60 protein-coding genes (2 of these 60 running past the window's edge) are annotated in these 56,626 nt (G+C 43.4%); 37 read left to right on the top strand and 23 right to left on the bottom strand.

Going from position 1 to position 56,626, the window contains the following annotated elements; all coding sequences use genetic code 11:
- On the bottom strand, positions 1–437 hold the 5' portion of the coding sequence (yegQ, locus tag FTV29_RS03150) for a tRNA 5-hydroxyuridine modification protein YegQ (RefSeq protein WP_180075055.1). It extends 973 nt beyond the left edge of the window; 437 of the gene's 1,410 nt are visible here — the first part of the coding sequence; its start codon is at positions 435–437; its stop codon lies off the left edge, out of view.
- 131 nt (positions 438–568) lie between these two features.
- Positions 569–979 (bottom strand): Cd(II)/Pb(II)-responsive transcriptional regulator, encoded by a 411-nt coding sequence (locus tag FTV29_RS03145; protein ID WP_180075054.1) that lies wholly within the window; start codon positions 977–979, stop codon positions 569–571.
- Between the two features lie 85 nt (positions 980–1,064).
- On the opposite strand from FTV29_RS03145, the gene FTV29_RS03140 reads away from it, so the two are divergent.
- The 3 genes from FTV29_RS03140 to FTV29_RS03130 all read left to right on the top strand — a co-directional run bounded on the left by FTV29_RS03140 (position 1,065) and on the right by FTV29_RS03130 (position 2,322).
- Entirely contained in the window at positions 1,065–1,688 is a 624-nt protein-coding gene (locus FTV29_RS03140; protein WP_180075053.1) for a cation transporter, read from the top strand.
- A 187-nt stretch (positions 1,689–1,875) separates the two neighbouring features.
- On the top strand, positions 1,876–2,127 hold the full coding sequence (locus FTV29_RS03135) for a hypothetical protein (protein WP_005170200.1): 252 nt from the start codon (positions 1,876–1,878) through the stop codon (positions 2,125–2,127).
- An 18-nt stretch (positions 2,128–2,145) separates the two neighbouring features.
- The gene (locus FTV29_RS03130; protein ID WP_180075052.1) at positions 2,146–2,322 is read left to right on the top strand and encodes a hypothetical protein; all 177 of its coding nucleotides are present in this window, start codon (positions 2,146–2,148) and stop codon (positions 2,320–2,322) included.
- Between the two features lie 78 nt (positions 2,323–2,400).
- Here the strand turns inward: FTV29_RS03130 and FTV29_RS03125 are convergent, their stop codons facing one another.
- Positions 2,401–3,180, bottom strand: a complete 780-nt coding sequence (locus FTV29_RS03125) for a ferredoxin--NADP reductase (RefSeq protein WP_005097483.1) — start codon at positions 3,178–3,180, stop codon at positions 2,401–2,403.
- Positions 3,181–3,285: 105 nt separating this feature from the next.
- Between FTV29_RS03125 and tsaA the strand changes: the two genes are divergently transcribed.
- The gene (tsaA, locus tag FTV29_RS03120; protein WP_180075051.1) at positions 3,286–4,005 is read left to right on the top strand and encodes a tRNA (N6-threonylcarbamoyladenosine(37)-N6)-methyltransferase TrmO; all 720 of its coding nucleotides are present in this window, start codon (positions 3,286–3,288) and stop codon (positions 4,003–4,005) included.
- Positions 4,006–4,058: 53 nt separating this feature from the next.
- On the opposite strand, the gene FTV29_RS03115 is transcribed toward tsaA, so the two are convergent.
- Entirely contained in the window at positions 4,059–5,111 is a 1,053-nt protein-coding gene (locus FTV29_RS03115; RefSeq protein WP_180075050.1) for a hypothetical protein, read from the bottom strand.
- Between the two features lie 129 nt (positions 5,112–5,240).
- A complete protein-coding gene (locus FTV29_RS03110) occupies positions 5,241–6,500 on the bottom strand; it encodes an MgtC/SapB family protein (protein ID WP_180075049.1) in 1,260 nt (419 codons plus the stop codon).
- A gap of 215 nt (positions 6,501–6,715) precedes the next feature.
- Here FTV29_RS03110 and FTV29_RS03105 point away from each other — a divergent pair, with 215 nt between their 5' ends.
- The 4 genes from FTV29_RS03105 to FTV29_RS03090 all read left to right on the top strand — a co-directional run bounded on the left by FTV29_RS03105 (position 6,716) and on the right by FTV29_RS03090 (position 11,094).
- Complete coding sequence (locus FTV29_RS03105) at positions 6,716–8,473, top strand: GspE/PulE family protein (RefSeq protein WP_180075048.1); 1,758 nt, start codon at positions 6,716–6,718, stop codon at positions 8,471–8,473.
- A 96-nt stretch (positions 8,474–8,569) separates the two neighbouring features.
- Entirely contained in the window at positions 8,570–8,947 is a 378-nt protein-coding gene (locus tag FTV29_RS03100; protein ID WP_005170210.1) for a NirD/YgiW/YdeI family stress tolerance protein, read from the top strand.
- Between the two features lie 153 nt (positions 8,948–9,100).
- Positions 9,101–9,766, top strand: coding sequence for a response regulator transcription factor (locus FTV29_RS03095; RefSeq protein WP_100534809.1), 666 nt, complete (start codon positions 9,101–9,103; stop codon positions 9,764–9,766).
- 2 nt (positions 9,767–9,768) lie between these two features.
- Positions 9,769–11,094: a HAMP domain-containing sensor histidine kinase gene (locus tag FTV29_RS03090; RefSeq protein ID WP_005097475.1), complete on the top strand. Its 1,326-nt coding sequence runs from the start codon at positions 9,769–9,771 to the stop codon at positions 11,092–11,094.
- Between the two features lie 76 nt (positions 11,095–11,170).
- Here the strand turns inward: FTV29_RS03090 and hemP are convergent, their stop codons facing one another.
- Positions 11,171–11,341: a hemin uptake protein HemP gene (gene hemP, locus FTV29_RS03085; RefSeq protein WP_005170213.1), complete on the bottom strand. Its 171-nt coding sequence runs from the start codon at positions 11,339–11,341 to the stop codon at positions 11,171–11,173.
- 139 nt (positions 11,342–11,480) lie between these two features.
- Between hemP and FTV29_RS03080 the strand changes: the two genes are divergently transcribed.
- Positions 11,481–12,380: an NUDIX domain-containing protein gene (locus tag FTV29_RS03080; RefSeq protein ID WP_180049250.1), complete on the top strand. Its 900-nt coding sequence runs from the start codon at positions 11,481–11,483 to the stop codon at positions 12,378–12,380.
- A gap of 37 nt (positions 12,381–12,417) precedes the next feature.
- Here FTV29_RS03080 and FTV29_RS03075 read toward each other — a convergent pair whose 3' ends face one another.
- Together FTV29_RS03075 and mrcB are read right to left on the bottom strand one after the other, a co-directional pair.
- Positions 12,418–12,960 (bottom strand): hypothetical protein, encoded by a 543-nt coding sequence (locus FTV29_RS03075; RefSeq protein ID WP_005170216.1) that lies wholly within the window; start codon positions 12,958–12,960, stop codon positions 12,418–12,420.
- A 14-nt stretch (positions 12,961–12,974) separates the two neighbouring features.
- Complete coding sequence (mrcB, locus tag FTV29_RS03070; RefSeq protein ID WP_180075047.1) at positions 12,975–15,365, bottom strand: penicillin-binding protein 1B; 2,391 nt, start codon at positions 15,363–15,365, stop codon at positions 12,975–12,977.
- Between the two features lie 192 nt (positions 15,366–15,557).
- On the opposite strand from mrcB, the gene FTV29_RS03065 reads away from it, so the two are divergent.
- Complete coding sequence (locus FTV29_RS03065; RefSeq protein ID WP_005097467.1) at positions 15,558–16,496, top strand: NAD(+) kinase; 939 nt, start codon at positions 15,558–15,560, stop codon at positions 16,494–16,496.
- A gap of 3 nt (positions 16,497–16,499) precedes the next feature.
- The gene (locus FTV29_RS03060; protein WP_005097466.1) at positions 16,500–16,772 is read left to right on the top strand and encodes a YeaC family protein; all 273 of its coding nucleotides are present in this window, start codon (positions 16,500–16,502) and stop codon (positions 16,770–16,772) included.
- Between the two features lie 85 nt (positions 16,773–16,857).
- Here the strand turns inward: FTV29_RS03060 and FTV29_RS03055 are convergent, their stop codons facing one another.
- Positions 16,858–17,859 carry a glycosyl transferase family protein gene (locus FTV29_RS03055; RefSeq protein WP_074383310.1) on the bottom strand — a complete coding sequence of 334 codons (1,002 nt, stop codon included), beginning with the start codon at positions 17,857–17,859 and terminating at the stop codon, positions 16,858–16,860.
- A gap of 407 nt (positions 17,860–18,266) precedes the next feature.
- Here FTV29_RS03055 and FTV29_RS03050 point away from each other — a divergent pair, with 407 nt between their 5' ends.
- Both FTV29_RS03050 and FTV29_RS03045 read left to right on the top strand, forming a co-directional pair.
- Positions 18,267–19,610, top strand: a complete 1,344-nt coding sequence (locus FTV29_RS03050; RefSeq protein ID WP_005097464.1) for a dicarboxylate/amino acid:cation symporter — start codon at positions 18,267–18,269, stop codon at positions 19,608–19,610.
- Positions 19,611–19,762: 152 nt separating this feature from the next.
- Positions 19,763–20,905, top strand: coding sequence for an acyl-CoA dehydrogenase family protein (locus FTV29_RS03045; RefSeq protein ID WP_180001318.1), 1,143 nt, complete (start codon positions 19,763–19,765; stop codon positions 20,903–20,905).
- 85 nt (positions 20,906–20,990) lie between these two features.
- Here the strand turns inward: FTV29_RS03045 and FTV29_RS03040 are convergent, their stop codons facing one another.
- On the bottom strand, positions 20,991–21,509 hold the full coding sequence (locus tag FTV29_RS03040; protein ID WP_005097462.1) for a DJ-1/PfpI family protein: 519 nt from the start codon (positions 21,507–21,509) through the stop codon (positions 20,991–20,993).
- 488 nt (positions 21,510–21,997) lie between these two features.
- On the opposite strand from FTV29_RS03040, the gene pheA reads away from it, so the two are divergent.
- The 6 genes from pheA to FTV29_RS15270 all read left to right on the top strand — a co-directional run bounded on the left by pheA (position 21,998) and on the right by FTV29_RS15270 (position 27,396).
- Entirely contained in the window at positions 21,998–23,107 is a 1,110-nt protein-coding gene (gene pheA / locus FTV29_RS03035; RefSeq protein ID WP_005170229.1) for a prephenate dehydratase, read from the top strand.
- 66 nt (positions 23,108–23,173) lie between these two features.
- Positions 23,174–24,265, top strand: coding sequence for a histidinol-phosphate transaminase (gene hisC, locus FTV29_RS03030; protein WP_005170231.1), 1,092 nt, complete (start codon positions 23,174–23,176; stop codon positions 24,263–24,265).
- A gap of 3 nt (positions 24,266–24,268) precedes the next feature.
- Positions 24,269–26,515: a bifunctional prephenate dehydrogenase/3-phosphoshikimate 1-carboxyvinyltransferase gene (locus FTV29_RS03025; protein WP_180075046.1), complete on the top strand. Its 2,247-nt coding sequence runs from the start codon at positions 24,269–24,271 to the stop codon at positions 26,513–26,515.
- A 99-nt stretch (positions 26,516–26,614) separates the two neighbouring features.
- Positions 26,615–26,977, top strand: a complete 363-nt coding sequence (locus tag FTV29_RS03020) for a hypothetical protein (protein ID WP_159516052.1) — start codon at positions 26,615–26,617, stop codon at positions 26,975–26,977.
- Positions 26,978–27,096: 119 nt separating this feature from the next.
- Complete coding sequence (locus FTV29_RS15085; RefSeq protein WP_227523637.1) at positions 27,097–27,264, top strand: hypothetical protein; 168 nt, start codon at positions 27,097–27,099, stop codon at positions 27,262–27,264.
- Positions 27,265–27,270: 6 nt separating this feature from the next.
- Positions 27,271–27,396, top strand: coding sequence for a hypothetical protein (locus FTV29_RS15270; RefSeq protein ID WP_345788758.1), 126 nt, complete (start codon positions 27,271–27,273; stop codon positions 27,394–27,396).
- A 143-nt stretch (positions 27,397–27,539) separates the two neighbouring features.
- On the opposite strand, the gene FTV29_RS03010 is transcribed toward FTV29_RS15270, so the two are convergent.
- Entirely contained in the window at positions 27,540–28,172 is a 633-nt protein-coding gene (locus tag FTV29_RS03010; protein WP_005097454.1) for an alpha/beta hydrolase, read from the bottom strand.
- Between the two features lie 123 nt (positions 28,173–28,295).
- Between FTV29_RS03010 and yaaA the strand changes: the two genes are divergently transcribed.
- The 5 genes from yaaA (at position 28,296) to FTV29_RS02985 (ending at position 33,085) form a co-directional block, all read left to right on the top strand.
- A complete protein-coding gene (gene yaaA / locus FTV29_RS03005; protein WP_005097452.1) occupies positions 28,296–29,078 on the top strand; it encodes a peroxide stress protein YaaA in 783 nt (260 codons plus the stop codon).
- A 610-nt stretch (positions 29,079–29,688) separates the two neighbouring features.
- The gene (locus tag FTV29_RS03000) at positions 29,689–29,850 is read left to right on the top strand and encodes a hypothetical protein (protein ID WP_005097451.1); all 162 of its coding nucleotides are present in this window, start codon (positions 29,689–29,691) and stop codon (positions 29,848–29,850) included.
- 437 nt (positions 29,851–30,287) lie between these two features.
- The gene (locus FTV29_RS02995) at positions 30,288–31,610 is read left to right on the top strand and encodes an NCS2 family permease (protein WP_005097450.1); all 1,323 of its coding nucleotides are present in this window, start codon (positions 30,288–30,290) and stop codon (positions 31,608–31,610) included.
- A gap of 76 nt (positions 31,611–31,686) precedes the next feature.
- A complete protein-coding gene (locus tag FTV29_RS02990; RefSeq protein WP_180075045.1) occupies positions 31,687–32,688 on the top strand; it encodes an adenosine deaminase in 1,002 nt (333 codons plus the stop codon).
- Between the two features lie 52 nt (positions 32,689–32,740).
- Entirely contained in the window at positions 32,741–33,085 is a 345-nt protein-coding gene (locus FTV29_RS02985) for a hypothetical protein (protein ID WP_074383303.1), read from the top strand.
- Between the two features lie 57 nt (positions 33,086–33,142).
- Here the strand turns inward: FTV29_RS02985 and FTV29_RS02980 are convergent, their stop codons facing one another.
- Positions 33,143–33,694 carry a cytochrome b gene (locus FTV29_RS02980; RefSeq protein ID WP_180075044.1) on the bottom strand — a complete coding sequence of 184 codons (552 nt, stop codon included), beginning with the start codon at positions 33,692–33,694 and terminating at the stop codon, positions 33,143–33,145.
- A gap of 218 nt (positions 33,695–33,912) precedes the next feature.
- On the opposite strand from FTV29_RS02980, the gene FTV29_RS02975 reads away from it, so the two are divergent.
- The 3 genes from FTV29_RS02975 (at position 33,913) to FTV29_RS02965 (ending at position 35,930) form a co-directional block, all read left to right on the top strand.
- Positions 33,913–34,284: a hypothetical protein gene (locus tag FTV29_RS02975; protein WP_005097446.1), complete on the top strand. Its 372-nt coding sequence runs from the start codon at positions 33,913–33,915 to the stop codon at positions 34,282–34,284.
- A gap of 57 nt (positions 34,285–34,341) precedes the next feature.
- Positions 34,342–34,935, top strand: coding sequence for a ribonuclease HII (gene rnhB / locus FTV29_RS02970; protein WP_005170243.1), 594 nt, complete (start codon positions 34,342–34,344; stop codon positions 34,933–34,935).
- Positions 34,936–34,997: 62 nt separating this feature from the next.
- Positions 34,998–35,930 carry an IS5 family transposase gene (locus FTV29_RS02965; RefSeq protein WP_005102086.1) on the top strand — a complete coding sequence of 311 codons (933 nt, stop codon included), beginning with the start codon at positions 34,998–35,000 and terminating at the stop codon, positions 35,928–35,930.
- A 154-nt stretch (positions 35,931–36,084) separates the two neighbouring features.
- Here FTV29_RS02965 and csrA read toward each other — a convergent pair whose 3' ends face one another.
- The 3 genes from csrA to alaS form a co-directional block, all read right to left on the bottom strand.
- Positions 36,085–36,339: a carbon storage regulator CsrA gene (csrA, locus tag FTV29_RS02960; protein ID WP_005097444.1), complete on the bottom strand. Its 255-nt coding sequence runs from the start codon at positions 36,337–36,339 to the stop codon at positions 36,085–36,087.
- A 249-nt stretch (positions 36,340–36,588) separates the two neighbouring features.
- Positions 36,589–37,869, bottom strand: a complete 1,281-nt coding sequence (locus tag FTV29_RS02955; protein ID WP_005097443.1) for an aspartate kinase — start codon at positions 37,867–37,869, stop codon at positions 36,589–36,591.
- A 64-nt stretch (positions 37,870–37,933) separates the two neighbouring features.
- A complete protein-coding gene (gene alaS, locus FTV29_RS02950; protein ID WP_180075043.1) occupies positions 37,934–40,627 on the bottom strand; it encodes an alanine--tRNA ligase in 2,694 nt (897 codons plus the stop codon).
- 388 nt (positions 40,628–41,015) lie between these two features.
- Between alaS and gap the strand changes: the two genes are divergently transcribed.
- Positions 41,016–42,038, top strand: coding sequence for a type I glyceraldehyde-3-phosphate dehydrogenase (gene gap / locus FTV29_RS02945; RefSeq protein WP_180075042.1), 1,023 nt, complete (start codon positions 41,016–41,018; stop codon positions 42,036–42,038).
- A gap of 191 nt (positions 42,039–42,229) precedes the next feature.
- A complete protein-coding gene (locus FTV29_RS02940) occupies positions 42,230–42,526 on the top strand; it encodes a hypothetical protein (protein WP_180075041.1) in 297 nt (98 codons plus the stop codon).
- Between the two features lie 43 nt (positions 42,527–42,569).
- Here the strand turns inward: FTV29_RS02940 and FTV29_RS02935 are convergent, their stop codons facing one another.
- Complete coding sequence (locus FTV29_RS02935) at positions 42,570–42,869, bottom strand: AzlD family protein (protein ID WP_005170250.1); 300 nt, start codon at positions 42,867–42,869, stop codon at positions 42,570–42,572.
- Positions 42,866–43,615 (bottom strand): AzlC family ABC transporter permease, encoded by a 750-nt coding sequence (locus FTV29_RS02930; protein WP_074383298.1) that lies wholly within the window; start codon positions 43,613–43,615, stop codon positions 42,866–42,868. Before FTV29_RS02930 ends, FTV29_RS02935 begins: the two co-directional genes overlap by 4 nt.
- A 147-nt stretch (positions 43,616–43,762) precedes the next feature.
- Here FTV29_RS02930 and FTV29_RS02925 point away from each other — a divergent pair, with 147 nt between their 5' ends.
- The 5 genes from FTV29_RS02925 (at position 43,763) to FTV29_RS02905 (ending at position 48,338) form a co-directional block, all read left to right on the top strand.
- Positions 43,763–44,218, top strand: coding sequence for an Lrp/AsnC family transcriptional regulator (locus FTV29_RS02925; protein WP_004645552.1), 456 nt, complete (start codon positions 43,763–43,765; stop codon positions 44,216–44,218).
- A 208-nt stretch (positions 44,219–44,426) separates the two neighbouring features.
- Positions 44,427–45,593, top strand: a complete 1,167-nt coding sequence (locus tag FTV29_RS02920; protein WP_005170256.1) for an ATP phosphoribosyltransferase regulatory subunit — start codon at positions 44,427–44,429, stop codon at positions 45,591–45,593.
- Positions 45,594–45,664: 71 nt separating this feature from the next.
- Positions 45,665–46,984: an adenylosuccinate synthase gene (locus FTV29_RS02915; protein ID WP_005170258.1), complete on the top strand. Its 1,320-nt coding sequence runs from the start codon at positions 45,665–45,667 to the stop codon at positions 46,982–46,984.
- A 159-nt stretch (positions 46,985–47,143) separates the two neighbouring features.
- Complete coding sequence (locus FTV29_RS02910; RefSeq protein WP_074383295.1) at positions 47,144–47,452, top strand: hypothetical protein; 309 nt, start codon at positions 47,144–47,146, stop codon at positions 47,450–47,452.
- Positions 47,453–47,564: 112 nt separating this feature from the next.
- On the top strand, positions 47,565–48,338 hold the full coding sequence (locus FTV29_RS02905; RefSeq protein ID WP_159516047.1) for a M48 family metallopeptidase: 774 nt from the start codon (positions 47,565–47,567) through the stop codon (positions 48,336–48,338).
- A gap of 155 nt (positions 48,339–48,493) precedes the next feature.
- Here FTV29_RS02905 and slyD read toward each other — a convergent pair whose 3' ends face one another.
- The 3 genes from slyD to FTV29_RS02890 form a co-directional block, all read right to left on the bottom strand.
- Positions 48,494–48,976 (bottom strand): peptidylprolyl isomerase, encoded by a 483-nt coding sequence (gene slyD, locus FTV29_RS02900; RefSeq protein WP_005097432.1) that lies wholly within the window; start codon positions 48,974–48,976, stop codon positions 48,494–48,496.
- Between the two features lie 136 nt (positions 48,977–49,112).
- Positions 49,113–50,399 (bottom strand): NAD(P)/FAD-dependent oxidoreductase, encoded by a 1,287-nt coding sequence (locus tag FTV29_RS02895; RefSeq protein WP_180075040.1) that lies wholly within the window; start codon positions 50,397–50,399, stop codon positions 49,113–49,115.
- Positions 50,400–50,642: 243 nt separating this feature from the next.
- A complete protein-coding gene (locus tag FTV29_RS02890) occupies positions 50,643–51,956 on the bottom strand; it encodes a D-alanyl-D-alanine carboxypeptidase PBP6B (RefSeq protein WP_005097430.1) in 1,314 nt (437 codons plus the stop codon).
- Between the two features lie 175 nt (positions 51,957–52,131).
- Between FTV29_RS02890 and FTV29_RS02885 the strand changes: the two genes are divergently transcribed.
- Positions 52,132–53,835, top strand: a complete 1,704-nt coding sequence (locus tag FTV29_RS02885) for a M61 family metallopeptidase (protein WP_180075039.1) — start codon at positions 52,132–52,134, stop codon at positions 53,833–53,835.
- A 65-nt stretch (positions 53,836–53,900) separates the two neighbouring features.
- Here the strand turns inward: FTV29_RS02885 and paaI are convergent, their stop codons facing one another.
- The 3 genes from paaI to FTV29_RS02870 form a co-directional block, all read right to left on the bottom strand.
- Positions 53,901–54,293: a hydroxyphenylacetyl-CoA thioesterase PaaI gene (paaI, locus tag FTV29_RS02880; RefSeq protein WP_005170269.1), complete on the bottom strand. Its 393-nt coding sequence runs from the start codon at positions 54,291–54,293 to the stop codon at positions 53,901–53,903.
- A gap of 129 nt (positions 54,294–54,422) precedes the next feature.
- Positions 54,423–54,821 (bottom strand): hydroxyisourate hydrolase, encoded by a 399-nt coding sequence (uraH, locus tag FTV29_RS02875; protein ID WP_180075038.1) that lies wholly within the window; start codon positions 54,819–54,821, stop codon positions 54,423–54,425.
- Positions 54,822–54,881: 60 nt separating this feature from the next.
- Complete coding sequence (locus FTV29_RS02870) at positions 54,882–55,388, bottom strand: heme-binding protein (protein ID WP_180075037.1); 507 nt, start codon at positions 55,386–55,388, stop codon at positions 54,882–54,884.
- A gap of 120 nt (positions 55,389–55,508) precedes the next feature.
- On the opposite strand from FTV29_RS02870, the gene FTV29_RS02865 reads away from it, so the two are divergent.
- Both FTV29_RS02865 and FTV29_RS02860 read left to right on the top strand, forming a co-directional pair.
- Positions 55,509–56,180 (top strand): heavy metal response regulator transcription factor, encoded by a 672-nt coding sequence (locus FTV29_RS02865; protein WP_005097421.1) that lies wholly within the window; start codon positions 55,509–55,511, stop codon positions 56,178–56,180.
- Positions 56,177–56,626: the 5' end (the start) of a heavy metal sensor histidine kinase gene (locus FTV29_RS02860; protein WP_180075036.1), read on the top strand. The gene runs 936 nt beyond the window's last position; the window shows 450 of its 1,386 coding nt (coding positions 1–450); it begins with the start codon at positions 56,177–56,179; its stop codon lies off the right edge, out of view. Before FTV29_RS02865 ends, FTV29_RS02860 begins: the two co-directional genes overlap by 4 nt.

The raw sequence follows: 56,626 nt of genomic DNA, 5'->3' as shown, positions 1-56,626 counted from the left end.
CGCGTGAGTCCCATATTTTTCCAGAATTTTACCGTTGCCCAATTCACTGCATTGGCTTGCACAGACAGATGAATATCCATTTCTGGAAAATGTTCACGCACCATCATGATCAGGCCCGGATCAGACATGATCAGCGCATCCGGCTGCATCGCCACCACAGGTTCCAGATCACGAATAAAATTTTTCAGTTTGGAATTATGCGGCTGGATATTGACGACCACATAGAACTTTTTACCTAGCTCATGGGCTTCTTGAATGCCAATCGCCAGATTGTCATGATCAAATTCATTATTACGAACGCGCAAACTATAACGCGGCTGACCTGCATAGACTGCATCTGCACCATAGGCGAAGGCATAGCGCATATTTTTCAGTGAACCGGCAGGTGAGAGGAGTTCAGTAACGGTCGTCAGGCTCATGATGGAATCGAAAGACATATAAAAAGTACGGCTTTATTCTAACCATCTAAAATTTGGATTCAACCCAGTAAATTACTCGGAAATAAGCCATTTAGAATAAAAAGAATGTTTTATTTTGAGTGAAATGAAGCACTAAAATTATTCAATATTCAATTATTTTCAGTCTGTTCGAGCATTTTTAAAATCTGGCAATGATCAATGGTGGTCGGGACATTACAACTTTTGCGAAGTGCAATCAGCTGTTGTTCGAATAGCTGTAATTCCCTAATTTTTCTGGAGATATCCTCTAAATGCTGGTCAATGAGCTGATTCACTGCACCGCATTCCTGCTGCGGATTCTGTTCGAGTTTAATCAGGGCTTCAATCTCTTTTAAGGACATGTCCAAAGCACGACAGCGTTTGATAAAAAGCAGCCTTTTCAGGGCTTCTTCACCATAATAACGATAGCGATTACTTGCTCGAAAATTCGGCTGTATCAAGCCTTTCTTCTCATAAAAGCGAATGCTATCTGTGCTTAAAGCAGTCTTTTTGGCTATTTCTGAAATTAAATACACTGACATTGCTCGCTCCTGCTTGACCTTGGAGTTAGTCCATAGTTTCTAATTATTTTAACTCATTTTTTGCACGAAAGTATGGAAGATCAACATGGCCTGTAGCTGTAGTCATGAACCTGCTCCATCCAAACCTGACAGTAAGTTTAGAACGGCGTTATGGATTGCCTTGGTGGTGAACCTGACTTTATTTGTGGTAGAACTGATTGGTGGGGCCTATGCACATTCATCGGCTTTGTGGGCAGATGCCTTGGACTTCTTTGGTGATGCCGTCAATTATGGCGTCTCTTTGGCGGTCATCGGTGCAAGTCTGTACTGGCGCGCAACAGTCGCTTTACTCAAGGGAATGACCATGGCCTTATTTGGCCTGGTGATCATGGGAAAAGTCATTTATGCCTATCTGCAAGGCATTCCGCCAGAGGCACTGACCATGGGCTTGATTGGTGTGCTGGCATTGCTGGCAAATGTATTTACGGCAGTCATTCTTTATGCCTTTCGTGAAGGTGATTCCAATATGCGGTCAGTCTGGCTGTGTAGCCGAAATGATGCCATTGGCAATGCTGCCGTGATTCTGGCAGCAGTCGGGGTTTTTGGTACAGGCAGTCTGTGGCCAGATATAATAGTGGCGATGATTATGGCGAGTCTTGGTTTAACTGCGGGTTATCAGATTGTGAAGCAGGCACTGGCAGAACGGGCATTAGGACATGAGTCAGCCTGATTCTGAATATTTAAGTTTAATCCTAAAAAAGCTGCTTAACGGGCAGCTTTTTTATGGCCTGTATATTTTAAATAGATGAAAAATAAAGCTTTACAAATCCACTAATTTTAGAAAGAATCATCCGCGAAATTTATAGAATAGCAATATAACTTAACCATTTAATTTTTATTGTTTTTGAGGGGGGACAATGAACTTCATAAAACTACTTTCACTTGCGGCCATGGTGCTGATGACGGGCTGTAGCTCTATGGTCATCACTTATGATGCCACCGGTCAGGTGATTGGATCATGTAAAGCAACACGCGGTCTGCTTTCAACTGCAAGTGCCCATTGTGGTGGTTCAGGTAATGCGATGGGTGTGAATTACAATAGCATGGATGCCAAGACGGGTTTGTTGCCAGCACTGCCAAGTCAAAACCAGATTAATTTAAAGCCATAAAGAATACAGGGGAATATCATGAAATTATCAGCACTTATTGCACTGGCACTGGTATTAACAGGCTGTGCATCGACAGTGACTACATTTGACTCACATGGCCTTATGATCGGTTCATGTAAGGCAGAAAGCGGTTTTATCATTGGTGGTGGCGCAGGCTGTTCAGGTTCTGCCAATCAGGAAGGTCGTGATCGTTAATTTTTTAACGCCGATTCAAATAAAAAACCGAAGCTTCAAGCTTCGGTTTTTTTAATTCTGATCATCTAAAATCAGATTTTATTTTTCCACGAATGCACGTTCAATCACGTAATCGCCTAGAACACCCATTTTAGGTGACTCTTTTAGACCGTGTTGGTCTAGAAGTGCAGCCACATCGTCGAGGAAGGCCGGGCTACCACACAACATAGCGCGATCCGTTTCCGGGTTAAAACGTGGCAGACCAATTTTTTCAAACAGTTCGCCGGTTTCAATTGCAGTCGTAACGCGACCTTGGTTCGGATATTCTTCACGGGTTACGGTTGGGTAGTACACTAATTTTTCTTTTGCACCAAGCTCTGAGAAGAATTCGTGATTTGGTACTTCATTCAAAATCAAATCTTGATAAGCCAGTTCAGAAATGAAACGGGTACCATGCACGATAATGATTTTTTCAAAACGTTCATAAGTTTCAGGATCACGGATGGTCGCCAAGAATGGTGCAAGGCCAGTGCCTGAAGACAGAAGATACAAGTTTTTACCTGGGTTCAGGTCATCTAGCACCAAAGTACCTGTCGGTTTTTTAGAAATCAGGATGTCATCGCCGACTTTTACTTTTTGTAGAATGGAAGTCAGTGGGCCATCCGGCACTTTAATTGAGAAAAACTCTAACTCTTCTTCGTAGTTGGCACTTGCAATTGAATATGCACGCATTAAGGGCTTGCCATTGACTTCAAGGCCGATCATTACAAACTGACCGTTTTTAAAACGTAAAGCAGTGTCACGAGTCGTTTTAAAAGAGAATAAAGTATCATTCCAGTGGTGGACGTGAGTAATCTTTTCGACGTTAAAAGCAGCCATTAAAGGTCTCAATAAGTTATCAAATTAGAACAACTTGCTATTCTAAACTAAATCCATTCTCTATAAACTGAATATATTTAATTGAGCTTATCAAAAAAAGTGATGATGACTGAAATTAAGTTGCCGATTATTGGTTATATGCAATCACCCTATAAAGAAAAATTTGGTATTCCACGGCAGCCCAATCTGGTGCAGGTCGAAAGTTATATCGAAATGGTCGGCCCCTATAATGATTTGCTGGCATTTGAAGGAATTGAGGCTTTTAGTCATCTCTGGCTGATCTGGCAGTTTCATGATAATAAATATCAAGAGAATGCGAAATTCCGTCCGCAAGTACGTCCACCACGTTTGGGCGGCAATCAGAAGATTGGCGTTTTTGCGACACGGAGCATGTATCGTCCAGCACCGATTGGCTTGTCAGTCGTTCAACTCAAAGAAGTCAAGAAGATCGGCAAGAATGTACGTGTGTATCTAAATGGAAGTGATTTAGTGAATGGAACGCCGATTGTCGATATCAAACCCTATATTCAGTATTCAGATGCCGTGATTGAGGCACAAAGTGGTTATGCACAGGATGAGCCACAACGTAAATCGGTAATTTGGACAGAAGAGGCAGAGCAGCAAAAACAGCAGTTCATGAGTAAGGGAAAAGTTTCTCCACAAATACTGCAAGAACTCGAAAAAGTTCTCTCTTTGGATCCGAGACCTGCTTATCAGGATGATGAGGAACGGGTTTATGGAATGAAGTTTGCGGATTTAGATGTGAGGTTTTTGGTAAGAGAGTTATCTGTTTATATATCAGAAATAGAATATACTGAATTGTGATTGAAGAAACTAAGATAAGCGTATCTTATATACGCTTATCTCTAGTCATATTTTTACTTCAATTTACGATATTTATCAATTTCTTGACTAGCAGTAGAGTTGAAAACAGTACATTCTTTTTGTAAAGATTGAATATATAACTCTTGTTCTAAAATTTCCTCTGCATCTGTAAGATTATCAGACTTAAGGTCTTTTAAAATTTGTGTTTCAATTTCAATTTCTTTATTTAAAGAGTAATAGATACCTGATTTATTGTACTCGCCCATACGATATTTATTATCAACTTGCACAAGAGCACTAATATATTCATTTGGGTAAATTGAATTCGAGATGAAAGCGTTATAACTACCTAAATTTATAGTTTTATATCCCTCAGAGAATATGTTCTGGAAACTATCATAAGTCTCATATGGATTTTTATACATCATAATGAAGTCTTTACTCGAAGATAAACTTAATCCTCTTAAGCACTTTGAGCCATTTGGAAATGTCTTGCCTTTAAGTTTGGAAAGATAAAATTGTGCGAAATCACCATAATTATCCAGCTTAGGTTCTAAAGAGACTAGATACAGATGAGTATCTATGTATTCACCCAATAGTTTACCCGATAGATCGACTAACTCATATTTTTCAGTTAATTGAAGGCCTGTATGTCCAATTTTAGAGGATGGAATATAAGTTTTCTCAGTCACCGAGTTTTTTAGAAGTGATCCAATTTTATAGCCTAATTCAGGATCTTTATTTAACTCTAATTCGTACAGACCTTCATTGGTTAAGTAATCACCAAAAATATACAGTTCATTTATATCAAGATTTTCCATATCTTTTAGGTTGCTTAAATAGTCTACACGGACATACTGCGTATCTCCTTTACTCGTAAAAGTGAGTTTGTCGAATAAATAATCGGAGCCAGTAAAATATGAAGGAGAATAGGCAGACCATTCAGAATCATTTGTTGTAGTATTTCCAGTTCCAGTTCCAGTTCCAGTTCCAGTTCCAGTTCCAGTTCCAGTTCCAGGGTTTGAATCAGAAGAAGAGGATCCCCCACCACAAGCACTTAGCATGAATGCACTAAAAATTGCGAGTGATAAATTCTTAAATTTCATAAAAATCCCTATAAAAAATCGTAGTAATAAAATTGTTTTTTAAAATAAAGCAGACTAATTATAGCGAATAAATATCAAAATTAAATTTGCAAAATATATAAAAATTAAATATTTAAATATACTTAACAATCAAAATGTCATCCACCACAAAATACCAATCAACACCGCCATATGCAAAATCTGTACTGGCGCAAAGTACAGGGAAAATTTGAAACCACCTGTTACAGCAGCATTGACTGACTTGGCTACAGCATGTGCGCCCAGCCCTAAAAGCAGGGCATAGATCAGCCGGGTATTGGATGGATCTCCTTGAATGACCACGCTTGCCATTGCGGCATGAATTTCAAATAAAGATGCGAACAAGGTACCTGCCAGCAAACCCGCATCTCCTAGTAATAGCTCTAGCCCATAAATTCCAGCCTGAATCAATGTCAAGGTGACAGCAATAATTACCGCCTCCTTCAGGCTAAACATCTGACTATCTTCTTTCTTTGCACAGTTCTCCGCTGGCTTGGCTTTACGTAATAGCAGAAATGCACAAGCAGCCAAAATGGCCATCGCAACCAGGGAGGGTAAAATCAGAATTTTCAGCCAGCTCCACGACACCCCTCCAACGACAATAAATAATAGTATCAGGGTCGAAATACAGGACATGAGTGCTGCGCCTGCATTGGATTTAGCATCGACCTCACCTTTGCGTACCTGTAGACCTAAATGGGCAATGGTCGCAGTACTCGAGACAAAACCTGAAGCGAGGGAGGATAGCATGAGGGCATTTTTACTGGATAAAAGCCGTTTGGCCACGTGAGCAAGTGCCTGTACCACCAGAATCAGAGTGAGTAGTCTCAAGATCAGGTGCGGGTTGAGGACTTCTCCCCATAAAGGCGTGTCGGGTGTTAGTGGCAGGCCGATCAGAATCAGGGCAAGTAATAATAGCCCATCTTTAAACTCTGCTTCGGTAATCCATTGTCCGGCAATATTATGCAGGGAGTGTTTGGCCATCAGAATAGTCGTCAGCATGACCGCGAGCCCTGCGGCCAAGGGGATATTCCAAAGACAGATTGCCCCAATAAAATACGTCATGAGAAAGGCGAGTTCTGTGGTAATGCCAGGATCTTCAGGCTGATTTCGGATTGAAAAAATCACCATGCCACCCACAATCAGCGCACCGGCAAGTCCAATACTCATACCGAACAGGAAGCATAGCGCACCCAATAAGGCACAGATGGCAAAAGAGCGTAAACCGGCAAAACTGGGTTGATGTTCACGTTGTTTATGACGCTCTCGTTCCAGGCCAATTAACAAACCACAGCCTAAAGCCGCCGTCAGGATGGCCAGAAGCTCCTGAAAAGAGCTACTGCTATTCAGGGGTACCGCGCTAAAATCCAAGTTTCACCTCAGCCACCTAACAAAACATGCTGTTTGAAATATAGGCGATTCTTCTAGAGCGCGGCAAGCTGGAAATACAGTAAAGATTGAATAACGGTCGAGGCATCTCAGTATTTTTAAATCCATTCAGCAAAAGTCACTGACATTGCTAACTGGGTAATGCGAAAAATAACAAAAACTTGTTATAGTGAAGGCAGATTTGGGGATTGATAACAATGAAATTTGACTTTGAAATTGATACTGCCTGGTGTTTAGACCAACTGTTTAAAGATGGTAAAATCAGTGAACGTGACCGGATGCTGGTACAGACCACCCATCGTCAACGTGAACAATTAAAATGGCATCCTTTACAGTGGCTGGCCAACTTCAATCTTATTGATCAATCCCATCCGCAAACCACATTGACCTTGAACCGCTTATGTCAGTGGCTGGCCGAAAAAACCGGATTAATGTTCTATATCATCGATCCTTTAAAAGCGGACGTACAGGCATTGACCCATGTCATGTCACAGGAATATGCACTACGCAACCATATTCTGGCCGTTGAGATTCAGGCCGATAAAGTCCTGATCGCGACCGATCAGCCGTATAAGACTGAATGGGTCTCTAATCTTGAACAGAATATTTCCCCGAAAAAAATCCAACGGGTGCTGCTGAATCCGGAACAGTTACAACGTTATATTACTGAATATTATCAGGTCAGTCGTGCAGTCAGTGGATCGCAGAAATCCTCTGCCTATGACCGGGAAAATAAGGGCGTCGAAGCCTTGCTGCAACTGGGCGATTCGCAAAATCCGGATGCCAATGACCAGCATATTGTCAAACTGGTGGACTGGATGCTGCAATTTGCCTTTGAGCAGGGTGCCAGTGATATTCATATGGAACCGCGCAAAGGTACGGGCAAGATTCGCTTTCGAATCGATGGGGTGTTGCATACCATTTATAACATGCCGGCCAATACGCTGACAGCGGTGATTTCCCGGATCAAGATTCTGGGCCGGATGAATGTGGCAGAAAAGCGCAAGCCACAAGATGGCCGTCTGAAAACCCGAACGCCGAAAGGACAGGAAACCGAATTGCGTCTGTCGACCTTGCCGACCGCATTTGGCGAAAAACTGGTGATGCGTATTTTTGATCCGGAAGTTCTGGTCAGAAGTTTTCAGCAACTCGGTTTTGAAGGGCATTTACTCAATGACTGGAATAATCTGACCAGTCACAGTCACGGCATCATTCTGGTCACCGGGCCAACTGGTTCTGGTAAAACCACAACACTGTATTCGACCTTGAAGCAGCTGGCGACGGAACAGGTCAACGTCTGTACCATTGAAGATCCGATCGAGATGCTGGAACCGAGTTTCAACCAGATGCAGGTCAATAATGGTATTGAACTGGGCTTCGCCGATGGCGTGCGCGCGCTGATGCGTCAGGATCCGGACATTATCATGGTCGGTGAGATTCGTGATCAGGATACGGCCAATATGGCGATCCAGGCGGCACTCACCGGGCATCTGGTGTTATCTACCCTACATACCAATGATGCGCCGTCGAGTCTGACCCGTTTGCATGATCTGGGCGTGCAACCTTTTCTGACCGCAGCCACCATTCTCGGGGTATTGGCGCAGCGTCTGGTGCGTAAACTCTGCCCACACTGCAAGCAGGAAAGCTTCCTGAATGAACAGGAATGGCAGCATCTGGCGGCAGACTATCCTTTACCGCGTCCGGAATTTGTTTTTAAAGCCGTAGGTTGTGAGGAATGCCGTCATACCGGTTATAAAGGCCGGATTGGTATTTACGAATTTATGCCCCTGAGTCTGGAAACCAAGCAGCTGATTGGGGCCGACGCTAACTTAAACCAGCTACGCCAGCAGGCAAAAAAAGAAGGGGTAGAACCGCTGCGTATCGCGGGTGCGCGTAAGGTCGTAGAAGGAATGACCACACTGGAAGAAGTATTGAGAGTGGTTCCTTTAAATTAATTTTTAAAGATGAAGCAATCTTAAGTTTCAATTCATCTTCGGCTGTTTTAATAGCATTATCGAAACAAAGCACAGATACACAAAGAGGTATACGCCATGAAAATGATGATGAATACAGTTTTAGCAGCCGCACTGATGGGTTCAATTGCGACAGCCGCAGTTGCAAGTAATGAAGCCGTGAATCAACCCGTGGTAAATCAGGCTGCTTTTGCGAAAACGATGACAGTGCAACAGGCCCTAGGCATGAAAGATGATAGCAAGGTTCAGCTTAAAGGCTATGTGGTTAAAGCGGTTGGTGATGAAAAATATCAGTTCCGTGACAGCACAGGCAGCATTACCGTAGAAATCGATGATGAACTGTGGCAAGGCAAACCGATTTCAGCCAAAACGCCAGTGACCATTATCGGTGAAGTGGATATTGACTATAAACCGGCAAAACGTGTTGAAATTGATGTCGAGCAGCTTCGTTTCTAATTCTAATATGAGCAGAGGAATTGAATCTGAAGATTGCTCTGGATTCTAAAATTGTAAAAAACCACATGCAAATCATACAAAAAAGCATGTGGTTTTTTTGAGGCTGGAGATTTTTCAGGGCAAGATAGAGAGATTGGCAAAGCGGAGCACAGCATGCGTATTCTTTTGGCAGAAGATGATCAGTCTCAGGCAGAAAGTATTCAGACCTGGCTGGAAATGGACGGCTATGTGATTGACTGGGTCGAGCGTGGCGATCATGCCATTTTGGCGATCGAACAGCATCAATATGACTGCGTATTACTGGATCGCGGACTACCACATGCGACTGGAGATGACATTCTAAAAAGCTTACGCAGCACACAGAAAGATACACCGGTGATTTTTATTACCGCCCGGGACAGTATTGATGACCGGGTTGAAGGTCTGGATTTGGGTGCCAATGATTATCTGGTCAAACCTTTTAGTCTGGAAGAGCTTTCTGCCAGGGTGCGCGCGCAGTTAAGACTGAAACAGCAAACGCCAAATCATATTCTGAAATGGCAGGATTTAAGTCTGGATACCCAGGCCAAGGCCCTGAACAAGGCTGGACAGCCGATTGATCTGACTGCGAAAGAATTTCAGATTTTATATAAACTGATGCAGCAGCCGGAACATGTCATTACCCGCGAGCAACTGGAGGAATCGCTATATGCCTGGGGGGATGAAATTGAAAGTAATGCCATTGAAGTGTTTATTTACCAGTTACGTAAAAAAATTGGCAGCCAGATGATTAAAACCATCCGTGGTTTGGGTTATCGCATGCATAAACCCGAGGCATAAATATGTCTGCACCAGTCTCCCTGCAAACTCGCCTGATCAAGAATGCCATGCTGAGCTCCATGCTGGCAGGATTGTTGGCGTGGTTGCTGTTACTCGGGGTTTCAAGTTATCAAGCCATTCAGCTGCATGATGATTTGATGGAACAGATTTCCGAGCTCTTACTTGGTGATATCAGACAGGCCAAAGGTGATCAGGTCGATGAAATCAGCGAGCAATTCGATATTCAATATGCGCTATTGCTCAATCAGGATATTTTGACCACGTCCATCGATGATGATTTGATTAACAGTGTGCGGGTTAATGAACACAGTGGCTTTCAGTTTGCTTATGAAAATGGCCGTTTTATCCGGATTTTAACTGCTAAAGAGGATGGCTTGCAGGCCAAAGTACTGCAGCCTTTATCGGTACGTTTTAACGAGTTATGGCAAACCACCTTCAGTTTTGCCGGAATTTTACTGATACTCTGGTTATTGCAATGGCTGATTTTACATGTGGTCGTGAAACGTCAATTACAACCTCTAAATAATATTTCCCGCGCCATAGGTTCCAAGTCGGCCGAAGATTTAAGTCCGGTCAACAGTCCAGATCCTGAAATCACGGAATTGCAACCAATTGTGCAGCAGTTAAATGCCATGCTGAATCGGCTGGAAAAATCACTGCTGGCCGAACAGCGCTTTACTGCCGATGCATCGCATGAATTACGCTCGCCGCTTTCTGCCATTCAGATGCGTTTGCAGGTATTGAAACGTCAATATCAGCATGATGCCCAGTTGCCGCAAGCCCTGCAACTGATTCAAAATGATGTCAATCGTGGTACGCAAGTGCTGGAGAATTTACTCTTATTGGCACGTCTGGATCCTGAAAAAGCAGAGCAGTTGCCGCAACAGGCCGTAAATCTGAAAATGATTGTTCAGGAGGTATTACAGGCCTTGCAGCCTTTTGCCGCAGAGAAACAGATCAAATGGCAGCTGAGCATAGACGATGGCCAGATCATGGCAAATGCAGAATTAATTTTTAGCTGCATTCGTAACTTGGTGGATAATGCAATTCGCTATAGCCCAGAACAAGGTAGGATTGAGATAAAAACAGATGTTGATGCCGCAGGGCGTTTGCGCTTAGTGATTGAAAATTCGGGAACAGGCATAGCAAGGGAAGTATTGGTACATCTGGGAGAACGGTTTTATCGTGCTTTAGGCACACGTACCTCAGGATCGGGTTTGGGGCTGTCGATTTGTCGTAAGATCATGCAATTACACGCAGCAGAAATTGAGATTGCGGCCTCTGATTTGGGCGGACTGAAAGTTATACTCAGTTTTGCCAAATCGTAATTCAGTTCGCTAAAAAAGCAGTATGCGCTGATTCATACTGCTGGTTCCCACGTTTATTATGATTAGAGTGTTATCGTTATTTTGTGAGGATCAGGCGATTATTACGGGTCAGGCGTAAACGGTATTCTTCACCAGCATGCATGATTCTAATTTCACGCCCAAGTGCGAAAAGATTATTTGAGTGCAGCATGGGTAGTGCATGATGGCTATCGTTATTACGGCTAAACAAGCTAAAAGGTGCGTTCATTCCATCGACTCCGTGGTATCTGTTTTGGATTGATTTAAATGATAATCATTATCGAATAGGTCTGTCAATGAATAATTCTGTAATTTATAAAATAGAGCAATTTGCTTACAATCTGTAAAACTTCGAGTGCAGTAAAATGATGTCTAAACCCAATATTCATGTTGCGATTTCAATCTTATTTCATAAAAATCAAGTGCTTGTGGGGTGGCGAGAAGCCAGTCAGCATCAAGGCAACAAATATGAATTTCCAGGTGGAAAAGTAGAATCGGGTGAGCAACCGGTTGAAGCCTGTCGACGTGAAGTGCTGGAAGAGGTCGGGATTGATCTGGATCAGTGGCATGCATTCGATTTTATCTGTCATGAATATGAAGATGTCATTGTCAACCTACATATATTTCATGCGTCAGTGTCTGAGTCACAATTGTCAGGAATTCAACCACCCTGGAGCTGGTATGCGCGTGAACAGCTGAGCAGTCTGAATTTTCCCAAAGCCAACCAGTCCATGCTGCAAAAGCTGCAATGGCCACAACGTATTAAGATCGCAGATGATCTGGCGATTTTACATCAACTTGATCCAGATCAGATGCTATATTGGCGCGTTGAAATCACACCTGAACGGGTCATACAATTACAACAGCTTCCGATTGAACAGCTTTCCAAGCTCATGATTAATCAGGAACTCTGGTCACAGCTCAATGAATTACAGCAGCAAACGATTCGAAGCATTCACTTGAAACAATCGCAATTAATGGCTGTGCAACCCGGCCAGTTGATGCGAGGTTATCGTTATATTGCAGCCTGTCATGATCTGGCGGCATTACAGCAGGCTGAGCAGGTGGGCTGTGAAGCGGCTTTGCTCAGTCCTGTACTTGCAACACAAACGCACCCGGATACTTCGCCACTAGGCTGGGAACAATTTAAACAGATGGCAGCACAGGTACAGATTCCGGTTTTCGCTTTGGGCGGGCTGAAAACAGAAGATCTGAGCTATGCACAGAGCCAGCATGCTTACGGTATTGCCGGTATACGCAATATCTAGGTAAGCTGCTTTCCATTAGTAAGCATTTAGACAGAGACTAAAGTCCTTTTAAAGCCTGCTGGGCGTTTTGAATTGCTTTGGTATTTTTTTGCTGTTGTGCTGCTTTTAAACGGACCTGCCAAAGCTGTTTCTTCATCGCATTCGATTGTGCATAACTCAAGCCACGCAAGGCAAATGCATCTGCACGTGTAGCTTGATTTTTACGATTAGCGATCATACCTAAATACAGGTAAGTTTCAGGCGCTTGAGGTGCTAGGCGTTGGGCTTGTACAGCTGCGGTTTCAGCTTGAGAAAATTGCTGTTTGGCATAGGCCTGCTGGGTTTGCTGCATAAGACGCTTGAAAGCAGGCAGATTACGGCCATCATCAAATTTCTGGTTTTTAGGCTTTTGCTCAGGAATTACAATTTTCTGGCGTTTGATTTCAGGACGGTCATAAGGCGTAATCACGACGCCGTCTGGGGTCTGTGGTTTAGGCTTTTCTGTTGCAGGTTTGGCTGGAGCAGCTGGCTCTGGCTCAGGAAAGCTTTGGCAGCCCACCAAACTGAGGATGAGCAGGCCAGGGATGATTTTTTGTAACATAAACATAGACTCAATTAATGGCTATAACTTCCACTCGAGATAATACGGGTTTCATTCGCGAGATCTCGTTCTATTTCTGTTTCACTTTCTTGTATATAACGACTGATATCGTCCTGTTCGGCATCAGATGACTGAGGTTCTGAATCGATATCGTAAGGTTCAGTCACATATTGGGAGATACCGCAGGCGGTGGCCTGATTTGGCAAGGCATGACGTGAAATCGGAATATACATGGCACCTTCACAACCTTGGGCAGATAAATGACCGGTATAACGATCCAGCCAATACCATTGAATTTCATTGGGTTGTGGCAGATTGACAGGTTTCTGGCGGAGCTGTTTCATGACATTGATCCAGACCGGAAGAGCACCCGAGGAACCGGTTAGGCCAGTGACTTTATTGTCATCCAGACCGAGCCAGACCACCGTCATATAGTTACCTGAATAACCGGCAAACCATGAATCACGGCTATCATTGGTGGTGCCTGATTTACCTGCAAGATTCAGATTACTCGGCAGACTGTTATAAGCTGCGCGGCCTGTACCACTCGACATGACCTGTTGCAGGCCATAATTCAGGGCATAGGCTGAAGCCGGGTCAATGGTCGGTTGTACGCTTAAGCTATAACGGTCGAGTATCCGTCCATTGGCATCGACCACAGAACGAATTGACTTGGTTGGATATTTAAAGCCACCTGTGGCGAAGTTACCATAAATATTCATCACCTCCATTGGCGACATATCCACCGCACCTAAATAAATAGACGGATAGGATGGAATATCGGAAGTGACGCCAAATTTTTTCAGATGATTAATAAAGGTAGACAGACCAAATTCTTGTCCTAAACGTACAGTAGACAGGTTATAGGATTGTGACAGCGCTTGTGACATCGGTACGACACCATGTCCACGGCCACTGTAGTTTTTCGGCGTCCAGGTCTTACCATCACTTTGTACACTAATTTCACTGTCTTCAATCGGACTGGCCCAATGGTAACGATTTGATTCCAGTGCACTCAGGTAAATCACAGGCTTTAATAATGAACCCACCTGACGTTTGGCATCTACTGTACGGTTAAAACCGGTAAAGTCTTGAGTCGAGCCGACTGCTGCAACCAGTTCACCATTTTCCGGATGCGATACCAAAACTGCACCCTGCAAGTCTTTTAAACGGCCCGGATTAGATTTGGTTAAACGTGCGACTGTCTGCTTAAAACTGTCCTGAATTCGGGTTTGAGCCAAAGGATCCAGCGTGGTGAAAATACGCAGACCCTGATTGGTCAGGTCAGTTTCCTGATAGTCAGTGCGTAATTGACGACGCACAATATCCAGGAAGTCCGGGAAACGTGCAGGGCCCAAGGTTGGTTTTGAAATCACGTTCAATGGACGTGCGGTTTCTTTTTCATATTGTTCTTGGCTTAGATAGCCCATCACCAGCATATTATTCAGGACGATATCACGGCGTTTTTTCGCACTTTCAGGATTACGCCATGGGTTATATAGACTCGGGCCTTGTACCAGACCGACTAAAAAAGCCTGCTGGGAAATATTCAGTTCACGCAGTGGCAGACCAAAATAAAACTGAGAAGCCAAGCCATAACCATTAATTGAATAGTTACCATTTTGGCCGAGATTCACTTCATTTAGATAAGCTTCCAGAATTTCATTCTTGTCATAATGTAATTCAACCAGCATGGCCATAAAGGCTTCATTGACTTTACGCTTTAAGGTACGCTCAGGCGTTAAATAGAAATTTTTCACCAGTTGCTGGGTTAAAGTCGAGCCACCCTGACGTTTGCCACCGGTAATATTACTGACAACAGCACGTGCAATACCGCGTGGAGATACGCCATGGTGTTCATAGAATTTACGGTCTTCAGTTGCGATGAGCGCTTCGATCAATGGTTTAGGCACTTTATTCAGTTTGATCAGTACCCGGTCTTCGTTATGCTGTGGATAAATTCCACCAATCAATAAGGGTTCCAGTCGGGCAATACCGCTAGAAGATGGCTTGGTGGCGCTGACCTCAGTCACTTGGTTAGCATTAAAACTCACTTTCAGAACTTGTTCCGGTTCAACCCGATCACCAAAATCAAAGCCACGGGTATGTACATATAAAGTATTTCCCGTAGTGACAAAATTGCCCGACTTGGCATAACTATCCGAGTTTTTATAACCGAGTAATTTTAATTCTTGTTGGAAATCCTGCTGACTGACTGGGGCATTGACGTACACTTCCATTGGACGTGCGAAAACTTTCGCCGGAATATCCCAGCGTTGACCTTCAAATTTTTCGCGTACAATATTATCTAATTTAATCAGGTAAATACTAAATACGACAAAGATGGAAATGACTAAAGTCGAGAAAATTAAGGCAAAAAACCCCATGCCACGTTCAGATTTCATAAATACTTATAAGATCCTGTGAAATTGTGCTAATCATGCGAAGCTTTTAATCATTTTGCAATATTTAATCAATAAATGCGCTTAAAATTAAAATCAAAGCCCACAATTTCTCCTTAATTCAAATATATTTCAAATAATTTGCGACGAGCTAGCATCCTGTTATAAATTATCATCCAGGTATAGCTTAATGCTATGATATGCAAGATCCGTAGCGGAGCGACGACACTGGTGCAAATTTCCCATAAAACCTTTCGAAATATCGGGTTAATAGGACGTCCTGATAAATCATCGGTGGTTGAAACCTTATGTCTTATTCATGATCATCTTCTGAATTTAGGCTTACATCCTGTTTTTGATGCAGCGACAGCTGAACTCGTTCCATATAACAATACCCAAACTGTCAGTCGTGCTTTACTTGGTGAAGTCGTTGATCTGGTCATTGTGGTAGGAGGGGATGGTTCGCTTTTGCATGCAGCACGCGCACTGGTCAAGTACAATACTCCTGTGATCGGCGTTAACCGGGGGCGTCTGGGATTCTTAACCGACATTAAGCCAACCGAAGTCATCTTTAAGTTGGATCAGGTGTTAAAAGGTGATTTTCAGACTGAGCGACGTTTTTTACTCGAAGTCGAAATTCGCTCCAAAGGCGAAGTGATTTACGATGCGATTGCACTGAACGATGTGGTACTGCATTCAGGAAAATCGGTGCATATGATCGATTTTGAACTGAATATTGACGGACAGTATGTCTATCGTCAGCACAGTGATGGCCTGATTGTATCGACGCCGACCGGCTCTACGGCTTATGCACTTTCTGGGGGCGGGCCAATTGTCCATCCGAGTATGGATGCGATTGCGCTGGTGCCGATGCATCCGCATACCTTGTCTTCACGCCCGATTGTGGTCGGTGGACACAGCGAAATTAAATTACTGATTCGTGAAAATCGCGTACTGCCGATGGTCAGTGCGGATGGACAACACAGTGTGTCTTTGAATGTTGGCGATAGCGTCCATATTCGCAAGCATCCCTTTAAACTGAATCTTCTGCATCCACCGGGCTATGACTTTTATAATGCCTGTCGAACCAAACTGGGGTGGAATCAGGACTTTGATTATTTTAAGCAGGATTAAATCATGAATATTGAACAAATGCTTGCCGTACTCAATCCTGAGATTGTTGAACGCCTAAGAACAGCAATTGAAATTGGAAAGTGGCCAAATGGTGTAGCCCTAACTCAGGAACAACGCCAGACTTGTATGCAGGCAGTCTATGCCTGGGAAATGAAAAACTTGCCTGAAAATGAGCGCAGCGGTTTTATCGATCGCGGTACTAAAGAAGAAGGCGAGGAATGTGATGATGATCATCACAAGAATGAACCGGAATTCAAGCCAATTCGTTTTGTCTAAGCACTGAGGTCGAGTCAGTCGAAAGATATTTAAAAAAGCATTGTTCAATGAAGGAACAATGCTTTTTTTCTACACATTTCAAAGTTTAAACGGTGTGACGATTCACCCATAATTCTTTGGCTTTTTGCATCGCAACTTCATAGCTTTTACATGCACCCATGCTATACAACGCAATGCCCATGGTTTCCGTAACCGCAATCTCGCCATATTCATGGCTTTGCTGACCATCCCATACTGCTTTAAATAAGGCCAGATCCAGTTCTTCCTCAACCGGACTACGATTGTCAGTCAGTTTCGGTAGTTCATATTCGTACAGTTCGCCATCTTTAATACCGCAGATCAAAGTTTTGGCATCCGGATTACGCTCAAATTCGCCCCCTTCACCTTTAATTACCGCACTATTTTTATAACCTAAGCGGAAAGCCGCCTGTTGGTGCGAACCCCGATACGCCGGATGGAAAATTGCTTGCAGCGTTGCTTTGGCATTAAACGGGTTAATTAAACGAGCCAGCGTATGAATCGGGGAGCGCAGTCCCATTACATTTCGTAGGCCAATCAGATCTGCCAGAATCGGAGAAATCACCTCTAACGGGATATAGGCAAAATGTCGTTGCTGTAATTGCTGCTCCACTTCATCATCATTTTGACAGATTGGATAGCCTAAGCAAGTTAACACTTGTTCGGTATAAACCCGGTTCATGGTATGACCAGCGGCACCATGCATCACAATAGTATAACCATGCTTGGCCAACGTCAGTGCTGCCAGAATAAACCATGGATAATGCTTGCGCTTGCCTGCATAAGAGGACCAGTCCAGATCGACATCCAGCTGCTTAAAGTCAAGCTGGTCGCGTGTGGCCTGAACAAAACCGGCTAACTCATCTACAGACTCTTCTTTGACCCGCAATAACATCAAGAACGCCCCTAGCTGCACATCGAGCACTTCATCTTTCAGAATCATGCTAAAGGCTTGATAGGCTTCATCATAGCTGAGGGAGCGGGCGCCATTTTTTCCTTTCCCCACGATGCGTACATATTGGGCAAAGGGATGTTCGAAATCTTTATAAATATTTCTTTTGGTATTCATAACTTATACAGCTTGCAGCAAATATTGGGGTCAATGAGGAGGGTCTAAAATTAACAAAGCTTTCAGTATACGGAAAACAGGCATTTAAATCTGATTATCGACTAATGTCTAATTCAATGCGAGCAAAAAGCAGGCAATTGCATAAGACTTTATGCACATTTAATGGGATTTTTCAGTAAAATTCAGACAATTTTTAGAGTTTGTTTAAGTTTTCTTAATCTCTTTCTCCCATTTAATACTTTGGTCTGATGCTGCGCGTCAGATTGAATGCGTGGCTGATTTTCATTTTGAACATTCTCTTGAGCCTATTGAGATTTGATCCAGTTCATCTTCAGAGCAGATGAACAGATCAGTGCATTTCTCAAAATGGTCTTTTTATTTTCAGATATCGTTCAAGTAGATTTATTATGGCGAAAAAACCGATTTATAAGTCACTGTATTTTCAGGTGATTGTGGCTATTATTGCAGGTATTCTGGTCGGGCATTTCTCGCCGAGTGGTACGCAAATTATCAATGGTGTAGAACAGTATGTTCCTGGCTTGGGTGAACAGCTTAAACCGCTGGGTGATGCATTTATCCGCCTGATCAAAATGATCATCGCACCGGTGATTTTCTGTACCGTGGTCAGCGGTATTGCGGGTATGGAAAGCATGAAATCAGTGGGTAAAACTGGTGGTGTTGCTTTACTTTACTTCGAAATCGTCTCCACGATTGCGTTAGTCATCGGTCTGGTGGTGATTAACATCGTCAAGCCAGGTGTAGGCATGAACGTTGATCCTGCATCACTGGATACCACGGGCATCAGCAAATATGTTGCTACAGGTGAGTCACAGTCGACGATCGACTTCCTGATGAATATCATTCCAAATACGGTGGTAGGTGCATTTGCGGAAGGCGAAATTCTACAGGTTCTGTTGTTCGCGATCATTTTTGGTTTCGCGCTGCATAAGCTGGGTGATCAAGGCAAGCCAGTCTTGAAACTCATCGACCAGATTTCACATGTATTCTTCAATATTGTGAACATGATAATGAAACTTGCGCCAATCGGTGCATTTGGTGCGATGGCCTTTACCATTGGTAAATATGGTATTGGTTCGCTTGCTCAGCTGGCACAGTTGATCATTTGTTTCTATATCACCTGCGTACTGTTTATTTTCATCGTACTGGGTTCAATTGCGCGTTTTGCGGGTTTCAGTATCATGAAGATGATTCGCCTGATCCGTGAAGAACTGCTGATTGTACTGGGTACTTCTTCTTCAGAATCAGTATTGCCACGTATGTTGAAAAAACTGGAACTTGCTGGTGCTGAAAAATCAGTGGTAGGTCTGGTGATTCCAACCGGTTATTCATTTAACCTAGATGGAACTTCAATCTATTTGACCATGGCTGCGATCTTTATTGCGCAGGCGACCAATACACAACTTGATTTGTCTCATCAGATTACCCTTCTTCTGGTACTGTTGATTTCATCTAAAGGTGCGGCAGGTGTCACGGGTTCTGGCTTTATTGTGATGGCGGCAACCTTGGCTGCTGTGGGCAATATTCCTGTTGCAGGTCTGGCCTTGATTCTCGGTATTGACCGTTTCATGTCTGAAGCGCGTGCCTTGACCAATCTGGTGGGTAACTCTTTGGCGACTTTGGTTGTTGCAAAATGGGTAGGCCAGCTCGATATGGACAAGCTGAACTATGCATTGGCAAATCCATCAGAAATTGATGAAAAAATGGCGCAAGAAGGCAATAACGCCCATTAATTCTAATGTTTGAAAGAAAAAGGAAGCTTCGGCTTCCTTTTTTATTGACTGCAAAGTTAGTAAAAGATAGATGCCAGTACATGACAGTAAAGCTGAAAGTAGATAGTCTGTAAAACAGGAAATAAAACGATAAACAGTATAAGGACAACAGAATGCTTGCCTACGATGCCGATCTAGAATTATTCCGCGACAATTTTAAACGCTTTATGAATGAACATGTCGCACCGTATTATCAACAATGGGAGCATGAAGGCCTGATGCCACGTTCAGTCTGGAATGCACTTGGTGAAAATGGTTTCTTGTGTGTCGATGTTCCGGAGGAATATGGCGGCTATGGGGTGCCAACCGATTATTCATTGATGCTGATTGAAGAGTCTGCACGTGCCGGATACAGTGCCATTTCTACAGGGTTGTCCTGTCATTCGGATATTGCTGCACCCTATATCTTGCATATTGGAACTGAAGAGCAGAAGAAACACTGGTTGCCGAAAATGGTGAGCGGTGAAGTGGTCGGTGCGATTGGTATGACCGAGCCAGGTGCCGGCTCAGACTTGCAAGCCATGCGTACCAGTGCCATCTTGCAGGATGATTACTATGTATTAAATGGCTCAAAAACCTTTATTTCCAATGGTCAGCATGCCGACCTGGTGGTACTGGCAGTCAAAACTGATCCGCAAGCGCGTGCCAAAGGCGTTTCTTTGTTACTGGCCGACACGCATCTGGAAGGCTTTAAAAAAGGCACTAATCTGGACAAGATTGGCCTGCATGCGCAAGATACTTCGGAACTGTTCTTTGACAATGTCAAGGTGCCGAAAGACCAGTTACTCGGTCAACCGGGGCAGGGTTTTGCTTATTTGATGCAGGAATTACCGCGTGAGCGTACCGCCATCGCAGCAACAGCCTTGGGTGCAATTCGTGGTTCTATTGATGTGACCACGCAATATGTGAAAGAGCGTCAGGCTTTTGGTCAGGCCATCGGTCAATTCCAGAATACTCGTTTTGTTTTGGCACAAGCGAAAATTGATGAATTGGCGACCGCAGCTTTTTATAACCAGAATCTTGAGCTTTATATGCAAGGGAAACTGGATGTCGAAACTGCAGCGGCATTGAAAAGTTTTTCTACCGATATGCAGATGAAGATTGCTGACAATCTGCTTCAGCTCTTTGGTGGTTATGGCTACATGACTGAATATCCAATTTCACGCTTCTTTGTCGATGCCCGTATTCAACGGATTTATGGCGGTACCAATGAAATCATGAAAGAAATTGTAGCGCGTGGTCTGTTAGGACGTTAATTTATGAATGAAAAAAAGAGTCCTTTTTAAGGACTCTTTTTTTACAGGCAAGCTATAGCAAAGAGCCGTGACTCTGTTTTAAATTTTATGATTTCAAGACATTCAAACATTCATGAATAAAAATGGGCAAATCGTTGGGCAGGCGCGATGAGATCAACTGGTTATTATCATTCACCAGTTCTACATCATAATAGGTTCCACCCGCATGCTGTACGCGACTCGCATGCGCCCGGATACTGGTAATAATCCGATTTTTCAGCACATCTGCTTCACACAGTAATAAGGATGCATCACATAAACTGAAAATAGCTTTTTTGGCCTGATTGAAGGCATGGATGAACTGTAGCACCCGAACATCGGTAGAGAGAGAAACCGCAGATTCGCCCCCTGGAATCAGCAAGGCATCAAAGTCATCAATACTGATTTGTTCGATGCCACGGTCGATGGTCACGGCAGAACAGCCATGCAGCCCATAGACCACTTTGCCGGCGTTAAGTTCGATATTGCAGACGCTATGATGGGCAGCCAGCAAGGCAGCCACTGGCTCTAGATATTCTTGGTCTTCAAAATTATTTGTTATAAGTACTGCTATTCTTTTTGGCATGATTGATCCCCCCAACTCATGATTTAAATTAGACTAGCTGTTAAAGGTTGAAAAAACGTCTCTGCTTTGTAACAGAGTAGTAATTTCATGTAAAAAATCTAGGAAAATCAATATTAAATAAGAGAAATGAGCTTGAGGAGCGTGCATTTTATTGTGAAAGATATCTCAGATTTTAATAGGTCAAAAAAGACATGTACAAAGCTATTATTTTAATTTTCTTATGCTTAAAACCGCTATATAGATTAAGAAATAGTGATATTTCATATTCATTAAAATCAGTTAAGATGGAGAGGCTAAGTTTACAATTTGATAATGTAAATCAAGCCAAAATGCTGAACTAAATGTTACCAGATATGACTAAAAGCGATGAGTGGTTAAAACCAACTGTCTGTTTTTAAGACTTAATCTAGCAATGTCATATTGCGTAACATTTTAAAGCTCACTATTGTTATACTGAACAGATAAGGTTTATGAAGGGCGACATAACAATGATCAACGACGATCAAAACACCACGACTTCTCTTGATTTGGCAAAAATTCGTGAGGATATCGATTCTGTTGATCAGCAAATCCAGCAATTGATTAACCGCCGGGCACGTTTGGCTGAAGCAGTTGCAAAAGCAAAGTTTGCTTCAGAAGAAAGTCCGCTGTTTTACCGCCCAGAACGTGAAGCACAGGTGTTGCGCAATGTCATGGAGCGTAATGAAGGGCCATTGTCGGATACCACCATGGCACGTCTGTTCCGTGAAATCATGTCCGCTTGTCTTGCGCTTGAAGCTCCGCAAAGTATTGCGTTTCTAGGGCCAGTCGGAACCTATACCCATTCTGCGGTACTCAAGCACTTTGGTCATGATGCGGTGGTTCGACCTTTACCGACAATTGATGAAGTCTTCCGTGAAGTCGAGGCGGGCAGTGCCCATTATGGTTTGGTGCCGGTGGAAAATTCCTCTGAAGGTGTAGTCAATCATACCCTGGACTGTTTTAAAACTTCGAACCTGAATGTGATTGGCGAAGTTGAATTGCCGATTCATCATCAATTTCTGATTTCTGAAAATACCCGTAAAGACAGTATTAAACAGATTTATGCACATCAGCAGACTTTGGCGCAATGTCGTAAATGGCTAGACGCGCATTATCCGGGTGTAGAACGTGTGGCTTTAAATTCTAATGCTGAGGCTGCGCGCCGTATTCAAAATGAATGGCATTCTGCTGCGATTGCTTCTGAAATTGCATCAAGTATTTATAATCTTGAAATTATGCATGGCAATATTGAGGACAATCCGGAAAATACCACACGTTTCTTGGTGATTGGCCGTGAAAAAGTGCCTCAAAGTGGCAATGATAAAACCTCATTACTGATTTCTGCACATGACCGTGCTGGTGCATTGCTGGAAATTCTGGCGCCATTTGCCAAGCACAATATCAGCTTGACCAGTATTGAAACGCGTCCAGCACTTCCGGAAAAATGGGCTTATGTGTTCTTCATTGATCTTGAAGGTCATATTGAGCAGGAACATGTCAAAGCTGCAATTGCAGAAATTCGTCCTTTAGTTAAAGAAGTTCGCGTGCTCGGTTCATATCCTGCAGCTGTACTTTAAGTCAGCTATCCGTGGTCAGGGCGAGGGTGCTGACCACTGTTTTATACCTAAAATTGGAAGTCTAAAATGTCGTTTGTTCCAGCCAATTCAGGCATCTCAAAATTAAAGCCATATCAGCCAGGTAAACCGATCAGTGAGCTTGAGCGTGAGTTGGGTCTTACCGATATCGTCAAGCTGGCATCCAATGAAAACCCGCTGGGTTGTTCAGATAAAGTCAAAGAAGCAGTCGCTGCGGAAATTGCTGAAATTGGCCGTTATCCAGATGGAGGTGGCTTTATCCTGAAAGATCAGATTAAAACTCAGTTTGGTTTTAATCATGATCAGATTACGCTGGGCAATGGTTCAAACGACTTGCTAGAAATGTTTGCCCGTGCCTTCGTTTCTTCAAGCGATTCTGTGGTATATAGCCAGCACGCATTTGCGGTTTATGCACTGGTCACTCAAGCCATTAATGCACAAGCGATTGAAGTACCTGCCAAAGGTTTTTCACATGACCTTGAAGCGATGGCAGCAGCAATTCAGGACAATACCAAACTCGTCTTCATTGCCAATCCGAACAATCCGACCGGAACCTGGTTCGAAGAAGCCGAATTTGAAGCTTTCATGCAAAAAGTCCCTGCAAATGTAATTGTGGTGCTAGACGAAGCGTATGTGGAATATTTCCCGGAAAATTTCAATAGCCTGAAATTCCTGCAACAATATCCAAATCTGATTGTCAGCCGTACTTTATCGAAGTGCTATGGTCTGGCTGCACTGCGTGTCGGTTTTGCCTTGGCATCGGTTGAAGTGACCGATTATTTAAACCGTATTCGTCAGCCATTTAACGTCAATCATTTGGCCATGGTCGCTGCGGTGGCTGCACTGAAAGATGAAGACTTTATCGCGCGTTCTCGCGAAGTAAATAAAGCCGGTATGGCGCAACTTGAAGCAGGTTTTAAGGCTTTGGGTCTGAACTATGTGCCTTCTCGTGCTAACTTTATTCTGGTTGATGTACAGGCAGACCCAGCAGCAACCTTCAACGGTTTGCTGAAACAAGGGGTGATTGTACGTCCGGTCGGTATTTCCAGCCACATTCGTGTATCGATTGGTACTGAAGCAGAAAACGCGAAATTCTTAAGCGCGCTTGCTACAGTATTGGGTTTAGAGGCAAAAGCTTAATTCATGTCGCAGCCATTGTTTGAAAAAGTTGCATTTATTGGGCTTGGACTGATTGGTTCAAGTCTGGCGCGTGTCATTCAAGCCGAGCACTTGGCCAATGACATTGTGGCATCGACACGTTCGTCCAAGACTTTGGAAGATGCCAAGGCACTTGGTCTGATTTCTGCAGGCTATGCCGATCCTGTAGATGCAGTCAAAGGTGCAGATCTGATTGTTCTGGCTTTGCCGGTACGTGCCACACAAAAAGTACTTGAGCTGATTCAGCCGTATTTGACGGAAAATGTCATTATTACTGATGTGGGAAGTACCAAAGGTAATGTGGTCGATGCGGCTAAAGCGGTCTTTGGTGACCAGCTTCCAGCAGGTTTTGTGCCGGGTCATCCGATTGCAGGTGCAGAGCATACCGGTGTACATGCAGGAAAAGTCGATCTATTTGCCAATCACAAGGTAATTTTGACGCCACTGCCAAGCAGTAGCGATTGGGCCGTGGAGAAGCTGATTCAACTGTGGCAAGCGGCCAAAGCCGAAGTGATTTGCATGGATGTGGACAAGCACGATGAAGTGCTGGCACATACCAGTCATCTTCCGCATCTCATGGCATTCAACTTGGTTGAACAGCTGGCCAAACGTGAAGACAACTTAGACATATTTCGTTATGCTGCCGGTGGCTTCCGCGATTTCTCGCGGATTGCCGCCAGTGATCCACAAATGTGGCATGACATCTTTTTTGCCAACAAAAAAGCAGTTCTGAATGCCGTAGATGGCTTTGAACAGCAGCTCGCGATGATTCGCAAATTGATCGAAGATGAAGATTCCCAAGCATTGATGGGCTTATTGGGTCATGCGCAGGCAGCTCGCCAGCATTTCAACCATATGCTCGCCAAGAAACCTTTCATGGAGAAAAATAAAGTGACACAACAATTTACCATTCAGCCGGGTGCCAAGACATTTCAAGGTAAATTTACCGTGCCAGGTGACAAATCTGTGTCACATCGCTCGATCATGTTTGGTGCCATCGCTGAAGGTACAACACATGTGACTGGTTTCCTTGAAGGTGAAGATGCACTGGCAACTTTGCAGGCTTTTCGTGATATGGGTGTCAGCATCGAAGGCCCTAAAAATGGTGAAGTCACCATTCATGGCGTCGGTATGCATGGTCTTAAAGCGCCACAGTCTGCCATTTATATGGGCAACTCAGGTACTTCAATGCGTTTGCTGTCCGGTATGCTGGCAGCGCAGAAATTTGATTCAGTGATGACCGGTGATGCATCCCTATCTAAACGCCCAATGGAACGTATTGCCAAGCCTTTACGTGAAATGGGTGCACTGATTCAGACCACGGGTGAACGTGGAACTCCGCCTGTCTCGATTACAGGCAACCAGCAACTACAAGGCATTCAGTACGATTTGCCAATGGCATCAGCGCAGGTAAAATCAGGTATTTTGCTGGCGGGCCTATGGGCAAATGGCGAAACCGCAGTGACTGAACCTGAACCAACCCGTGACCATACTGAGCGTATGTTGCGTGCATTTGGTTATGAGGTGAAAACCGAAGGCAATCGTATTTCATTACAAGGTGGTGGAAAGCTGGTCGGAACCAATATCCAGGTGCCATCTGATATTTCTTCTGCGGCCTTCTTTATGGTCGGCGCTGCGATTACTGAAAATTCGGATGTGACCTTAGAGGCTGTTGGTATCAACCCGACCCGTACTGGCGTGATCGAAATCCTGAAACAGATGGGTGCGGACATTACCGTTGAAAATGAACGCATTGCTGGCGGTGAACCGATTGCAGATATCCGTATTCGTGGTACGCGTACGCTTAAAGGCATTCATATCCCTGAAGATCAGGTGCCATTGGCGATTGATGAATTCCCGGCGCTGTTTATTGCTGCTGCCTGTGCCGAAGGTCAGACGATTTTGACCGGTGCTGCCGAGCTTCGCGTAAAAGAATCGGACCGTATTCAGGTGATGGCAGATGGCCTGCAAACCATGGGCATTGACTGTACCCCAACTGAAGATGGCATTATTATCGAAGGGAAGGGCAAATCAGGTGACTGGTCGCCAATCTTTACCGGTGGTGAAATTGAATCGCATCATGATCATCGCATTGCAATGAGTTTTTCGATTGCCGGTTTACGTAATTCGGAGCAGATCAAGATTGTCGGTACGGAAACGGTAGCCACCAGTTTCCCGACCTTTACAGAACTGACCTCAATTGCAGGTTTGCCTATTCAAGTTTCAGAATAATTTTTAAAATTATGTGAAACAGCCAAGCTTTTGCTTGGCTGTTTTGTTTATATTGCTTATGCTAAACCCATACAAGAAAAAAGCCATTAGGATGTAGCGATGCGAAAATTAAAATTCATGGCCAATACACAAAGCCAGCAACCCCGGGATGGTCAGGAAACCCAGGAATATGTAGCGCATTTTCTTGCCGAAACATTAGGTAAACATGGCTTTCAGACCTTAAGTCAAAGTGGTGCTCAGGTTGCGGTGAGCGTGGATGAACATGCATTGCCCTTATCTGTGAGTTGTGAAACCAGAGATGAGCAGGGGCATCTGGTCTGTGAAATTGCCTCATATCCTGAAGAAGAACAAGATTGGCTCGATCGTATTACCGAACGAAGTCTGCTCAATCAGCTTGCACAAGCAGTAGAAAGCTCGCTAAAAGAGCAGGAAAGCTTTAGCGAGTTTGAATGGAAGAACTAATTCATAACTCCACTATAATTTGATCTCAACGCCAAAGTGAGTGTCTGATACTCAGCTAGTTTCGTGCATCAGATGCATGAGAAGCTTATGCTGCGATTATCCCAAGTTTGACGCGTTTTATGACATGGGGTCTGCCAGAATCTGAACAAGCATTTGCAACAATATGGCAAAAATGGCTAGAGAATATGGCAGCTCATGAAGAATATGTGTTTGTGATACGCCATGCGGAAAGTCTGAAATTTATGGGGCTTTGTGGTTTAGATCGTTTAAAGGATGAAGTGCCATAGCTTGGAATTTGGATCAAGGAAAGCCCACATGGTCATAAATATGGTTGTGAAACGGTTGATGCTCTGGTTGGTTATGCCCTTGATGACTTAAATCGTCAGCGATTAATTTATCCTGTAGCCGAAGAAAATTGAGCGAGCCGAAAAGTCGTTGAACGTTTGGGTGGAAAGATTGTTGATATAGTACAACAAGCTAAATGTCGGGCAGTGATTTATCACTTAGCTGAAAAACTGCTGTGAAAAGCATAAAAAACCCATCATCTGATGGGTTGTATTATCTAGCCAAGCGCTAAGTAGCGAGTCATTGCAATCCGCAATTGCTTTAAATAGCCGGTAAAGAAATGATTGGCACCAGGCAATACGGTCACTAAATGACGCTGTGGTTTTGCCCATTCAATCATATCCGACAGCAGGGTTACTTCATCACCCTCACCATGAATGAACAGAATATCACCTTTAATTGCTGGCGTAACATAATGGCGAATACCGGCAACGGTTGCAGTTGGCAGGCCACATAAAATAGTTTGTTTGGGTTGCAGTTCTACAGGTAAGGCTGCATAGCTCTTTGCCATGACATGCGCACCAAAACTAAAACCGCCCGCATAAAAAGACAGCCCAATATGCTGACTGCGAGCAAACCGAATGATTTCTAATACATCATCCGTCTCACCGAAGCCCTCGTCGTGTATACCTTCACTTTGACCAGAACCGCGAAAACTCGGACGATACACAACACAGCCACGTTCCATATACATTTGTGCCAATAGAACGGGAACCTTGTGCTGGGGCGTACCACCTTGCAAGGGATGGGGGTGACAAACTACCGCGAATCCTTTCACTTCACCCTGAGGATAATCCACAAAAACTTCAATCTGACCCGCAGGTCCTTGAAGGAAAATTTGCTCGGACATATAAATACCGATGATTAACAGGAGAATCGCGCATTTTAACGATTATGGTGAATAAAAACATGAATTGGAATTAAAATAAGCAGACTGATATAGTTTGATTAATCATTTTTTGACCAGGTTGCCATGCTCGCTTTAATTTCTCCAGCCAAAACGCTCGATTACGATACCCCATTACCGACTGACCAATTTACTCAAGCCAGATTATTAGAACATTCGCAGGATTTGATCAAAGCTTGTCGCACACTTTCTGCAACAGAAATTTCCAGTTTGATGAGTGTCAGTGAAAAAATTGCCAATTTAAATACAGCACGTTTCCAGGACTGGCAACCAGATTTTAATTTAGCCAATGCACGTCAGGCTATTTTTGCCTTTAAAGGAGATGTCTATACCGGTCTGGATGCTTATAGCTTAAAGCAGGAAGATCTGCACTTTGCACAACAGCATTTGCGTATGTTGTCTGGTTTATATGGGCTTTTGCGTCCCTTGGATCTGATGATGCCCTATCGTCTGGAAATGGGAACCAAATTGGCCAATTCTCGCGGGCATAACTTATACGACTTCTGGGCACATCACATCACTGATCTGATCAATCAAGATTTAGCAGCAGCCCAGTCTGAGATCTTGGTGAATATTGCTTCTGATGAATATTATAAATCGGTGAACGAGCGCAAAATTCAGGCAGAGATTATTAAGCCAGTATTTCTGGATCAGAAAAATGGCAAATATAAAGTGATTAGTTTCTATGCTAAAAAAGCACGTGGTTTGATGGCACGTTTTATTGTTGAAAATAGAATTGAACGTGCCGAAGAACTCAAAGCATTCAATACCGATGGCTATTATTTTGATGCCGATAGTTCACTTAAAGGTGAATTGGTATTTAAACGTGATGAACAAATCAGTGCATAAATAACGTTATTCCGCTACCGCATAGAATAATTGGTTTCTAGGCGGTATTGGGAGCTATGAGTATTGAAATTTTATTTATCCAGCTTTAATCGTTTTTTAAATATTGAGTGCCAGGGGAGTTGATTGGCTGCACTTCGGTACAAATATGGTTTTTAGCGTCTTTCCCAAATTTTAAGTTAGATAAAAAATTAGAATTATCGCTGAACTCATTGAAATAATGCGTAAAATCTCATCTATTGAATTGTTTTTTACAGAAAATTGAAACTGATATTTCTGGGAAAAGCTGAATAAAATAGCTCAAGTTAATATATTTTAAATCAGGGAATTTTCATTAATTTTTATATTTTTCTTTCCAATAGAAATTTTTATTTAAATAAATAAGTATTTAATATTCAAATATTTAATTTATTAACTTTGGGGAGTATTTAGCGCAAGAGATTTTTTGAGAAAGAATGAAAAATTAATTAAGTAATAATAAATAAAACGATAGAAAAATATCGCTAAACGGTTTAAGAAGTGCATTCTATCGGGTTAAATGTAAAGTAAGTCACAAGTTTATTAGGTTTTTTGTTAGCATAATTGCACAGTGTTACAAAGCAGAATAATAAAAATGAAAATACATGCTATTCCTGTTTTTGTGTTAATGGTCAGTGTATTAGGATTCTGCGTGCATAAACAGGCAGAAATCAGAAAATACGAAAAAATCCGTCATGTCTTGAATGAAGCGCGTGACTCCAGCAAATTGTTAGACTCTAATCGGCATCGACATTAACACATGCATCAATTTTCTTTTTTTTCAATTTAGCGTAATTAATAAAATTAACTCAATAATAAATATAATAAAATATTAAAAATATTCGAATTAAATAGATTGATTTTAAATAAAGTATAAAATCAAAGAAGCAATCAGAAATCAATGTGTTATAATTTGCCACCTATAAAGATGAAGCAAACTTCATCTTTCTAAGCATTTGATTTATATCATTAAATAGAGCTGCATAAAAGTTATGCAGCTTTTTTGTTTAGATTTTTTGGGGTTTTTATAGCATAGCCCTGGGGCTGTAAGCTGTTCAAACATTTGAACCCGTCAAATGGCTATACTGGCATATTCGTTGCTAACACATCCTCAAAATAAATGAATTTTTTGTGAAATTTCATTTATTTGACGGCGTGCTTGAAGCATAAAGTTTACTCAATAGGGGCTAGGTCATGACGACTCCTAATCCATCTTCAGAAAATATGCTTGAACGTCTGTTTAAACTGAGTGAAAACAAAACCAGTTTCCGTACAGAAGTTCTGGCTGGTGTAACTACATTCTTAACCATGTGTTACATCATTATTGTCAATCCAATGATCTTGTCCGAAACAGGGATGGATCATGGGGCTGTCTTTGTAGCAACCTGTCTTGCAGCTGCGATTGGCTGTTTAGTCATGGGCCTGATTGCGAATTATCCAATTGCGCTGGCACCAGGCATGGGCTTAAATGCCTTCTTTACCTATTCTGTATGTCTGGGAATGGGGGTGCCTTGGCAAACCGCCTTGGGTGCAGTTTTTGTTTCAGGTCTGGTCTTTATTGCCATTAGCCTGTTTAAAATACGTGAAGCCATTGTCAATGCAATTCCAATGTCGCTCAAGCTCGCGATTGGTGGTGGTATTGGCTTGTTCCTGGCATTGGTTGCACTGAAAAATGCCGGAATTATTGTGGATAATCCAGCCACACTGGTGGGCTTGGGTGATCTGAAACAACCTTCTGTATTATTAGCACTTTTTGGCTTTTTGTTGGTTGTGGTAATGCACCAGTTTAAAGTCCGTGGTGCGATTATCATCAGTATTCTGGTGGTGACTGCCATTGCAACGGCACTAGGTTATAACGAATTCCAGGGTGTAGTGGGTCATATTCCATCGCTGGCTCCAACATTCATGCAAATGGATTTTGAAGGCCTCTTTACTGCCAGTTTAATTGGGGTGATTTTTGTTTTCTTCCTGGTCGATCTGTTTGACTCTACCGGAACGTTGGTCGGTGTTTCGCATCGTGCAGGTCTGTTAAAAGACGGGAAATTACCACGTTTGAAGAAAGCCTTATTTGCTGACTCATCAGCGATTGTTGCTGGTGCGGCACTGGGTACTTCTTCAACTACGCCTTATATTGAATCTTCTGCGGGTGTGGCAGCAGGTGGCCGTACCGGTCTAACCGCCGTGGTGGTTGGATTGCTGTTTATTGCCTGTTTATTTCTGGCACCGCTTGCACAATCAGTTCCGAGTTTTGCCACTGCGCCAGCATTGTTATTTGTTGGTGTGTTGATGATTCAGGGTATCGTCCATATTGACTGGGAAGATATTACTGAGGCAGTACCGGCATTTTTAACCATCGTATTTATGCCATTTACCTATTCGATTGCGGATGGTATTGCGATGGGCTTTATCAGCTATGCACTGATCAAGTTGTTGACTGGTAAGGCTGCGACTGTACCGTATATGGTCTGGATTATTGCTGTTCTATGGACGCTTAAATTCGCACTGTTTGGTGGCTAATTTTTCTACATTCAGAAAGGGTGTAAACTGAGTTTGCGCCCTTTTTTATTATTTAAAGGTTTCACGAGGAGAAGTGATGAACCGTCTTGAGTTGATTCGCGCTTTGCCAAAAGCCGAGCTTCATGTTCATATTGAAGGCACTTTTGAGCCTGAGCTAATGTTTGCAATCGCTCAGCGTAATCAGATTGCCATCCCGTATAAATCTGTCGAGGAAGTTAAGCAGGCTTATAATTTCCATAATCTTCAGTCCTTCTTGGATATTTATTATGCCGGGGCCAATGTACTGATCCATGAACAGGACTTTTATGACCTGGCTTGGGCCTATTTTGAAAAATGTGCCGAAGACAATGTGGTGCATACAGAAATGTTCTTCGATCCGCAAACGCATACCGACCGTGGAATTGCTTTTGCGACCGTCATCAATGGCCTGCAAAAAGCCTGCGATGATGCCAAGGCCAAGCTTGGAATTAGCTCACATTTGATCATGTGTTTCCTGCGTCATTTAAGTGAAGAGGCGGCCTTTGAAACGCTGGAGCAGGCATTGCCCTATAAAGACCAGATTATTGCGATTGGTCTGGATTCAAGTGAAGTCGGGCATCCACCTTCTAAATTTGAACGTGTCTTTGCCAAAGCGCGTGAAGCAGGGTTCTTGGTCGTAGCACATGCGGGCGAAGAAGGCCCGGCAGAATATGTCTGGGAAGCTCTGGATTTGCTGAAAGTTAATCGTATTGATCATGGGGTGCGTTCAGAAGAAGATTCTGAGTTAATGCAACGGTTGATTCGCGAAAAAATGCCCTTAACGGTGTGCCCGCTGTCAAATCTGAAGCTTTGTGTGGTCGAGGATATGCAGCAGCATAATATCCGTCGTCTCTTGCAGCAGGGTGTCCATGTTACAGTCAACTCAGATGATCCATCCTATTTTGGTGGCTATATGAATGACAACTTTATTGCCATTGCTGAAGCGCTAGACTTGAGTAACGAGGAATTAAAGCAGTTGGCAATGCACTCCTTTGAAGCGTCGTTTATTCCAGAGGCTGAAAAAGAGAAATGGATCAACCAGATCCGTGCCTTGGTTTAAGTTTTTACAAAAGGCAGAGTTCGCTCTGCCTTTATCATTTTTATAGGCCAATATGAAATTGAAAAGTTTAATTCTGCTCCTCAGCATATTGTTGATTTCTGCCTGTTCTAGTGCGGATATGACATTGACACAACGTACTTTAAAACCTTTGATTGAATATCAATGCAGTAAAGAGCTGCAAAATTCCAAAGTTTGGAAAGTTTCGACCTACTTAATGCAGGACACCAGTAAAGTTGAACTTGAGAAAAATGTGTGTTCATGTGTAGGTGAGCATGCGTTAAAAGATGTGCCTGCCAAAACTTTGTTAAAAGCCACAGTTGATGAAGCAGCCAAAAAAGAACTGACGCAAAAAGCGATTGCAAACAGTCTCAGAAGTTGTCTCAAGGAATTTATTTAATAAAACAGTCTGCAAGCACAGACTGGAAACATTATTTAGCCCATATTAATGGTCTAATTATTTATCTTGCTGGGTCATACTTTTTAATACATGATCTTTATCGATAAAATGATGTTTAAAGGCTGCGGCAATATGGCCAACCAGTAGAATGCCGACTGCCCAGGAAAGCCAGATATGCAAGGGCTTAACAATAGCGGTCACAGCCGAGTTTTCGGCAATGAGGGGTGGCAGGTTAAATAAATACAGCACCGGTGCTGGATAACCCAAACTCCAACTATACAAACAACCTGTAAGGGGTAGGGCAATCAGCATGAAATACAGCGCCAGATGACCAGCATGTGCCAACGTTTTCATCCGCGGTGACATACTCTCAGGCAGTGACGGTGCAGGATGGGTATAGCGCCAGAAAATTCGAACAACGAGCAGGAAAATAATGGTGGTTGCAATATTTTTATGCAGTGAAATCACATCACCCTTAAAGCTGCCATCAACGTCATAACTTAAAAAATTACCACTATAAAAACCGATGAGCCAGGCCGCAATAAAAATAACCGCCATGATCCAATGCAGCCATTGCGCTGTTCGTGTGTAATACAGTGATTTATTCATCTAGATATTCCGTTGCTCTTCAATAAGGCCGAACCTTAGCAAAGGGTGAATCAATTCAGCAATTCCAAATCTGCAACGCTATGGTGGCTTTCATGCAACATCTATTAAATTGGTTGGCTGTAGATTAAACATGCTTAGTGATTTTTAGATTTCTTATTCAGGTGAATTTCGGCACAATAGCGACAGTCTTCATCTATGAATGAATAAGGAATATATCTGTGAAAAAATTATTGGCTGTACTTGCGCCACTGACTCTGGTTTTATCAGCGTGTACAGCGACAGGCACTTCTGAGGCGCCAAGTACCACTCAACAACTGGGCGGCACTGCGCTTAAAATCGCGATCAATGCAAAATGCACCACTGAACTGAATAATATTCCAGCGTGGCAAACGGCAACACGTTTAATGACCACAACACAAAAGCAAAATATCCAGTCTGAAATTTGTGGCTGTGTCAGCGAAAAAGCACCGCAAAATGTGACAGCGGTTGATTTGGCGACTGCTGCGATTGATCCGGTGGCACGTACCACAATCGTGGGCAATGTGGTTGCAAAAACCATTAACGCTTGTGTGGCTGAAGCTGTAAACTAAGCCAGGATTAAATTGAAATAGGCTGACAGGTTCAGCCTATTTTTTATGGGAAATGACATGAAAATTGCTGGTGTAGATGAAGCAGGGCGTGGACCGCTGGTCGGTTCAGTGGTGGCGGCCGCGGTAATTTTAGATCCAAATAACCCGATTGAAGGTTTAAATGACTCTAAAAAACTGACTGAAAAGAAACGTGAAAAACTTTTTATCGAAATTCAGGAAAAAGCGCTGGCTTGGGCAATTGCTGAGGCGTCAGCAGCAGAAATTGATGAGCATAATATTCTGCAGGCATCCTTACTGGCAATGCGCCGTGCTGTAGAAGCTTTAGCGATTCAACCTGAGCATGTGCTGGTCGATGGCAATAAAGTCCCTCAGGGGCTAACGATGAGCTGTGACGCGATCATTGGTGGCGATGCTTTGCATGCAGAAATTTCTGCTGCCAGTATTCTGGCCAAAGTTACCCGTGATCATCAAATGATTGAGATGGATCTAAAGCATCCACAATTTGGTTTTGCCAAGCACAAGGGCTATCCAACCAAAGCACATTTTGAAGCGATTGCCTTGCATGGGGTGATTGATGAGCACCGTCGTAGTTTTGGGCCGGTAAAAAAGGTAGTTGCAGCATTGCTGGAACAGCAGGGCGCAGAACTTTAATTCTTATTGGCTTTGTTGCACAAAGCTATTCTTGAAGGCTTCTTCAGCAATATAATTTCCAGATGAAGAAGCCTACATCTAAAATCTACCGTACAACAAATTGGTCATCCTACAATCGTGCTTTAATCAAGCGAGGGAATATTTCAATCTGGTTTGATCCGAAGACCCAATGGTATGCACAACCACAAGGCAAACAAGGACGAAATCAAACTTATTCCGATACAGCGATTCAATGCTGTTTAATGATCAAATCTCTATTCCGTCTTTCTTTGCGTATGGTCACTGGCTTTGCTCAAAGCCTGATTAAACTCTGTGGCTTGAATTGGACAGCACCAGATTACTCCACCCTCTGTAGACGACAAAAGCATATTGATATTGCGATAAGCTATCAGAAAAGTCGTGATGGGTTACACCTACTCGTCGACTCTACGGGTTTAAAATTTTTAGGTGAAGGTGAATGGAAGCGTAAGAAACATCAGCCTGAATATCGTCGCCAATGGCGTAAATTACATATTGGTATAGATGCTAAAACCCTGCAAATACGCGCTATTCAGCTCACAACCAATAATGTTAGTGATTCACAGGTACTTGGTGATTTACTTGATCAGATTCCACAAGATGAGCAGATTGATTCTGTTTATACCGATGGAGCTTATGACACCAAGCAATGCCGTCAGGTCATTGCAGATCGGCAAGCGCATGCGGTGATTCCACCTAGAAAAAATGCGAAACCATGGAAAGATACAAAGATCAGTTCGCTAGCGCGAAATGAATTACTTCGAACAGTTAAACGTTTAGGCAGGACACTATGGAAAAAATGGTCAGGCTATCATTGGCGAAGTTTGGTTGAAACTAAGATGCATTGCATCAAGTTATTAGGCGATAAACTCAGTGCTAGGAATTTTGACAGCCAAGTGAATGAGATCCATGCACGTGTAGCAGTCCTTAACAGATTTACGGAATTAGGTCGACCACTTACCCGAGTTGTGCCTTAAATTTGAGTCACTTAGGGGTATTTTATTTTTTAAATCTTTGTGCAACAAAGCCATTCTTATTTAATTTAAAGGTTCTGAATATTGAAATGTGTATTCATTAAAGTATAGATCAATTAAAAGCGGCTTCAAAGCCGCTTTATGATTTACACAAAAATTAACGGTTAAAGTTATTTTGTGTTTGGTTTTCATCTTCATACGAAGGTTGGAAATCCTGATCGATATGCTGAAGATGTTCATGCATTGCACGTTCATGCTGGATACGCTGGTAAATCTCTTCACGGTGCACAGAGACTTCTTTCGGAGCATTGACCCCAATACGAACCTGATTACCTTTTACACCAAGCACAGTCACGCTGACTTGGTCTCCAATCATTAAAGTTTCCCCGACACGTCGAGTCAAAATCAGCATGTTTCTCTCCTTGCAAAATGCAAAACCTGCAATCTATTGAATATAAAACAAAAACACAACCAAAAATTAAAAAATAAAATCTGGATAGAAATTCTGTCATCTGGGTGAAAGATTTTAATCTATCTCAGTTTTTTAAAAATCCTCAGGCTTAATATAACAGAGCCACTATAAAAAAAACTATAGTGGCTCTGAATTTTTGTAGAGATTTATAGAATACTGTCAAACAATGACAATATTTTGTCATTCCTCTTAAGCGCGTACGCTTGATTCACCTTGTTCGCGATCTAGACCGAAGGCGGTATGCAGTGAACGAACTGCAAGTTCCAGATAGTTTTCTTCAATAATCACTGAAATTTTGATTTCAGAAGTAGAGATCATCAGGATGTTAATACCTTCAGCTGCCAGTGCGGTAAACATTTTGCTTGCAACACCTGCATGTGAACGCATGCCTACACCGACGATAGAAACTTTGACGATATCTGAACGGGTAGCGACTTCACGTGCACCAATTTCCTGAGCGGTTGCTTCGAGAATGGCTTTGGCCTTGTTCAATTCGCTGCGGTTGACTGTAAAAGTAAAATCAGTCGTACCATCTTCTTCAACGTTCTGGATAATCATATCCACTTCAACATTGGCATCACCAATCGGGCACAAAATTTTAGAGGCGATGCCCGGTTCATCAGGTACACCTAAAATCGTTAATTTTGCTTCGTCACGGTTAAATGCGATACCGGAGATAATTGGCTGTTCCATATTGTCTTCCAATTCAGTCGTAATAAGTGTACCCACGTTTTGCTTAAATTCTTCGTCGAATGCACCATCATTGTCATTGTCGAAGCTGGATAATACGCGTAAAGGTACTTGATATTTACCGGCAAATTCAACTGCACGAATTTGCAGGACTTTTGAACCCAGTGACGCCATTTCAAGCATTTCTTCAAAGGAAATACGATCAACTTTCTTGGCTTTGGGTGCAACACGTGGATCAGTGGTATACACGCCATCAACGTCTGTATAAATCTGGCATTCATCGGCTTTTAGTGCAGCAGCAATCGCGACACCTGAAGTATCAGAACCGCCGCGGCCTAAAGTGGTGGTATTGCCATGCTCGTCAAAACCCTGAAAACCTGCAACTACAAGTACACGGCCAGCATCCAGATTCGAGTTCAGGACTTCAGTATCAATTGATTCGATACGTGCCTTATTGAATGAGCTGTCGGTTTTCATGCCAACCTGGCGACCTGTCAGTGATTTTGCTTCAACGCCAATAGAGTTGAGCGCCATCGCTAACATAGAAATCGTAACCTGCTCACCCGTAGAGACCATCTGGTCTAGTTCACGTGGGTCAGGGGTTTCGGTAATGGCTTTCGCGAGAGCAAGCAGACGATTGGTTTCGCCACTCATCGCTGATACAACCACAACCACCTTGTGGCCATGGTCATGCCAGCGTTTCACACGACGAGCAACATTTAAAATGCGCTCGGGAGTACCCATAGAGGTACCGCCATATTTTTGAACGATTAGTGCCATAGTTGTTCCATATAAGCCATGACCCTGATAGTCCTATCAGGGTCAGTTACACAAAATTGAAGTTTTATTTTGCTGCCAGCCAGGCAGTTAAATCTGCCATCACCGGAGCAAACTTCTCGTTAAGTGGCGCGCCACCTTGTGCCAAGTCAGGTTTACCACCACCTTTACCACCCAGCTCAGTTGCCAGATGTTTGATGATGTCACCCGCTTTTATAGATGCAGTAAAGTCTTTTGCTACAGATGCGATCAAGCTCACCTTGTCACCCTCTACACCTGCAAGCACAATGACTGCATTTTCTAATTTTGATTTCACACCGTCATGCAGGTTGCGTAGTGCTTTCGCATCCATATTTTCAACGGTTGTAATCAAGGTTGCACGACCTGCAATGGTTTGAACTTGGCTTAGAAGTTCACCGGCTTGCAGGCTAGCAAGTTTCTGATTCAGTTGTTCGATCTGTTTTTGCAAGCTCGATGCAGTATCAACTAACGCTTCAACTTTTTCTAAAGTCTGGTCTTTTTGCGCTTTGAGCAAACCGTTAATCGTATTGATGTCACGATCGGCTTTTTGTGCAACTTCAACTGCTTTAGTGCCTGTCACTGCTTCAATACGACGTATACCTGCTGCAACACCACCTTCAGAAATGATCTTGAACAGACCGATGTCACCGGTACGTTTTACGTGAATACCACCGCAAAGCTCGATGGAGAAATTTTTCTCTTCAATCACTGAACCCATCGACAATACACGTACTTCGTCACCGTATTTTTCGCCGAACAGCATCATCGCGCCTTTGGCTTTGGCAGATTCGATGTCGAGAAGTTCAGTAGAAACAGCCGTATTAGCAATCACCTCAGCATTGACCAGACGTTCAATTTCTTGCAGCTGTTCAAAGCTAACCGGTTGATCATTGGCAAAGTCAAAACGTAACACATCAGATGCGACCAATGAACCCTTTTGTTGTACATGTGAGCCCAGAATTTGACGCAGCGCAGCATGTAACAAGTGAGTCGCAGAGTGGTTGCGCGCAGTTGCTGCACGGATGTCTGCTTTCACAGTCGCTTCAACAGATTGGGTTGCTTTTAAGCTACCCATGGTCACGATGCCTTGGTGTACAAATGCACCACCAGATTTTTTCGTGTCCTGAACTTCGAAAATCCCGGTATCGTTTTTGAAAATACCTGTATCACCGATTTGACCACCGCTTTCTGCATAGAAAGGGGTCTGGTTGAGTACGATTAAAGCTTCGTCGCCTTCAACGACTTCATCTACTTGCTCGCCATCTTTATAGATTGCGATGATTTGGCCTTCGCCTGCAGTTGCATCATAACCATCAAATTGAGTTTCGCCTTCAACTTTGACAACACTGTTGTAGTCGATTGCGAATTTGCCTGCATCACGCGCACGTTGACGCTGTGCTGCCATTTCAACTTCAAAGCCAGCTTCGTCAATGCTTAAGTCACGTTCACGTGCGATATCCGCAGTTAAGTCCGTCGGGAAACCGTAAGTGTCGTAAAGTTTGAAAACCACTTCGCCCGGAATCACAGAGCCTTTTAACTGTGCCAATTCGCCTTCAAGCAATTTCAAACCTTGCTCAAGTGTTTTGGCAAATTGTTCTTCTTCTTTGAGCAGTTGAGCTTCGATACGTGCTTGTTGTGCTGCAAGTTCTGGATATGCTTCGCCCATCACTTCAATAAGCGGCTGCAACATTTTATGGAAGAATGAACCGGTCGCACCCAGTTTGTTACCGTGACGCACTGCACGGCGGATGATACGACGCAGTACATAACCACGACCTTCATTTGAAGGATTAACACCATCAGCGATTAAAAATGAACATGAACGTGCATGGTCAGCAACCACTTTAAGTGAAGCAGGGTATTGTACAGGTGTGCCTTTTTCAGCCGCTTCAGCTTCAAGTGCAGTAGTGTCTAGACCAATAATCTCAGCCGCAGATTTGAGTAAGTGCTGGAACAAATCAATTTCGTAGTTTGAATTCACATGCTGTAAAACTGCAGAAATACGCTCAAGGCCCATACCAGTATCTACAGAAGGCGCTGGAAGCGGATGAAGTACGCCATCACTCGTGCGGTTAAACTGCATGAAAACGTTGTTCCAGATTTCAATGAAACGGTCGCCATCTTCTTCAGGTGTGCCCGGCAGGCCACCCCAGATGTGATCGCCATGGTCAAAGAAAATTTCAGAACATGGACCGCAAGGACCGGTGTCACCCATTGCCCAGAAGTTATCTGATGCGTATTGACCACCTTTGTTGTCACCAATACGGATAATGCGAGATACATCTAGGCCGATTTCTTTGTTCCAGATGTCGAATGCTTCGTCATCGGTATGATAAACAGTGGCATAAAGCTTATCTTTAGGTAGCGCTAGCCAGTCATCGCCCGTCAAAAAATCCCAGGCAAATTTGATTGCATCACGTTTGAAGTAATCACCAAACGAGAAGTTACCTAACATTTCAAAGAAGGTATGGTGACGCGCGGTATAACCGACGTTGTCTAAGTCGTTGTGTTTACCACCTGCACGTACGCATTTTTGTGATGATACGGCACGGACATAATCGCGTTTTTCTAGACCTAAGAAGCAATCTTTAAACTGGTTCATACCCGCATTGGTGAACAGTAAAGTTGGATCATTGGCGGGTACTAGTGAACTCGACGCGACACGTGTATGCCCTTGCGATTCAAAGTAACGCAAAAATGCTTCACGAATTTCAGCTGATGTCATAAAACGAGTACTCACAACCAAGTCACTCCATAATTTCCGATTTGGCTAAAACACCACAGTCTGACAAGCACATGAGAGCTCTGCTGCAATGCGGGGCTTAAAAATTTAAAACGCCAAATTATAACGGAAAAAGCGGTATGCACCAATCATTTTAAAACCAATTGCCAAGGAATTATTGACTCGGGTTTAGTGCTGAATTCATAAAATGAATTTTCTATTCAGAACAATTCGGTTATATCCATCTATTTACACAGCATCAGAATTTTAAAAGATCTGAATACTGGGCGATGTATCAGAAATAAAATAATCGAAAATCAATATTTTCACTGAAGTTTTTCATGTACTGCGCAAGAAATCCTTTAACATAGAGGAGTTTTAAAATAGGCATATAAAAGGTTGAGTCATGCAACGAGTGGCAATCAATGGATTTGGGCGTATTGGACGTAATGTATTGCGTGCCTGGTTTGAAAATCCGAAAGATTTTAAATTTGAAATCGTTGCCATTAACGATATTGCTGATGTTGAAACCTTAATTCATCTGTTTAAATATGACTCAACCCATGGCCGTTTTCCGGGACAGGTAGACGTCAGCTATGATGCCGAACATATTTATCTGCATCTCAGCTATCAGGATGCCAGCTTAAAAGTTCAGGTTTTGTGTGAAGCCAACCCGGCGCAGCTTCCCTGGCAAAAACTTGAAGTAGATGTAGTGCTGGAATGTACCGGGCTGTTCCGTTCCCGTGCAGCTGCGACCCAGCATATTGAGGCAGGGGCGAAACGGGTGATTATTGGAGCAGCACCCTTTGATACTGTCGATGCTGCGATTGTGTATGGTATCAATCATCACGACGTTAAAGCCACCGACCAGATCATTTCCAGTGTGTCCTGTACCACTCAGGCCCTAGTACCGCTGGTCAAAATCCTCGATGATGCTTTTGGCATCAGCAGTGCGTTAATGACCGAAATCCATGCGGTGACCGCAGATCAATCTGTGCTGGATCAGGCGCATCGCGATCTGCGTCGTGCACGGGCAGCAGGACACAATATTATTCCCACCACATCTAGTGCGCTGGGTGCATTAAAGCGGGTTATGCCAAAAATGGAAGATCGGATTGACGGTTATTCAATTCGGGTGCCGACCATTAATGTCGCAGCAATTGATCTGACCTTTGTTTCCCAGTCACCGATTACCGATCACAAACTGAATGAAGTGTTAATTAAGGCGGCGCGACAGGATTTTGCCGAAATCATGTCAGTAACGGATGAACCTTTGGTGTCGAGTGATTTTAATCATTCCCCTTATTCCTTGATCGTTGACCTGACCCAAACCCTAGTGGTGGGGCAACAGGCCAAGGTCTTTGCCTGGTATGACAATGAATGGGGTTATGCCAACCGCTTGCTGGATTTATGTGAATCTTTTCATTAAGTTTGACTTTGCTAAGCCTGAAAAGTGCCGATATACGGTGCTTTTTTTGCTTTAAACATTCTTGATATGCGTTGTTTTGATAGAATTTGCGCGTAATTGATCGAAAAGCAGCGCGAGTGTTTGAATTATTTGCATCATCTGCATGATTTTTCGTTAAGATAAAGCCAATAAAATGAAATAAGAGCAAGCATATGATGTTGGTTTGGGGATTTATTATACTGCTCACATTGGCAGTGATTTTTCTAATCTGGCTGCAGTTCAATCAGAATGATGGTTCAGGTGTCATGGAGGGCGTGCCGGTAGAAGAGAAAGTCGCGCATCTGGAAGAAAATTTAAAAAAGACCCTGGAAATCATGCAGGACTTGGCTAAAAAAATGCATGTACAGCAGGAAGTGCTGGATCAGACTACAACCAAACTGCAGCAGGTCGAGTTGCAAAATGCAGAGCTGGTCAGCCTGCTCACCAAGGTCGTAGACCCACAGAAATAAACAGAATCCCTTTAGAAATCATATAAAGGATTCTGTTTGAGGGCTAGACAAGAAAAGTTCTTAAGACGGCTGCAGACACCATGCTGATGGCAACTGTGGGGAGCAAGCCAAAACGCGTAGCGGCAAACAGGGTTAAAGCCAAAGCGATCAGATCTGCAGGGTTGTCGCGTACAAAATACGGTGCGATGACTGAAATCAGGACACAGCCGGGCACAACGTCCATGATTTTACGCTGACGTTGTGTCAGCGTTTTATTTTTTAATAAGACATAGCCCAGAATCCGGGTCAGATAGGTGGTTGCCGCAATCAGCAGGATGGCCAGTAATGTACTCATCTCAATCATGCTTCCTCCTCACCAATCAAGAAAAAAGCAGACACAATGCCGGCTAGGGCACCTATCGGCACATACCAGCCAGCAGGCAAATATAAATAAGCCAGGGCAGCACAGATCAGGCTTACTAGCCATGGCCGGGCTGCACTCAAGCCTTTCCACATGCTTCGCATCAACACCAGAAATACAGCAGGAAAGGCCATATCAAAGCCCCAGCGGTTGATATCGCCTAAAACAGGTCCAAGCATCGCGCCCAGTGTGGTAAAACCGACCCACATCAGATAAAGACAGAAACATAAACCGGCATAGTAGGGCATGCTAAAAGCAGCCCGATAACCCCACTGCGCCTGTTTTCTTTGCGCATCCGCCAGACTTAAGGCCCAGCTTTCATCAACCATAAAAAACAGGGCCGGCAATACTTTGCGATTCGGGAGATGTTTTAAATACGGGACTAGGCTTGCACCCATCAGCAAATGCCGGCTATTCACCAAAAAGGTAATAAACAGCAGCATGAATAAATTGGGTGGACTGGTCCAGACTTCCAGAATGGCAAATTCAGAACCGCCGGCAAAATTGAGTCCAGTCAGCAAAGGCACTTCCAGCACACTGAAATTTTTCTGAATCGCAGTCGCACCTAGCACCAAAGCAAAGGGAATAATTCCTAAAAGCATAGGAATAGAATCTTTCATACCGCGCTGAAATTCGCTGAAATCTGTATGCGCGAGCGCGGGCGTGCTGCTTTGTCTGAGCAAAAGCATGTCAGTGACCTGAGGACTTCAATATTGAACCGTATTTTATAGCGATAATCGGGCTATTTGCTGTTGTAGTGCATGCAATTTAAATTTGATTTGGAATTAAATTGCGCTAAATTGGCTTAAAGGGGTTTTAAATACTAAAGTAACAAGATGGATCAAATTGATAAACGCATTTTGCATGAACTGCAAAAGAACGGAAAATTGCAAAATAATGAACTGGCTCAATTAATTGGCTTGTCGCCGTCCCCCTGTTTAAGAAGAGTCAAGCAACTAGAAGATGATGGGGTCATTGAGCAGTATGTCGCCTTACTCAATCCGCAAAAAGTCAATCTGGCAATGAGTGTATTTGCACGGGTTTGGCTTAAATCTCAAGAAGCCGCCGTGGTCGATCAATTTGTTGAAGCCATCAAGGAGATGCCGGAAGTGGTGGAATGCCAGTTAATGGCGGGAGATTGTGATTTCTTTTTAAGAATTGTGGTGGCCGATCTGGATGCCTATCGTAAATTTCAGATTCATCATTTGACTCAAATTCCCTGCATCCAAAGTGTAAAAACCGAAATTCCATTGCAAACGGTAAAAAGCACCACCGCATTGCCATTGGTCTAAAATGATTTTTTGTTTATAGCGCGTGTTGGTCATACACGATAAAACGCTGATAGTTGACGCAATTGTGGCTCATTGCATAAGAGAGTAAAAATTATAAAATTTTGCGATGCACAGCCAAAACTATCGTGCTAGACTAGGAGAAATCGGGTGTGCTCCCGATTTTTTTATGCGGATTCGTTCCGCGCTGACAAGAATTTAGGTTTACAACATGCCCATTTCAGAGACATGGTTATTACCTGATGGTGTAGCTGATGTATTACCAGAACAAGCGCAAGTCATTGAAAGTTTGCGCCGTAAATCACTGGATTTCCTTGCATCTCGAGGTTATCAGTTGGTGTACACGCCATTCATTGAGTACATCGAATCTCTCTCTTCTCTCTCAGAATCGAATCAAGATTTAGACTTAGCCACTTTTAAAGTCATCGATCAGCTTTCTGGTCGTTTGCTTGGTGTGCGTGCCGATATGACACCACAAGTGGCGCGTATTGATGCACATGTACATCCAGTGGAAGGTGTGGCGCGTTACTGCTATGCAGGTACCGTTCTGCATACCAAACCACGCGGTTTTAATACCTCGCGTGCGCCTTTGCAGTTAGGCGCCGAACTGTTTGGTTCAGACAGCATCGATGCCGATGTAGAAATGGTCGATTTAATGATCAGTCTGATTCAGGAAACAGGTCTGGCAGACGGAATCCATCTGGACTTGGGTCATGTCGGCTTATTCCGCAGTCTGGTGGCTCAAGCAGGTTTGAACAAAGTTGCTGAACGTAAACTGTCTGATTTATACCAACGTAAGGCCTTGCCAGAGTTGGAAGAATTTACGGCAGAACTGAAATTTGGTCAGGACTTTTATGCACTGGGCCGCTATGCCAGCGATCTGGACGCATTACAGGCAAATTTAAGTGCTGAAGTGTTGGCGAATCCAGCCTTCAAGCAAGCTTTTGATGCCTTACAAATTACCAAAGATCAGGTTCAAGCCCGTTGGCCAAACTTGAGTATTGGGATTGATGTGGTTGAATTGCGTTCATACCATTATCATACTGGTCTGATGTATGCAGTCTATGCACCGAATCGTGCAGCAGCACTGGCACAAGGCGGTCGTTATGATGGCATTGGTGAACATTTCGGTCGTGCGCGTCCTGCCACAGGTTTCTCTTGTGACTTATATGCGTTAAGCGCAGGTCAGTTTGACGCTGTACACGTGGTAGTTGCACCTAAAGGTGTCGATGCAGAACTTCTGAATGCGATTCAGAGTATTCGAGCACAAGGCTTAAGTGTAATTCAGTTACTCGGTAATGATGATTTAAACTCAATTCCATATGCGACGCACCAGCTGGTGAACGTAGATGGTGAGTGGACAGTCAAAACGATTTAAATTGCTTGGCTCAGTGTTCATGTCACTGAGCGGGGCTTTCAACTTTAACAGCATGATGCAATGAGGCTATTATGGGCAAGAATGTTGTGGTACTTGGTACCCAATGGGGCGACGAAGGTAAAGGTAAAATCGTCGACCTGCTCACAGATCAAGCGGCAGCGGTCGTTCGTTATCAAGGCGGACATAACGCAGGTCACACTCTGGTGGTGGGTGGTAAGAAAACTGTCTTACACCTCATTCCATCTGGTATTTTACGTGAAAACGTATTGTGCTTAATTGGTAACGGTGTTGTTCTTTCTCCTGAAGCGCTCATCAAAGAGATGGACATTCTTGAAAAAGAAGGCGTTCCTGTTAAAGAGCGTTTACGTATTTCTCCAAACTGTCCACTGATCCTTCCAAACCACATCGCACTGGACCAAGCACGTGAGAAAAAACGTGGTAATGCGAAGATTGGTACAACAGGTCGTGGTATCGGTCCTGCATACGAAGACAAAGTGGCGCGTCGTGCAGTTCGTGTTGCTGATCTGGTACGTGGCGGTGAACATCTTACTGCCCAGTTAACTGAGCTTCTGGATTACCATAACTTCCAGCTTACTCAATACTATGGTGTTGAAGCAGTTAAGCTAGAAGACGTACTGGCACTTTGCGACGAATGGCGTAAGGTTGTTGCGCCGTTGGTTGTAGACGTAACAACTGAACTGCATAACTACCGTAAAAACGGTGACAACATCATGTTTGAAGGCGCGCAAGGTTCACTTCTTGACGTTGACCATGGTACATACCCGTATGTGACATCTTCAAACACCACTGCTGGTGGCGTAAGCTCAGGTTCAGGTCTGGGTCCTTTGCACCTTGATTATGTACTGGGTATCACCAAAGCCTATACCACTCGTGTCGGTGCAGGCCCATTCCCAACGGAATTGGTTTATGACGCTGCAAACGATGTGGGTGATGCGGTTGGTAAACACCTTGGTACGATTGGTAATGAATTTGGTGCGTCTACTGGCCGTCAACGTCGTTGTGGGTGGTTCGATGCTGAAATTCTACGTCGTTCAGTAGATGTAAACTCACTGTCTGGTATTTGCCTGACTAAACTTGATGTTCTTGATGGTTTAGAAGAAGTGAAAATCTGTGTCGGTTATGAAGCTGCAGATTCTGGTTGTGTCGGTTCTTCTGATGCGCTTGCATTCGAAACTTTAAAACCAATTTACGAAACAATGCCAGGCTGGTCTGAGTCAACTTTCGGTGCAAAATCGCTGGATCAGTTGCCACAAGCTGCATTGAACTATGTAAAACGTCTTGAGCAACTGATTGAATGTCCAATCGACATCATTTCAACCGGTCCAGACCGTGAAGAAACTATCGTTCTTCGCCACCCGTTCGATGCTTGATCTTCATTTGATTAAAGTTTGAATGATAAAACCCATCTCCGGATGGGTTTTTTATATCCAAAAACTATAAATTTGGCTCAAGACTAAAGTTGCATCGGTGCTGTGACAAAATGTGCTTTAACATAGCCATATATAAAGAAAGAAAAAATGAGCGAAAGGATGCAAAAAAATATATCGGCGACCATGTTTTATTCATTGTTGTTCGCCATGGGCGGGGCACCCACCATCGCTATGATGATTATTCGCGCGCAAACTCAAAATCCTGAGATTATTTATAATGCACTGGTCGGCCTGAGTGTCATTATTGCCTGTGTGCTAGTGCCTGTTATTTTATTGCAAAACGCCTATTTATTTTTTAAACGTAAAGATGAAATTCTGGAACAAAAAATAAAACCCTTAAGCCAGGTTTATCTGGGCTTGAACATTATCTGTCTGATTTATTGGTTGGCGATACAGTACTTGGCTTAAAAATTACAGAATTTATAAGAAGATGGAGTAATTAAGCGTTTAGCTCCTGTATGCTTTCACTTATAATTTTTACAATGTAAATTAAGCTTGGGCTAAGGTAGAGTTGATTATAATGAAGAATAAATTTTTATTGAGTATGGCGGCTGCCGCAGCCGTGACATTGTCGGGTTGTACCACTATTGCGGATATTGCCGGGGCTGATTCTGCGACCTTAAATGCATCTGCGACACAAAGCTATAATGCTATGGTGACTGATGCCAGAAATAAAGGTCAACTGGACACCAGTTCAGCGACCTATAAACGTATTAATACCGTATTTAACCGTTTAAAGCCGATTGCGAACCAAATGAACCAGACTGGTACAGCATTCCAGTGGCAATTGGCTGTGCTCAAGTCCGATCAGGTTAATGCCTTTGTTGCACCGGGTGGTAAAGTGGTATTTTATACCGGTATTGTGAATAAGCTGAATCTGACCGATGCTGAAATTGCAGCAATTATGGGTCATGAAATGGTACATGCCTTAGAAGAGCATTCTAAGCAGAAAATTGGTGCCCAGGCGCTCACCGACCTGGCTTTAGGCATTGGTCTGAATGCAGCTGGTGTGGGCCAGGGTGGCGCAGCAGCAGCGCAATTAGGAAGTCAGATCGGGATTGGCCTGCCATACTCGCGTAATCTGGAAAGCCGTGCTGACCAGGGTGGCTTGATGCTGATGGCACGTGCAGGTTATAACCCGAATGCAGCGATTACCTTGTGGGAAAAAATGAACAAACTCGGTGGCAGCAATGGCGCAACCTTCCTGTCTACGCATCCATCGAACAGCCAGCGTATTGGACAAATGCGTCAACAGTTACCAGCAGCCATGCAGATTTATAATCAACGCAAATAATCGAGCGATTATTCTCTAAAGGGATCTCTTGATCGGATTGAAACAGCAGGGCCATGGTCCTGCTTTTTTATTCTCCATTTTAAAATGAATATTTTGGCGGCAATAAAAAAAGGCAAAGTTTTCACTTTGCCTTTTTTACACTCGATCAGAAGATCTTAGTGCTGGTGACCACCTGCACCGTGTACATGACCGTGATCTAATTCTTCTTGAGAAGCTTCACGAATCGATACAATTTCAACTTCGAAAGTCAGGTCTTGACCAGCAAGCGGGAAGTTCGCATCTACAACAACATTGTCGCCTTCAACTGCTTTAACAGTTACGATTTGCACGCCGTCATCAGTTTGAGCTTGGAACTGCATACCTGCTTGAATGTTGTCTACGCCTTGGAACATTTGCGCAGGAACTTCTTGTACGAGGTCAGGGTTATATTCGCCATAACCTTCAGCAGCAGGAACATTAACAGTGAATTTTTCACCCACAGTTTTGCCTTCTAACGCGTTTTCTAAACCTGGGATGATGTTACCTGCACCGTGCAAATAGGCAAGTGGTTCACCTTGAGATTGGTCGAGAGTTTCACCCTCTGCGTTAGTCAATGTGTAGTGGAAAGAAACCACGAGGTTATTTGCAATAGCAGTCATGTGAATTGATCCATTCAATTTTTTAAGGGTACATCATAAAGTGAAATTGCATTTTTGTAGACTAAAATTAGCAAAAAAACGCAATTTGACAATTTTATTGACGATTTTTTCATTGATTGGGCCAAATTCTGGAATTTCAATGCAATTTCAGCTTTGGAGAGATTTTTCGTGTAACTAAATCTTTTGCAGTCAGAATACCGGCATGTGCATAACCATGAATGGTCGCCTGATGAATCCGGTATAAAGAGACATACATGGTTTTGGCGACAAAGCCTTGCACATTGACCTGACCCAGCAACTCCCCCACAGCTTTATTCTGACTTAAGGAAATCAGTGAGCCCTTGTCAGAAAATTTAAACATCGGCAAATAGCTATCTCCATTGACATGGGCTTTTAAAGCATTGGCCAGAAAGCTGGCTTGCTGGCTGGCCACTTGAGCACGCGGCCCTAATACCGGTTGATCTGCCGCAGGCTGGCAATGCGCACAATCACCAAATGCAAAAATACTTGGATCAGATTTGGTTTGCAGCGTGGCATAAACTTTGAGCCGATGAATATGGTCTTTTTCCATGTCGTCGAGTTGTGCCAAGACTTCCGGCGCTTTGATCCCTGCGGCCCAGACTTTGATTTCAGCATCCAGACTGGAACCATCGGCAAAATAAATCTTGTCTTCATCGACCTTGGCCACTCGATGACTGGTCAAGACTTCAATACCGAACTGTTCTAACTGTTTCATGGTATTTGCAGCAACTTTAGGCGAGAGTGCAGTCAGAATACGATCCGCGGCTTCAATCAAGGTGATTTTGACTTTGTTGGGATCGACCTTGTTTAAGCCATATTGAAAGAAATTCTGTTTGGCTTCTACCAGCTCCGCTGCCAGTTCTACCCCAGTCGCACCGGCACCAATAATGGCAATATTCAGCTCACGGCTTGAAGTCTCATGTTGAGCATTTAAATACAGGTGCAGCAGATCCTGCTGAAAGATATCTGCCTGCTGACGGCTGTCGAGAAAATGACAGAACTGTTTGACCCCTTCGGTATTAAAGTCATTTGAGGTTGAACCTAAAGCCAGTACCAGTGTGTCATAGCCAATGCGCTGATTTTTCTTGGGCTCACTCTTTTTAGAGAAATATTCTGTTTCGACGATGATCTGTTTCGCTTCGCGATCCAGACCGGTGAATGTCCCCAAAACAAACTCATAATGATGCGCGGCAGAATGGGCAAAATAATTGGTTTCTTGCTGATGTGGATTTAAGGTACCTGCGGCGACTTCATGTAGCAGCGGTTTCCAGAGATGTGTCAGTTTTTGATCGACCAGAATAATCTGGGCTTTGCCGTTTTTACCCAGGCTATCACCCAGTTGTGTCGCCAGTTCCAGACCACCAGCGCCACCACCCACAATCACGATTTTATGTACTGTCATGCGTTCTTAACCTGTTTATTTTTTTAATAAAAATAAGAGAAATAGAGAGAAAATATACTATGGCATGTGCTAAATCGCGTCTTGATTAAAATTGTTATACACATTACAAAACGTAGCAATTCTGTGAGAGCGGGTAATAATTGCTGCGTTCCGGGCAGGGTGCCTCATTTGGGATAGATCATGAATCAGCTAGAAGGTTATATCAACGCTTCTAGCTTAAAGAATTACTTGATATTGAGAGGATTATTGATCTAGAGGATACAGTTTTACGCCGGGTGTTGAGTCTGAAAAGAAACTGAATAAACCTTGCAGCCAGCTAAAGAACTTCTGCAACGGGTTGGCTTCTTCAATTTCGACATGATCTTCAATTTGAATGGTGCGAATTAACTGATTATTTTGATAAATCTGAATCGTGGCCAAAGGCATCATGCTGGCTAAAGGCGCAATGAGTTCAGATGCCTTCATTTCAACATTGATATGGGTCTGGGTTTCTTGAAGTGGCTCGATACTTTTTAAAGCGCCATCACCTGTATTTAGCATGACACGCTGATGCGCCTGATCAAACTGATTCAGGTCAATGCTATAGCTCTGATCATAAAGCGAGGTAGTAATAATCTGCGGCTGCTTGGTTTGCACTTTAAACATTTTTAAAGTGGATTTAATCACAGGCAACTCAGCCAACAGTTGCTGATCTTTGATCGCGACTTCATTGCGGGTATAGGTATAAGCCAGATTCATCAGTTTATGCGATATCTCAGCGCGCTTTGTGGCGCTTTTAGTGCCTAGCACTACCACAATCAGACGGCGCTTCGGCATTTCAAAGTCTGCTGTAACACGATTGGCTGTCAGCGCCAGGTTATAACCGGCCGCACGGGTAAAACCGGTTTTTAAACCATCTACGCTTGGGTCGACCTGAAGTACACGGTTGGTGGCACGATGAAAATGCTGGTTATAAGTGAAACTTGGCTGTTTGGAATAATACAGATAATCCGGGGTTTCATTCACCACCGCCATAGAGAGTCGGGCCAAATCGGCAGCAGTCGAATAATGCTCGGGCATGGTAATGCCGGCCGGATTCTGGAAATTGCTATGCTGCATGCCCAGTGCTTTGGCTTCCTGATTCATCCGTTCAACAAACTGGGGAACACTCCCCGAGATTTTCTCAGCCAGCGTCAACGCTGCATCATTGGCAGACATGATAATCAAGCCTGCCAGAAGCTGATCGACTGTAATCAGATCACCTTCTTTCAGATACATCTGTGACTCATCCCACATGACATTTTTAACCACAGATGTGGCAGTTAAAACTTCATTTTTATCTAATTTTCCGGCCTCAATTTCCTTTAATGCAATATAAGCCACCATCATTTTGGTCAGTGAAGCCGGTGCACGTTGCATGTCGGCATTGTGCTCTGCAATGACTTGACCAGACTGTGAATCCAGAATAGTCCAGGCTTCAGCTTCAACGCTTTCAGGCAGAATGTTGAGTAAGGCAGCATGTGAAAATGCAGAAATAAATAAGCTGAATACCGCAATCAGTGAGATGATGTATTTCAAGGATGTTCCTTAATAACCCGTCGGGCGTTGAACGATTAAATTTTCAGGCATGCTATGCCTTTTTTATACAGATAGCTAGTCGTAAATGTAGACAAATAAGACAGCTAAACCATCTTGGCTTAAAAAATGCTAAGCTAAGCTATACCTCATTTATTTTCATTTTATATCGCCCATTATGTTGCATTATCAAATCGAATTTGACGATTATCGTCAGCACCTTATTCACGTGACTGTTCGCTTTCTGGCAGACCCGACGCAGATCTTATCATTACCGACCTGGATTCCGGGAAGTTATTTGATTCGAGAGTTTTCCAAACACATTGAGGCGGTCAAAGCTTATGATGAAGATGGACGTCAACTGCAAATCCAGAAATTTGAAAAGAACAAATGGCGTTTATTCAATACCGATCATGAGCTGATTACGGTTGAATATGATGTCTATGCCTACGACCTGTCTGTTCGTGGTGCATATGTGGATCAAAACCGTCTCTATGTCAACCCGGCCTGTGCATGCTTGGGGCTAGAAGGTCAGGAAAATAAAGAGATTGAATTAGAAATCTTCCTGCCAGATGAGTTAAAGCATTTCCAACTGGCAACCGGCATGCAATCCAAAAGTCTGGTCAAGGGCCGTTTCACCCTGAAAGCCAAAAACTATGCTGAATTGATTGATGCACCGTTTGAACTGGCAGAGCAAACCCGTTTCAGTTTTGAAGCGAATGGTATTCCGCATGAGTTTGTGGTGTCCGGCAAGCATGCGATGAATGCAGCACGTATGCAGCAGGACATTGAGAAAATCTGTAGCACAGAAATCTCCATGTTCGGTTCAGCGCCATTTGCTGACTATACTTTTATGACCATGGCAACCGGAAATAGTTATGGTGGTCTGGAACATCCAAACTCGACCAGCCTGATTTCACCGCGCGATGACTTGCCGAAGGCCAATGAGCCTGAAGAACCTTCCAAAGATTATCAGCGTTTCCTCGGCCTATGTAGCCATGAATATTTCCATTCTTGGTTGGTGAAATTTATTCGCCCTGAAAATTTTGTCAATTATGATTTGAACCGTGAAGGCTATACGTCTTTGCTGTGGATCTTTGAAGGCTTCACTTCTTATTATGATGATTTGATTTTGCTACGCAGTGGCGTGATTAATCAAGAATCATATATCAGCTTGTTAAAAGCGCAGATTGATCGTTACTTGCAGAATCCGGGTCGTGCGATTCAGTCGGTGTCTGAATCCAGTTTTGATGCCTGGGTGAAATTCTACCGTCAGGATGAAAACTCGAATAATGCCGGCACCAGCTATTACAACAAAGGTTGTTTGGTTGCATTGTGCCTAGACTTAGGTTTGCGTTTACGTGGTTCAAGTCTGGATGCCTTGATGCGCCGTTTGTATGAAAATGCCCAGAATGGTATTCAGGTACATGAACGTACCATCTTTGAATTGTGCAAAGAGCTGACCGGTGATGATTGGTCAGAGCAGATTAATCACTTGATTAATACCACAGATGAATTGCCACTGGATCAGTTATTGCCTGAGTTTGGTATCTGTTATAACCTGAAAAATGACAAGTCATTGCCTTTTGGTTTAAAACTGGTAGATAAGCCGGAAGGTGTACTGGTTCAGTCGGCGCGTCGTGATAGTACTGCTGTAGTAGCTGGCCTTTCTGCCAATGATGTGATTATTGCCGTTGATGGTTTAAAAGCAATGACGAAGTTAATGGAAAGTTATGCAAAACAGGAAGGTGTTTATACCATGCATGCTTTCCGTCGCGATGAGCTAATGAGTTTTGACGTTCAGGCAGGTGGTTCTGAACTGACCGAAGTTGAACTGAAAATTGAAGATCAAGCCAAAGCTGAACAATGGTTGAAAGCTTAATTAAATTTCAAACTTTAAAAACCGATGCTTAGGCATCGGTTTTTAATTGCATCAAGTTTTGAAAATTATCTGATGATCAGTCGAGACGTACCGCGGAACTCTGCCACAATTTGATCATGCTGATTTATCACCTGAATATCGTAAATTCCACTACGGCCACTGCTGGCCCTATGTTCTGCTACAGCAGTCAATGTATCGCCAAGAACTGCCGGTTTTAAGTAATGAATTCCACAATGCTGACCAACAGCCGGATGTTCACCTGTATTACAGGCAATGGCAAATGCCGCATCTGCAAGCGCGAAAATCACTGCGCCGTTACAGGTCTGGTGACCCTGTAAATGTTGTTCAGTGACTTTCAGCGAAATTTTTGCGTGATTGTGACTATAAGCAACAAGGTGTGCACCAAGATGCTGGATTAATCGATCCTGATTAAACATCTGGTTGACTTGCTGATCCATTGCAAAGCTCCTTGTTTGAGATACGTTTTATTTTTAAATTCATTTAATATGAGTCATGAATAGCATTCCAGCACAAGAATAACAAGTAAAAGAATAAGGCCCAATAAGATGGGCCTTAAGTGAAAGAGCTTAGTTACCGCGATAAGTCGAATAACCATAAGAGCTCAATAACAGTGGAATATGATAATGTTCTAAAGCGCCATCAATCATAAAGACTACCGGTACTTCAGGGAAGAATGTCCGCTGATTATTGGCCTTAAACCAGTCACCCGTTTTAAAGGTCACTTTATAAATACCCTTTTGCAGATTGGTATCTTTTGGATATAGCTCTTTAATACGGCCATTTTGATCTGTTTTAGCTTCATTGAGCTTGACCCATTTCTCACCTTGCTGTGCTTCCAAAGTAACTGCAATATTTGCGGAAGGTAAACCTGTTTCCTGATTCAGAACATGCACACTAAGTGGATTCTGTGCAAAGGAAAGCGTGGCTGCGGTGCTCGCAAGGGTTGCTAGCAGGATTTTTTTCATGTTGTATTCCTCAGTAGATGGATGAAGCAATATTGAATAAAAGAAACCAATAAGACTTATTTAAATAGAGTAAAGCTGTTTTAAAGTGCTTTGAATGCCGCTATTGGCGCATTGATGATCTTGTTCCGAACCGCCTGCACCCGCAACACCTACAGCACCTAAAATATGATTCTGGTACATAACAGGTACACCGCCGCCCAGTAACAGCAGTTCAGGTAGGCTATTCAGGTTCTGTGCGTCCGGATTGTTCTGGGCATTGCGCATAAAATCCAGCGTACTGGTTTTCGTTGAATACGAGGTAAAGGCCTTGCGTTCTGCTGCGATCAGGTTGTGAATGCCGACAGATTCATGGCGTTGACTAGCCAGCAGATTACCACCCTGATCCAGAACCACGACTGCTGCGGGCTTGGCCTGTTTCTGGCAGGCCAACATGACATTGCTGGCCATAAGCTTTGCTGCTTCTAGCGACATGACTGGTGCTGTTTTTAATTCTGCATGTGCCAGTGAGCTGAGTAGTAATGAGCTGCTGAACAAGGCTAGGGTTGTTTTGGCGATTGAATTTTTCATACTTGTCATTCATGCAATTGAATACTGTTGCTATTGTAGAAAGAAATACGCCAGTGCAGCATGACAATCAGATTACCAATTTGTAATCTAGGCATAGCTAAAAACAGCTAAACTACTGACATGCATATTTTAATTGTAGAAGATGAAGTCAAGATTGCTGAATATCTGGCAAAAGGACTGAGTGAGTCAGGTTATAGCACGGCCATTGCTGAAAATGGCGTGTTGGCATTGGCGTGTTTACAGCAACAGTCATTTGATCTGGTACTGCTGGATGTAATGCTGCCAGATCTGGACGGCTGGCAGGTGCTGAAAACCTTGCGAACTTTTAGCCAGATTCCGGTATTGATGCTCACTGCACGCGATCATGTGCTAGATCGGGTAAAAGGCCTGGAGCTTGGCGCCGATGATTATCTGACCAAGCCTTTTTCCTATATTGAGTTACTGGCCCGGATCAAAAGTCTGTTGCGCCGTGTGCCGCGACTGGAGCAGGAGGCCTATCAGGTTGCAGGTCTGGTATTGAACCGCCTAAAGCATGAAGTATATCGTAATGAACAAAAGATCGAATTAAGCCAGAAAGAATTTGCGCTGTTGCAACTGTTGATGGAGCATCAGGGGCAGGTGATGACCCGGAGCCAGATTGCCTCCATGGTCTGGAATATCAATTTTAATACCGATACCAATGTGGTGGATGTGGCCATTCGCAGGCTGCGGAGCAAAATTGATGATCATTACACGCCAAAACTGATTCATACCGTACGCGGTATGGGTTATAAACTTGATGAATACCCATGAACAATCCTATCTTATTACCGCTGGCAACACGCTTGAGTATTGCGTTTGCATTGGTGTCCTGCGTGGTTTTTTTGAGTGTGGCGTTACTGTCTTATCAAAATATGCAACAGATGATTCAGGCTCAGCAGGATCAGGCACTGGCTGCACGTATTTCCCGAATTGAAATATTTCTTGAAGATGCCCAGAGTTTCGAGCTTTTGGTTCAGCATCCCAAATTATATGAAAACATGCTGGGGCAAGAAGATAATCTACTGCTGCTGCAACATCAGAATAATCGCTTGATTGAAATCAATCCTTTGCAGATTCATATTCCGGCATTGCACTATAGCTCCGCATTACAGTTTCAGAATAATCAGGCCGAACAGCCTTCGACACGACTGGCTTTTAAACAGGTGCAGTTTGATGGTCGCAGTTATCAGTTGGTGGCCGGCAAGCAGCTGGCAGAG

This window comes from Acinetobacter sp. YH12254 (assembly GCF_013417415.1).
Lineage (GTDB): Bacteria > Pseudomonadota > Gammaproteobacteria > Pseudomonadales > Moraxellaceae > Acinetobacter > Acinetobacter pseudolwoffii.
The sequence above is the reverse complement of the archived record's forward strand: the minus strand, read 5'-3'. Positions and strand labels throughout refer to the sequence as shown.

Excerpts from the sequence above, each read along its gene's own strand:
- FTV29_RS03145 (WP_180075054.1), bottom strand. The coding sequence starts at position 979 with ATGTCAGTGTATTTAATTTCAGAAATAGCCAAAAAGACTGCTTTAAGC.
- FTV29_RS03140 (WP_180075053.1), top strand. The coding sequence starts at position 1,065 with ATGGCCTGTAGCTGTAGTCATGAACCTGCTCCATCCAAACCTGACAGT.
- FTV29_RS03135 (WP_005170200.1), top strand. The coding sequence starts at position 1,876 with ATGAACTTCATAAAACTACTTTCACTTGCGGCCATGGTGCTGATGACG.
- FTV29_RS03130 (WP_180075052.1), top strand. The coding sequence starts at position 2,146 with ATGAAATTATCAGCACTTATTGCACTGGCACTGGTATTAACAGGCTGT.
- FTV29_RS03125 (WP_005097483.1), bottom strand. The coding sequence starts at position 3,180 with ATGGCTGCTTTTAACGTCGAAAAGATTACTCACGTCCACCACTGGAAT.
- tsaA (WP_180075051.1), top strand. The coding sequence starts at position 3,286 with ATGACTGAAATTAAGTTGCCGATTATTGGTTATATGCAATCACCCTAT.
- FTV29_RS03115 (WP_180075050.1), bottom strand. The coding sequence starts at position 5,111 with ATGAAATTTAAGAATTTATCACTCGCAATTTTTAGTGCATTCATGCTA.
- FTV29_RS03105 (WP_180075048.1), top strand. The coding sequence starts at position 6,716 with ATGAAATTTGACTTTGAAATTGATACTGCCTGGTGTTTAGACCAACTG.
- FTV29_RS03100 (WP_005170210.1), top strand. The coding sequence starts at position 8,570 with ATGAAAATGATGATGAATACAGTTTTAGCAGCCGCACTGATGGGTTCA.
- FTV29_RS03095 (WP_100534809.1), top strand. The coding sequence starts at position 9,101 with ATGCGTATTCTTTTGGCAGAAGATGATCAGTCTCAGGCAGAAAGTATT.
- FTV29_RS03090 (WP_005097475.1), top strand. The coding sequence starts at position 9,769 with ATGTCTGCACCAGTCTCCCTGCAAACTCGCCTGATCAAGAATGCCATG.
- hemP (WP_005170213.1), bottom strand. The coding sequence starts at position 11,341 with ATGAACGCACCTTTTAGCTTGTTTAGCCGTAATAACGATAGCCATCAT.
- FTV29_RS03080 (WP_180049250.1), top strand. The coding sequence starts at position 11,481 with ATGTCTAAACCCAATATTCATGTTGCGATTTCAATCTTATTTCATAAA.
- FTV29_RS03075 (WP_005170216.1), bottom strand. The coding sequence starts at position 12,960 with ATGTTACAAAAAATCATCCCTGGCCTGCTCATCCTCAGTTTGGTGGGC.
- mrcB (WP_180075047.1), bottom strand. The coding sequence starts at position 15,365 with ATGAAATCTGAACGTGGCATGGGGTTTTTTGCCTTAATTTTCTCGACT.
- FTV29_RS03065 (WP_005097467.1), top strand. The coding sequence starts at position 15,558 with ATGATATGCAAGATCCGTAGCGGAGCGACGACACTGGTGCAAATTTCC.
- FTV29_RS03060 (WP_005097466.1), top strand. The coding sequence starts at position 16,500 with ATGAATATTGAACAAATGCTTGCCGTACTCAATCCTGAGATTGTTGAA.
- FTV29_RS03055 (WP_074383310.1), bottom strand. The coding sequence starts at position 17,859 with ATGAATACCAAAAGAAATATTTATAAAGATTTCGAACATCCCTTTGCC.
- FTV29_RS03050 (WP_005097464.1), top strand. The coding sequence starts at position 18,267 with ATGGCGAAAAAACCGATTTATAAGTCACTGTATTTTCAGGTGATTGTG.
- FTV29_RS03045 (WP_180001318.1), top strand. The coding sequence starts at position 19,763 with ATGCTTGCCTACGATGCCGATCTAGAATTATTCCGCGACAATTTTAAA.
- FTV29_RS03040 (WP_005097462.1), bottom strand. The coding sequence starts at position 21,509 with ATGCCAAAAAGAATAGCAGTACTTATAACAAATAATTTTGAAGACCAA.
- pheA (WP_005170229.1), top strand. The coding sequence starts at position 21,998 with ATGATCAACGACGATCAAAACACCACGACTTCTCTTGATTTGGCAAAA.
- hisC (WP_005170231.1), top strand. The coding sequence starts at position 23,174 with ATGTCGTTTGTTCCAGCCAATTCAGGCATCTCAAAATTAAAGCCATAT.
- FTV29_RS03025 (WP_180075046.1), top strand. The coding sequence starts at position 24,269 with ATGTCGCAGCCATTGTTTGAAAAAGTTGCATTTATTGGGCTTGGACTG.
- FTV29_RS03020 (WP_159516052.1), top strand. The coding sequence starts at position 26,615 with ATGCGAAAATTAAAATTCATGGCCAATACACAAAGCCAGCAACCCCGG.
- FTV29_RS15085 (WP_227523637.1), top strand. The coding sequence starts at position 27,097 with ATGACATGGGGTCTGCCAGAATCTGAACAAGCATTTGCAACAATATGG.
- FTV29_RS03010 (WP_005097454.1), bottom strand. The coding sequence starts at position 28,172 with ATGTCCGAGCAAATTTTCCTTCAAGGACCTGCGGGTCAGATTGAAGTT.
- yaaA (WP_005097452.1), top strand. The coding sequence starts at position 28,296 with ATGCTCGCTTTAATTTCTCCAGCCAAAACGCTCGATTACGATACCCCA.
- FTV29_RS03000 (WP_005097451.1), top strand. The coding sequence starts at position 29,689 with ATGAAAATACATGCTATTCCTGTTTTTGTGTTAATGGTCAGTGTATTA.
- FTV29_RS02995 (WP_005097450.1), top strand. The coding sequence starts at position 30,288 with ATGACGACTCCTAATCCATCTTCAGAAAATATGCTTGAACGTCTGTTT.
- FTV29_RS02990 (WP_180075045.1), top strand. The coding sequence starts at position 31,687 with ATGAACCGTCTTGAGTTGATTCGCGCTTTGCCAAAAGCCGAGCTTCAT.
- FTV29_RS02985 (WP_074383303.1), top strand. The coding sequence starts at position 32,741 with ATGAAATTGAAAAGTTTAATTCTGCTCCTCAGCATATTGTTGATTTCT.
- FTV29_RS02980 (WP_180075044.1), bottom strand. The coding sequence starts at position 33,694 with ATGAATAAATCACTGTATTACACACGAACAGCGCAATGGCTGCATTGG.
- rnhB (WP_005170243.1), top strand. The coding sequence starts at position 34,342 with ATGAAAATTGCTGGTGTAGATGAAGCAGGGCGTGGACCGCTGGTCGGT.
- FTV29_RS02965 (WP_005102086.1), top strand. The coding sequence starts at position 34,998 with ATGAAGAAGCCTACATCTAAAATCTACCGTACAACAAATTGGTCATCC.
- csrA (WP_005097444.1), bottom strand. The coding sequence starts at position 36,339 with ATGCTGATTTTGACTCGACGTGTCGGGGAAACTTTAATGATTGGAGAC.
- FTV29_RS02955 (WP_005097443.1), bottom strand. The coding sequence starts at position 37,869 with ATGGCACTAATCGTTCAAAAATATGGCGGTACCTCTATGGGTACTCCC.
- gap (WP_180075042.1), top strand. The coding sequence starts at position 41,016 with ATGCAACGAGTGGCAATCAATGGATTTGGGCGTATTGGACGTAATGTA.
- FTV29_RS02940 (WP_180075041.1), top strand. The coding sequence starts at position 42,230 with ATGATGTTGGTTTGGGGATTTATTATACTGCTCACATTGGCAGTGATT.
- FTV29_RS02935 (WP_005170250.1), bottom strand. The coding sequence starts at position 42,869 with ATGATTGAGATGAGTACATTACTGGCCATCCTGCTGATTGCGGCAACC.
- FTV29_RS02930 (WP_074383298.1), bottom strand. The coding sequence starts at position 43,615 with ATGCTTTTGCTCAGACAAAGCAGCACGCCCGCGCTCGCGCATACAGAT.
- FTV29_RS02925 (WP_004645552.1), top strand. The coding sequence starts at position 43,763 with ATGGATCAAATTGATAAACGCATTTTGCATGAACTGCAAAAGAACGGA.
- FTV29_RS02920 (WP_005170256.1), top strand. The coding sequence starts at position 44,427 with ATGCCCATTTCAGAGACATGGTTATTACCTGATGGTGTAGCTGATGTA.
- FTV29_RS02915 (WP_005170258.1), top strand. The coding sequence starts at position 45,665 with ATGGGCAAGAATGTTGTGGTACTTGGTACCCAATGGGGCGACGAAGGT.
- FTV29_RS02910 (WP_074383295.1), top strand. The coding sequence starts at position 47,144 with ATGCAAAAAAATATATCGGCGACCATGTTTTATTCATTGTTGTTCGCC.
- FTV29_RS02905 (WP_159516047.1), top strand. The coding sequence starts at position 47,565 with ATGAAGAATAAATTTTTATTGAGTATGGCGGCTGCCGCAGCCGTGACA.
- slyD (WP_005097432.1), bottom strand. The coding sequence starts at position 48,976 with ATGACTGCTATTGCAAATAACCTCGTGGTTTCTTTCCACTACACATTG.
- FTV29_RS02895 (WP_180075040.1), bottom strand. The coding sequence starts at position 50,399 with ATGACAGTACATAAAATCGTGATTGTGGGTGGTGGCGCTGGTGGTCTG.
- FTV29_RS02885 (WP_180075039.1), top strand. The coding sequence starts at position 52,132 with ATGTTGCATTATCAAATCGAATTTGACGATTATCGTCAGCACCTTATT.
- paaI (WP_005170269.1), bottom strand. The coding sequence starts at position 54,293 with ATGGATCAGCAAGTCAACCAGATGTTTAATCAGGATCGATTAATCCAG.
- uraH (WP_180075038.1), bottom strand. The coding sequence starts at position 54,821 with ATGAAAAAAATCCTGCTAGCAACCCTTGCGAGCACCGCAGCCACGCTT.
- FTV29_RS02870 (WP_180075037.1), bottom strand. The coding sequence starts at position 55,388 with ATGAAAAATTCAATCGCCAAAACAACCCTAGCCTTGTTCAGCAGCTCA.
- FTV29_RS02865 (WP_005097421.1), top strand. The coding sequence starts at position 55,509 with ATGCATATTTTAATTGTAGAAGATGAAGTCAAGATTGCTGAATATCTG.